55 protein-coding genes and 1 tRNA gene (2 of these 56 only partly in view) are annotated in these 55,665 nt (G+C 64.4%); 24 read left to right on the top strand and 32 right to left on the bottom strand.

The window, feature by feature from the left end:
- From ACN0TK_RS11200 to flaF, 4 genes are all read left to right on the top strand, one after another.
- Positions 1-296, top strand: the end of a protein-coding gene (locus ACN0TK_RS11200) for a flagellin (protein ID WP_417309575.1). It extends 1,648 nt beyond the left edge of the window; the window shows 296 of its 1,944 coding nt (coding positions 1,649-1,944); the start codon falls outside the window, past its left edge; the stop codon is at positions 294-296.
- A gap of 329 nt (positions 297-625) precedes the next feature.
- Entirely contained in the window at positions 626-1,240 is a 615-nt protein-coding gene (locus ACN0TK_RS11205) for a hypothetical protein (RefSeq protein ID WP_417309576.1), read from the top strand.
- A gap of 98 nt (positions 1,241-1,338) precedes the next feature.
- On the top strand, positions 1,339-1,722 hold the full coding sequence (gene flbT, locus ACN0TK_RS11210; RefSeq protein WP_417309577.1) for a flagellar biosynthesis repressor FlbT: 384 nt from the start codon (positions 1,339-1,341) through the stop codon (positions 1,720-1,722).
- Positions 1,715-2,089 (top strand): flagellar biosynthesis regulator FlaF, encoded by a 375-nt coding sequence (flaF, locus tag ACN0TK_RS11215; protein WP_417309578.1) that lies wholly within the window; start codon positions 1,715-1,717, stop codon positions 2,087-2,089. The genes flbT and flaF overlap by 8 nt, the downstream gene beginning before the upstream one ends.
- Positions 2,090-2,175: 86 nt before the next feature.
- On the opposite strand, the gene ACN0TK_RS11220 is transcribed toward flaF, so the two are convergent.
- Genes ACN0TK_RS11220 through ACN0TK_RS11230 form a run of 3 tightly spaced genes read right to left on the bottom strand, consistent with a single transcriptional unit; the run spans position 2,176 to position 7,371 of the window.
- On the bottom strand, positions 2,176-3,684 hold the full coding sequence (locus ACN0TK_RS11220; protein WP_417309579.1) for a hypothetical protein: 1,509 nt from the start codon (positions 3,682-3,684) through the stop codon (positions 2,176-2,178).
- Positions 3,685-3,694: 10 nt separating this feature from the next.
- Complete coding sequence (gene flgK / locus ACN0TK_RS11225) at positions 3,695-5,542, bottom strand: flagellar hook-associated protein FlgK (RefSeq protein ID WP_417309580.1); 1,848 nt, start codon at positions 5,540-5,542, stop codon at positions 3,695-3,697.
- Positions 5,543-5,601: 59 nt separating this feature from the next.
- Complete coding sequence (locus ACN0TK_RS11230) at positions 5,602-7,371, bottom strand: flagellar hook protein FlgE (protein ID WP_417309581.1); 1,770 nt, start codon at positions 7,369-7,371, stop codon at positions 5,602-5,604.
- A 304-nt stretch (positions 7,372-7,675) separates the two neighbouring features.
- On the opposite strand from ACN0TK_RS11230, the gene ACN0TK_RS11235 reads away from it, so the two are divergent.
- From ACN0TK_RS11235 to ACN0TK_RS11245, 3 genes are all read left to right on the top strand, one after another.
- Positions 7,676-8,149, top strand: coding sequence for a VOC family protein (locus tag ACN0TK_RS11235; protein WP_417309670.1), 474 nt, complete (start codon positions 7,676-7,678; stop codon positions 8,147-8,149).
- Between the two features lie 82 nt (positions 8,150-8,231).
- Entirely contained in the window at positions 8,232-9,098 is an 867-nt protein-coding gene (locus ACN0TK_RS11240; protein ID WP_417309582.1) for an ATPase, read from the top strand.
- 59 nt (positions 9,099-9,157) lie between these two features.
- The gene (locus ACN0TK_RS11245) at positions 9,158-10,075 is read left to right on the top strand and encodes a homoserine O-succinyltransferase (RefSeq protein WP_417309583.1); all 918 of its coding nucleotides are present in this window, start codon (positions 9,158-9,160) and stop codon (positions 10,073-10,075) included.
- Positions 10,076-10,268: 193 nt separating this feature from the next.
- On the opposite strand, the gene ACN0TK_RS11250 is transcribed toward ACN0TK_RS11245, so the two are convergent.
- Together ACN0TK_RS11250 and ACN0TK_RS11255 are read right to left on the bottom strand one after the other, a co-directional pair.
- A complete protein-coding gene (locus tag ACN0TK_RS11250) occupies positions 10,269-11,420 on the bottom strand; it encodes a hypothetical protein (protein WP_417309584.1) in 1,152 nt (383 codons plus the stop codon).
- Complete coding sequence (locus ACN0TK_RS11255; protein ID WP_417309585.1) at positions 11,417-13,369, bottom strand: glycosyltransferase family 2 protein; 1,953 nt, start codon at positions 13,367-13,369, stop codon at positions 11,417-11,419. Before ACN0TK_RS11255 ends, ACN0TK_RS11250 begins: the two co-directional genes overlap by 4 nt.
- 120 nt (positions 13,370-13,489) lie before the next feature.
- On the opposite strand from ACN0TK_RS11255, the gene ACN0TK_RS11260 reads away from it, so the two are divergent.
- The 3 genes from ACN0TK_RS11260 (at position 13,490) to ACN0TK_RS11270 (ending at position 16,664) form a co-directional block, all read left to right on the top strand.
- Entirely contained in the window at positions 13,490-14,944 is a 1,455-nt protein-coding gene (locus ACN0TK_RS11260; RefSeq protein ID WP_417309586.1) for a YcjX family protein, read from the top strand.
- Positions 14,941-15,966: a YcjF family protein gene (locus tag ACN0TK_RS11265; RefSeq protein ID WP_417309587.1), complete on the top strand. Its 1,026-nt coding sequence runs from the start codon at positions 14,941-14,943 to the stop codon at positions 15,964-15,966. The genes ACN0TK_RS11260 and ACN0TK_RS11265 overlap by 4 nt, the downstream gene beginning before the upstream one ends.
- A gap of 116 nt (positions 15,967-16,082) precedes the next feature.
- Positions 16,083-16,664, top strand: a complete 582-nt coding sequence (locus ACN0TK_RS11270) for an NADPH-dependent FMN reductase (protein WP_417309588.1) — start codon at positions 16,083-16,085, stop codon at positions 16,662-16,664.
- Between the two features lie 13 nt (positions 16,665-16,677).
- Here ACN0TK_RS11270 and ACN0TK_RS11275 read toward each other — a convergent pair whose 3' ends face one another.
- The 8 genes from ACN0TK_RS11275 to cysG all read right to left on the bottom strand — a co-directional run bounded on the left by ACN0TK_RS11275 (position 16,678) and on the right by cysG (position 24,535).
- A complete protein-coding gene (locus ACN0TK_RS11275; protein WP_417309589.1) occupies positions 16,678-17,454 on the bottom strand; it encodes an EAL domain-containing protein in 777 nt (258 codons plus the stop codon).
- A gap of 93 nt (positions 17,455-17,547) precedes the next feature.
- The gene (locus ACN0TK_RS11280; RefSeq protein WP_417309590.1) at positions 17,548-18,219 is read right to left on the bottom strand and encodes a hypothetical protein; all 672 of its coding nucleotides are present in this window, start codon (positions 18,217-18,219) and stop codon (positions 17,548-17,550) included.
- 6 nt (positions 18,220-18,225) lie between these two features.
- A complete protein-coding gene (locus tag ACN0TK_RS11285; protein WP_417309591.1) occupies positions 18,226-18,546 on the bottom strand; it encodes a 2Fe-2S iron-sulfur cluster-binding protein in 321 nt (106 codons plus the stop codon).
- Between the two features lie 163 nt (positions 18,547-18,709).
- Positions 18,710-19,735, bottom strand: a complete 1,026-nt coding sequence (locus ACN0TK_RS11290; protein WP_417309592.1) for an NAD(P)/FAD-dependent oxidoreductase — start codon at positions 19,733-19,735, stop codon at positions 18,710-18,712.
- A 121-nt stretch (positions 19,736-19,856) separates the two neighbouring features.
- Complete coding sequence (locus ACN0TK_RS11295) at positions 19,857-21,146, bottom strand: phosphoadenylyl-sulfate reductase (protein ID WP_417309593.1); 1,290 nt, start codon at positions 21,144-21,146, stop codon at positions 19,857-19,859.
- A 47-nt stretch (positions 21,147-21,193) separates the two neighbouring features.
- Positions 21,194-22,852 (bottom strand): nitrite/sulfite reductase, encoded by a 1,659-nt coding sequence (locus tag ACN0TK_RS11300; protein WP_417309594.1) that lies wholly within the window; start codon positions 22,850-22,852, stop codon positions 21,194-21,196.
- Positions 22,839-23,144 carry a DUF2849 domain-containing protein gene (locus ACN0TK_RS11305; RefSeq protein ID WP_417309595.1) on the bottom strand — a complete coding sequence of 102 codons (306 nt, stop codon included), beginning with the start codon at positions 23,142-23,144 and terminating at the stop codon, positions 22,839-22,841. The genes ACN0TK_RS11300 and ACN0TK_RS11305 overlap by 14 nt, the downstream gene beginning before the upstream one ends.
- Positions 23,144-24,535 carry a siroheme synthase CysG gene (cysG, locus tag ACN0TK_RS11310; RefSeq protein WP_417309596.1) on the bottom strand — a complete coding sequence of 464 codons (1,392 nt, stop codon included), beginning with the start codon at positions 24,533-24,535 and terminating at the stop codon, positions 23,144-23,146. The genes ACN0TK_RS11305 and cysG overlap by 1 nt, the downstream gene beginning before the upstream one ends.
- 267 nt (positions 24,536-24,802) lie before the next feature.
- Between cysG and ACN0TK_RS11315 the strand changes: the two genes are divergently transcribed.
- Positions 24,803-25,237: a hypothetical protein gene (locus tag ACN0TK_RS11315; protein ID WP_417309597.1), complete on the top strand. Its 435-nt coding sequence runs from the start codon at positions 24,803-24,805 to the stop codon at positions 25,235-25,237.
- Here ACN0TK_RS11315 and ACN0TK_RS11320 read toward each other — a convergent pair.
- The 3 genes from ACN0TK_RS11320 to ACN0TK_RS11330 form a co-directional block, all read right to left on the bottom strand.
- Positions 25,234-26,316, bottom strand: coding sequence for a hypothetical protein (locus tag ACN0TK_RS11320; RefSeq protein WP_417309598.1), 1,083 nt, complete (start codon positions 26,314-26,316; stop codon positions 25,234-25,236). The genes ACN0TK_RS11315 and ACN0TK_RS11320 overlap by 4 nt on opposite strands.
- Before the next feature lie 121 nt (positions 26,317-26,437).
- A complete protein-coding gene (locus tag ACN0TK_RS11325) occupies positions 26,438-26,758 on the bottom strand; it encodes a 2Fe-2S iron-sulfur cluster-binding protein (protein ID WP_417309599.1) in 321 nt (106 codons plus the stop codon).
- 105 nt (positions 26,759-26,863) lie between these two features.
- Positions 26,864-27,238, bottom strand: a complete 375-nt coding sequence (locus ACN0TK_RS11330; protein ID WP_417309600.1) for an Hpt domain-containing protein — start codon at positions 27,236-27,238, stop codon at positions 26,864-26,866.
- Between the two features lie 348 nt (positions 27,239-27,586).
- On the opposite strand from ACN0TK_RS11330, the gene ACN0TK_RS11335 reads away from it, so the two are divergent.
- The gene (locus tag ACN0TK_RS11335; protein ID WP_417309601.1) at positions 27,587-33,151 is read left to right on the top strand and encodes a hypothetical protein; all 5,565 of its coding nucleotides are present in this window, start codon (positions 27,587-27,589) and stop codon (positions 33,149-33,151) included.
- Between the two features lie 331 nt (positions 33,152-33,482).
- On the opposite strand, the gene ACN0TK_RS11340 is transcribed toward ACN0TK_RS11335, so the two are convergent.
- From ACN0TK_RS11340 to acs, 5 genes are all read right to left on the bottom strand, one after another.
- Positions 33,483-34,736: an MFS transporter gene (locus ACN0TK_RS11340; protein WP_417309602.1), complete on the bottom strand. Its 1,254-nt coding sequence runs from the start codon at positions 34,734-34,736 to the stop codon at positions 33,483-33,485.
- A gap of 162 nt (positions 34,737-34,898) precedes the next feature.
- On the bottom strand, positions 34,899-35,720 hold the full coding sequence (locus ACN0TK_RS11345; RefSeq protein ID WP_417309603.1) for a UDP-2,3-diacylglucosamine diphosphatase: 822 nt from the start codon (positions 35,718-35,720) through the stop codon (positions 34,899-34,901).
- Between the two features lie 116 nt (positions 35,721-35,836).
- On the bottom strand, positions 35,837-36,430 hold the full coding sequence (locus ACN0TK_RS11350; protein ID WP_417309604.1) for a LysE family translocator: 594 nt from the start codon (positions 36,428-36,430) through the stop codon (positions 35,837-35,839).
- Positions 36,431-36,494: 64 nt separating this feature from the next.
- The gene (locus tag ACN0TK_RS11355; protein ID WP_417309605.1) at positions 36,495-37,610 is read right to left on the bottom strand and encodes a glycoside hydrolase family 3 N-terminal domain-containing protein; all 1,116 of its coding nucleotides are present in this window, start codon (positions 37,608-37,610) and stop codon (positions 36,495-36,497) included.
- A 123-nt stretch (positions 37,611-37,733) separates the two neighbouring features.
- On the bottom strand, positions 37,734-39,677 hold the full coding sequence (gene acs, locus ACN0TK_RS11360) for an acetate--CoA ligase (RefSeq protein WP_417309606.1): 1,944 nt from the start codon (positions 39,675-39,677) through the stop codon (positions 37,734-37,736).
- A 155-nt stretch (positions 39,678-39,832) separates the two neighbouring features.
- Between acs and ACN0TK_RS11365 the strand changes: the two genes are divergently transcribed.
- Positions 39,833-40,399 carry a hypothetical protein gene (locus ACN0TK_RS11365; RefSeq protein ID WP_417309607.1) on the top strand — a complete coding sequence of 189 codons (567 nt, stop codon included), beginning with the start codon at positions 39,833-39,835 and terminating at the stop codon, positions 40,397-40,399.
- Between the two features lie 21 nt (positions 40,400-40,420).
- Here ACN0TK_RS11365 and ACN0TK_RS11370 read toward each other — a convergent pair whose 3' ends face one another.
- Positions 40,421-41,119 carry a YjbE family putative metal transport protein gene (locus ACN0TK_RS11370; RefSeq protein WP_417309608.1) on the bottom strand — a complete coding sequence of 233 codons (699 nt, stop codon included), beginning with the start codon at positions 41,117-41,119 and terminating at the stop codon, positions 40,421-40,423.
- 308 nt (positions 41,120-41,427) lie between these two features.
- Between ACN0TK_RS11370 and ACN0TK_RS11375 the strand changes: the two genes are divergently transcribed.
- On the top strand, positions 41,428-42,279 hold the full coding sequence (locus ACN0TK_RS11375; RefSeq protein ID WP_417309609.1) for an ATP-grasp fold amidoligase family protein: 852 nt from the start codon (positions 41,428-41,430) through the stop codon (positions 42,277-42,279).
- Between the two features lie 17 nt (positions 42,280-42,296).
- Here the strand turns inward: ACN0TK_RS11375 and ACN0TK_RS11380 are convergent.
- Positions 42,297-42,372, bottom strand: a tRNA-Lys gene (locus ACN0TK_RS11380).
- Positions 42,373-42,502: 130 nt separating this feature from the next.
- Between ACN0TK_RS11380 and ACN0TK_RS11385 the strand changes: the two genes are divergently transcribed.
- Together ACN0TK_RS11385 and ACN0TK_RS11390 are read left to right on the top strand one after the other, a co-directional pair.
- Positions 42,503-43,357: a mechanosensitive ion channel family protein gene (locus tag ACN0TK_RS11385; RefSeq protein WP_417309610.1), complete on the top strand. Its 855-nt coding sequence runs from the start codon at positions 42,503-42,505 to the stop codon at positions 43,355-43,357.
- 45 nt (positions 43,358-43,402) lie between these two features.
- Entirely contained in the window at positions 43,403-44,278 is an 876-nt protein-coding gene (locus tag ACN0TK_RS11390) for a mechanosensitive ion channel family protein (protein ID WP_417309611.1), read from the top strand.
- A gap of 38 nt (positions 44,279-44,316) precedes the next feature.
- On the opposite strand, the gene msrA is transcribed toward ACN0TK_RS11390, so the two are convergent.
- From msrA to ACN0TK_RS11430, 8 genes are all read right to left on the bottom strand, one after another.
- Positions 44,317-44,973, bottom strand: a complete 657-nt coding sequence (gene msrA, locus ACN0TK_RS11395) for a peptide-methionine (S)-S-oxide reductase MsrA (RefSeq protein WP_417309612.1) — start codon at positions 44,971-44,973, stop codon at positions 44,317-44,319.
- A gap of 135 nt (positions 44,974-45,108) precedes the next feature.
- Positions 45,109-46,059 carry an endonuclease/exonuclease/phosphatase family protein gene (locus ACN0TK_RS11400; protein WP_417309613.1) on the bottom strand — a complete coding sequence of 317 codons (951 nt, stop codon included), beginning with the start codon at positions 46,057-46,059 and terminating at the stop codon, positions 45,109-45,111.
- Positions 46,060-46,156: 97 nt separating this feature from the next.
- Positions 46,157-46,606, bottom strand: a complete 450-nt coding sequence (locus tag ACN0TK_RS11405) for a GNAT family N-acetyltransferase (protein WP_417309614.1) — start codon at positions 46,604-46,606, stop codon at positions 46,157-46,159.
- Between the two features lie 84 nt (positions 46,607-46,690).
- Positions 46,691-48,253, bottom strand: a complete 1,563-nt coding sequence (locus ACN0TK_RS11410; RefSeq protein WP_417309615.1) for a 2-isopropylmalate synthase — start codon at positions 48,251-48,253, stop codon at positions 46,691-46,693.
- 112 nt (positions 48,254-48,365) lie between these two features.
- Positions 48,366-48,494 carry a hypothetical protein gene (locus ACN0TK_RS11415; RefSeq protein ID WP_417309616.1) on the bottom strand — a complete coding sequence of 43 codons (129 nt, stop codon included), beginning with the start codon at positions 48,492-48,494 and terminating at the stop codon, positions 48,366-48,368.
- Positions 48,495-48,569: 75 nt separating this feature from the next.
- Positions 48,570-48,977: a hypothetical protein gene (locus ACN0TK_RS11420; RefSeq protein WP_417309617.1), complete on the bottom strand. Its 408-nt coding sequence runs from the start codon at positions 48,975-48,977 to the stop codon at positions 48,570-48,572.
- 166 nt (positions 48,978-49,143) lie between these two features.
- On the bottom strand, positions 49,144-50,031 hold the full coding sequence (locus ACN0TK_RS11425; RefSeq protein WP_417309618.1) for a PhzF family phenazine biosynthesis protein: 888 nt from the start codon (positions 50,029-50,031) through the stop codon (positions 49,144-49,146).
- 74 nt (positions 50,032-50,105) lie between these two features.
- A complete protein-coding gene (locus ACN0TK_RS11430; protein WP_417309619.1) occupies positions 50,106-50,603 on the bottom strand; it encodes a heme-degrading domain-containing protein in 498 nt (165 codons plus the stop codon).
- Positions 50,604-50,850: 247 nt separating this feature from the next.
- On the opposite strand from ACN0TK_RS11430, the gene ACN0TK_RS11435 reads away from it, so the two are divergent.
- From ACN0TK_RS11435 to ACN0TK_RS11445, 3 genes are read left to right on the top strand one after another with little or no spacing between them, the layout of a single operon-like run.
- Positions 50,851-51,150 (top strand): hypothetical protein, encoded by a 300-nt coding sequence (locus tag ACN0TK_RS11435; RefSeq protein ID WP_417309620.1) that lies wholly within the window; start codon positions 50,851-50,853, stop codon positions 51,148-51,150.
- Entirely contained in the window at positions 51,140-51,532 is a 393-nt protein-coding gene (locus tag ACN0TK_RS11440) for a hypothetical protein (RefSeq protein ID WP_417309621.1), read from the top strand. Before ACN0TK_RS11435 ends, ACN0TK_RS11440 begins: the two co-directional genes overlap by 11 nt.
- A 50-nt stretch (positions 51,533-51,582) precedes the next feature.
- Complete coding sequence (locus ACN0TK_RS11445) at positions 51,583-52,302, top strand: hypothetical protein (protein ID WP_417309622.1); 720 nt, start codon at positions 51,583-51,585, stop codon at positions 52,300-52,302.
- Here the strand turns inward: ACN0TK_RS11445 and ACN0TK_RS11450 are convergent.
- On the bottom strand, positions 52,272-52,745 hold the full coding sequence (locus ACN0TK_RS11450; RefSeq protein ID WP_417309623.1) for a GFA family protein: 474 nt from the start codon (positions 52,743-52,745) through the stop codon (positions 52,272-52,274). The two genes, ACN0TK_RS11445 and ACN0TK_RS11450, sit on opposite strands and share 31 nt — an antisense overlap.
- 105 nt (positions 52,746-52,850) lie before the next feature.
- Between ACN0TK_RS11450 and ACN0TK_RS11455 the strand changes: the two genes are divergently transcribed.
- The 5 genes from ACN0TK_RS11455 to ACN0TK_RS11475 all read left to right on the top strand — a co-directional run.
- The gene (locus tag ACN0TK_RS11455) at positions 52,851-53,012 is read left to right on the top strand and encodes a DUF1127 domain-containing protein (RefSeq protein WP_417309624.1); all 162 of its coding nucleotides are present in this window, start codon (positions 52,851-52,853) and stop codon (positions 53,010-53,012) included.
- 193 nt (positions 53,013-53,205) lie between these two features.
- The gene (locus tag ACN0TK_RS11460; protein ID WP_417309625.1) at positions 53,206-54,225 is read left to right on the top strand and encodes an LLM class flavin-dependent oxidoreductase; all 1,020 of its coding nucleotides are present in this window, start codon (positions 53,206-53,208) and stop codon (positions 54,223-54,225) included.
- 47 nt (positions 54,226-54,272) lie between these two features.
- Positions 54,273-54,575 carry an ArsR/SmtB family transcription factor gene (locus tag ACN0TK_RS11465; RefSeq protein ID WP_417309626.1) on the top strand — a complete coding sequence of 101 codons (303 nt, stop codon included), beginning with the start codon at positions 54,273-54,275 and terminating at the stop codon, positions 54,573-54,575.
- Between the two features lie 2 nt (positions 54,576-54,577).
- Positions 54,578-55,066: an SRPBCC domain-containing protein gene (locus ACN0TK_RS11470; protein WP_417309627.1), complete on the top strand. Its 489-nt coding sequence runs from the start codon at positions 54,578-54,580 to the stop codon at positions 55,064-55,066.
- Positions 55,067-55,086: 20 nt separating this feature from the next.
- A protein-coding gene (locus ACN0TK_RS11475; RefSeq protein WP_417309628.1) for a glutathione S-transferase family protein crosses the window boundary here: on the top strand, positions 55,087-55,665 show its 5' portion. Its footprint extends 48 nt past the window's final position; the window shows 579 of its 627 coding nt (coding positions 1-579); it begins with the start codon at positions 55,087-55,089; its stop codon lies off the right edge, out of view.

A 55,665-nucleotide genomic window follows, 5' to 3' on the forward strand; every position in this document is an offset into this window, starting at 1 on the left:
GTGATTTCGACACCAACACCAGCATCAACAGCACGCTCAACACGCTGAAGGCCGGCATCGATACGCTGCGTACGCAGTCTTCGAAGTTTGGTTCGCAGCTGTCGGTTGTGGAGACCCGTCAGGACTTCACCAAGAACATGATCAACGTCCTCGAGACCGGTGCCGCCAACCTGACCCTGGCCGACACCAACGAGGAAGCGGCCAACCTGCTTGCTCTGCAGACCCGCCAGCAGCTGTCCTCGACGGCTCTGTCGCTGGCCTCGCAGTCCGATCAGAACGTCCTGCGTCTGTTCTAAGACTGATCAAATGCAATCGAAAGGCGGGCCTTGGCCCGCCTTTTTTTGTGTCGTACTGTATAATACTTAACCACCGCCTCTCCAGAATGGACTGGCAGTTATTCGTACCACTTACCTGGTGGGCAGTTGCGCTGACCAGTGCCCGCAATTCCCGCGGGCTCCACCTGGTCCTTGTGTCAGGGTCTTGCTGATATCAGAGCGCCCACAATTGACCACGTCACGATGCCCAATTTGCGGGTCTGGTGGCATCTACAGTTTGAATATCGATTTGACTGCACGTTTGTCCGCGGCTTTGCCGCGCACAGCATCGCATGAAAAGGCATTTACACATGACCAGATCTGTCGAGAGCCCCAGTGGCGTGGACCAGACACAACACGACGATGGCGGCGATACACTCGCGGCAGCATCTCGTTCCGGGTCGAAAGCCCTCCCAGCTCGGCGCGCTCTGTCTCCCGATCTCAGCCGCACCCTCGCCATCGGGCCGGTGACAATCCGTTTCGACAGCACAGACGTCGCGACCCAGCTGGACCAGGAGATCCCCAAGCTCGCTGCTGCCGGCATCCTCGTGCGCACCGACGCGAACGCCTGCTTGCGGTTTACCAGCGACAGGCCCTTCACGATCTGCGGCGACGCCGCGATCCTCACGGCCCTGGGACTGACGGCCGGTACGCATCCGGCGTCCGGTAATTTCGCCGCCGATCGCGACTACGAGCTGAGCGTACATGCACTCAAGACCGTGCTGGGGGCGCTGCGCAACATCCCGGCGCGAACGCTTACGAACTTTTCGGCTGTGGCAGAGATTGCCAATGACTCAGAGCCGACAGGCTGCCTGAGCGAAGAGGCCGCCAACCTCGTCGCACTCGAGATCCGCCAGCAGCTCAGTGCGGTCACCCAGTCGCTGACGAACTATGCGCAGAACAGCGTGCTGGAGCTGCTAAAGTAGGAATGTTCCGTGATTCCTGTCGGATGACGCGCCCGCAGCAAGGATTTGGTCACTGCTGTGACCTAGAGTTTGCACATCGGTAACCATAAGAGACTGGCATGTCCCTCAAAGTCGAACTCAAGCCCGGCGAGCGGCTGATCATTGGCCAATGCGTGGTGACGAATTCGGACCAGCGTACCCGGCTGTTCATAGACGGCAAGGCGCCTATTCTACGCGAGAAGGACATCCTTACTACGGAAACCGCCAATACCCCGGCTAAGCGCATCTACTTAGCCGTGCAGCTGATGTATATCGGCGAGGACGTCGCCCTTCTTCGGCAGGACTATTTCGCGTTGATTAACGAGCTGGTGAAAGCCGCACCGTCGACAATTGGGATTGTTGACGAAATTAACAACGAGATATTAACCGGCGCTCTCTATAAAGCTCTCAAGGCTGCAAAGAAGCTGATTCAGTACGAGCAGGATCTCCTAGACAATGCATAACAACGCCGCTCTGGCCTATCAGCAGGTGGGTCAAAAAACTGCTTCGCCGCGCATCATTGAAGCCAACCTGCTCTCGCGTTCCGCAGCCCAGCTGCAGCGCGTTCGGGACAATTGGGAGGTCGCCGAGGATGATCTGCAAACGGCACTGATGTTCAACCGCAAGCTGTGGGGTGTGTTCCTGACCTCGGTCACGGGCGAAGAGAGCACCTTGCCGAAGGCTCTGCGCGAGAATATCGCGAACCTGGGTCTGTTCGTGATGAAGCACACGATTGCCGCGCAGAAAGCCGCCGATGCGCAAAAGCTGGACGTGCTGATCAACATCAACCGCCAGATTGCAGCAGGGCTGCGCGCTGAAGCCGACGTCTGACCGCCAGGCTTCGCCTTCACATCACCGCATGAAATCGAGCCCGCAGTGATGCGGGCTTTTTCGTTTCCGACGATGGGCGGGGCCGGTCAGCGCAGGTAGTTGACGAGCGTCAGTTCGCTGAGCAGCGAGGTGGTCTGATAGCTGGCTTCGAGGCGCGTCTTGAGCGCCAGGATTTCCATGGCGACCTGTTCGGTATCCGCGTTCTCGATATCGGCAAGCATGTTGGTGAGCTGCGCCTTGTGCGCGGTATGGCGCTCGCCGATGGTTGCGGCGGTCGTCTTTGCAAGTCCCAGTTCGACCGCAATTACCTCAATGGACCCAGCGGAATTGTTCTGGCTCTCCGCCAATCGGCTGATGTTGCGCTGGGCAACCGCATCGAAGCGCTCGCCGGATGTCGTATCCGCACTGGCATAAGTCTGAACCGACTGCACGGCCAGCGAACGCACCAGTTGGGCGATACCCGATTCATTGGCCTGCACGCCGTAGCGGACGGTCGTGCCGTCACCGACCTTGGCGGTAAGGCTGCCGCGCGGATCGGCATTGTCTTCGCCGGTATACCACAGCACCGTATCGGCAGGCGTGGCGGCGACAAGACCCGTGGCGCTTTCGAAGGGCGGGCCATCGACGCGCAGCACCTGCTCGCCCTGGCCGTTGAAGTAATTGTCGGCAGCAGCGAAAGCCGACGCCGATGTGAGGGTGGTCTCGCCCAGGGATTCCAGCGAGGCGCCTAGTGCTGTGGCGAAATTGGCCGCCGTCGTGTCGCCATCGGCACCGATCTGGAACTCTCCCGGGCCCGGGGTGCCCGTCGTCGCCGTGAGGACGATCTGGTCTTCGGTGCCATCAGGCAGGGTCAGACCGATCGTCACGGTCTGGCCGGCAGCAGGCAGCGCGCCGGTGGTGAAGGTCACCGAGAGATCGCGCGGCTGCGTCGCGCCGGGGCCGGCGACAGTGATGTTGGCCGAAGAGGTCGAAAGGTTGGACAGCTTGAAGCCGAAGGGATGGTCGCCATCCTCGGTCAGCGTGGTGGTGTCTGCGACCGTCGCGACCACGGTGCGCCCGCGCGAGTCGGCGCCAAGATCGGCGAGCTTGCGCTCACCCACGATGGTGCGGAAACCGGCACGCCCCCCCTCGCCTTCCAGCACTGCCTGGGTGGAGGCGACGGGCTTGGACTCGGTCTTGTTGCCGCCGAAGGCATAGCGGCCCGCGACGTCGGTATTGAGCAGGGTCAGCACTTCGTCGAGGCGGGACTTGGCAATCTGCGGCGCCGTCTGGAAATTGACCTGGGACGAGCCATGGTTGCCGGGAGTGATGGCACCGCGCGCGTCCGACTCGAGCGCATCGAGCCGCGACATTGTGGTGTCGAGCACGTTCAGCCGCAGATCGAGCGTCTTGACGTTTTCCCCGTAGGCATCGATGCGCGAGATGCGCGAGCGCGTCGCCAGGCTGAAATAGCGGTCGGTGCCCATCTCGGCCAGATTGGCGGCCTTTTCGCCCGTCGCGAACTGCAGCTGCAGCTGGTCGTAGCGCACTTTCATGCTGGTGATGTTGCGAATGCTGTTTTGCAGCGGGAACATCGTTTTGGAGACAGCGGGCATGAGTGTGTCCTCAGATTCGCAGCAGCGCGTCGATCAGTTCCTGCACGGTCGAAACCACGCGGGCATTGGCGGAATAGGCGTTCTGAAGTTCGATCAGCCGCGCCATTTCCTCGTCGATGTCGACGCCATATTCGGCGTCCAGCCGTTCCGACAGCGCCGTCATGGTCAACGCCTGCGTGGTTGAGTCCGCCAGCGCGGTGCTCGCCATGTTGCCGACGTAGTTGATGGTCTGCGAGACGAGATCGCTGACCGTGCCGGCAATGCGGAAGACGGCGTTGCGGTCGCTGGACCCTGCCCCACCGGCGAAGCGCAGATTGTCCAGATTGCTGACCAGCTGATCGACACGGGTTGCATCACCCAGCGAACTCGTCGGGTCATACTGAACGAGCAGCTTGGTGTCGTTGATGATCGCCGGATTGACCCGGATACGCGACGCGAAGCCGAGCTTCTGGCCGGCGTTGTCGAGGCTGTTGGTGAAATCGGCGTTGAAGGTGTCGACGAAGAGCGACAGCCCCTTGGCGCCGGTCTGCGCCCCGGTGACGGTGGCGCGGGCATTCAGTGACAGCATGTCGATCGTGCCGGTGGGACCGTCATCGACCAGCCGCAGCGTGGTGCCGGAGGGATTGCTGACGGCGATGGAACTGCCCATCGCATCCTGCAGCTGGGTGGCGACGCTGGCAGTGCCACCCGAGAAATTGAGACCGATCACCCGGACGCCGTTGGCATCCTTGTAGTCCATGGGCAGCTTGGCAGTGTCGTCGACGCGCACCGCGCGGACATTCTTTTCGATACCGTTCTCCAGATAGGAGAAGGTGAAGTCGTTGCCGTTGCGCAGCGCGCCGATATCGACCTCATAGCCGGCGCTGGCGCCGACGGTGACGTCGGTGCCCGGGGTGATCTCGGTCGACATGGCCTGGGCCAGTGCCGCGGCCACTTCATCAAGCTGCGCCTGGGTGTCGACGAGATCGCCATCACGCAGCTGGATAAGTCCGGCGAGCTCACCGGAGCGGAAGACGTTCTGGCCAACCAGATCGAGGGTCAGGCCTGAAGGGGTTTCGAGGGTGAGCGTGCCGACACCGTTCTGTTCGGGATCGACATTGGCCAGCGAGGTGGCGTCGAGCGCACCGGCACTCTGAAAGGCAAAGACAGAAGCGCGATTATCGAGCAGGCCGACACCCGAGCGGGTCATGATCGAAACCGTATCGTCCGGCCGATAGGTGACGCGAATGTCGAGGGCGTTCGACAGGTCATTGAGCAACCGGTCGCGCTGATCGAGCATGGCGGCGCGGGAGCCGGCATCGATGCCGCCGTCGGGCATGCGGGTGTTGATGTCCTCGAGCGCACCCAGCATGGAGTTGAGATCGTTGACCGTCGTGGCGATCTTGCCCTCGATCTCGCCGCGCATCGACTGGATGTCGCCGCTCATGCGGTTGAGCGTTTCAGCGAGGATCTGCGCCTGCTGCACGGTTTCGGCGCGGCTGGCAAAACTGTCCGGCGTCGTCGCCAGGGTGACCAGCGAATTCTGGAAGCCGGCGTAGGCGGTGTCGAGCGAGCCCGTGGTGCCGGGCTTGCCCATCAGCGTCTGCAGCCGGTCCAGATAGGTGGACCGGACATCTGCAAAGCCAGATCCGGAAATCGCCGAGGTGTAGTGCTTTTGCAGGCTTTCGTTGAAGGCACGGGTGATCGTGCCCTCGCGCGCATAGGCCGAGTTGATGCCCAGCGTGTCGATGACCGAGACGGACTGCTTGTGATAGCCCGGCGTGCCCGCATTGGACACATTGCGGGACAGCACTTCCATCGAGCTCTGACCGACCCGAAGGCCGGAAAGTGCATTGCTGAGCGTAACCGAAAGACCCATATCGCCTTACTCCTGCCGGATGAGCGGACGCGGCATCGGCCGAGCCCCAAACCCGTGCGTCAGCGCACCATGTTCAGCGCTTCCTGCAGCATCTGGTCGGCCGTCGACACGATGCGGGTGCCAGCGGCGTAAGCCTGCTGGGTGATGATGAGCTTGGTGAACTCGTTGGAAATGTCGGTGTTCGACGCTTCCAACGAAGCCCCAAGGATGCCACCGCCGTTGTCGAGGATCGGCTCGCCCGACTCCGAGGTCGCTGCGAAGACACCGCCGTCGAGGCGCTTGAGCTGGTTGACGGCATTGAAGTTGGCAGTGACCACCTGGGCCACTTCGAGCTGCTGGCCATTGTCATAGGCAGCAACGACGCGGCCATTGTCGGAAATGGCGATCGAGATGAACTCGCCGGCCGCATAGCCATTCTGGCTGAGCGCGGTGACTTCAGCGGTGCCGTTGACGTCGGCGAACTGGGTCAGGCCATTGGCGCCATGCTGCAGACGGATATCTCCGACGTCGATGCCGTTGATGGTCAGCCCGGTGATGTCGGTGTTGTCGATCGCGGGTTGAGGCGAACCATTGGCCGAAAACTGGTAGTCGTCGCCGACGCGCGTCCAGGCCGGAGCCGTGCCAGTGGCGCTGCCGTCGGTCTGCACGAACAGATTCCAGCGTTCGGCGCCGCCATTGTCGATCGAGTTGACCTTGGCCCAGCGCAACTGGACGTTCGCTGGCGCGCCATTGTCGGCATAGACCGTGATGGCACCGCCCGAAATCGTCTGGGCCAGGAATTCGTCGACGTCATCGGCAGCAATCTCGTCGACCCGGGCCGCCAGTGCGGCAGTCGAGGAGACAGTCGGGTCCGTCGTCACATCGGCAAGCGCGAAACCGGTCAGCGCCGACCCCGTCGTGTTATCGGTGATCGTCACGCTGTCGGTTGTATTGCCGGCGGTGATGGTGATCACGCCGCCCGATGCGGCGACCGTGGCACCGGTGGCGCCGGCGGCCTGCAGTTGCGCCTGGATGGTCCCCAGCAACTCGTCGACCGTGTCGCTGGCCGCATCCGTCAGGTCGATATCGTTGCCGACCGTGCCGCCACCCGAATTGAAGGTGAAGTTGACCGTGGTGGCGCCAACGGTGACATCGAGCGTGTCACCGGCCATTGCGATGGTGCTGGCAGGGTCCGTACCTGTCACCGTGGCGCCGGTGGCCGTTGCGGCCTGATCAGGCGTGAGGCTGAGAAAGTCACGGGCATTCAGCAGTTCAGATCCGGCTGCCTGCGATTCCTGGTAGCGCGCCGTCTTGGGCAGCTGCGGCAAGTTGAGCTCGTAGTTGATGCGGCTGGTGCCAGCGGCGGGCAGGAAGGCATTGGTGATGCGCAGGACCTGCGGCACCGAGCCCGAGATATTCTGGGTCGTCGCGTCGATCGGCAGCCCCTTGAGATAGTAGCCAGAGCCGTTGACGAGGTAGCCATTCTTGTCGAGCTCGAAATCGCCACGCCGCGAATAGTAGTTGGCGCCGGAGAACACGGTGTCGCCGTCGGACTGGCCGGAGGACGGCTCAACAACGAAGAAGCCATCGCCATTGATGGCCATATGGGTTTCGGTGGAGGACCCCTGGACGTCACCCTGCAGATTATTGGTGGAGCGCGACTGGGCCAGCACGGAGCCCGCCGTCTGGCGCTTCTGCGCGGTATCGGGGATCAGGTCGACGAAGTCGGTATCGATCCGCTTGAAGCCGATGGTCTGACTGTTCGAGATATTGCCCGAGATGTTCTCGAGCGAGAAAGACTGGGCCGTCAGCCCGGTAACCGCGGTGGATAGTGCGCCGTAGATGCCCATCGTTCACTCCGTTTGACTTCGTGCCGGTTGGGCACGCATGGCTGAGCACAGACTTGCAAGCGCCGTGCCAGAGCGTCAGGGGATTGATTTTATTGATTTTTCCATCATTCCGCGGCATCCATTACCCGCCAGACAGGGCAAAAGAGTCCGGGTGAGTGGGCAGGACTTGCCGGGCTGGAGGGCGCTACTCCTGTGGGGTCGCAAGTGCCATCCGACGCGAAGGAACCGCTAGGCAGCTGAAAGTGGTCAGATGTAGACTTTGACTGTGATGGGACGGGCGCATTCGGGGAGGACTGACGTGCATATTCCAAAGACCAAGATCTGCATCTGGTATGACTGGGACGCAGAGGGGGCGGCGCGCTTTTACGCCGAGACCTTCCCCGACAGCGAAGTCCTGGCCGTCAGCACGGCGCCGAGCGATTTCCCACAGGGCGACAAAGACGCGGTCCTGACCGTCGAGTTCACGGTGCTCGGCATTCCGTGCCTGGGGCTCAACGGCGGACCGGAGCGCCCACATTCCGAGGCCTTCTCGTTCCAGGTCGCGACGGATGACCAGGAGGAGACCGACCGGTACTGGAATGCCATCGTCGGCAATGGCGGTGCCGAGAGCCAGTGCGGATGGTGTCGCGACCGCTGGGGCGTTTCCTGGCAGATCACGCCGCGTACGCTGACCGAGGCGATGTCCGCCGGCGGCAACGAGGCGAAGCGCGCCTTCGAGGCCATGATGCAGATGCGCAAGATCGACGTCGCGGCGATCGATGCGGCGCGGCGCGGCTGAACCCGACGGGCCCCGCCTGCCCTTGTGAGCCGCCCGGGCATCGTCTAAATGCTGGGCACACTTTGACCGGGCCGACATCCTCATGCTGTTCGACACTCCAGATGCGTTTCGCGCTGCACCGCGCCATGCTGTGACGGTGTTCGGCATGGCCGGCGTCGGCAAGACGCGGCTGGCCGCGCTGCTGCGCAAGAACCAGTGGTTCCACTATTCGGCGGACTACCGGATCGGCACGCGCTACATGGGCGAATTCATCGTCGACAACTTCAAGGCCGAGGCCATGAAGGTGCCGTTCCTGCGCGAACTGCTGCGCTCGGACTCGATCAAGATCGACAGCAATATCACCTTTGCCAATCTCGACCCGTTGTCGACCTATCTCGGCCGGCCGGGCGACACGGACAAGGGCGGGCTGCCGCTGGCCGAATACCAGCGCCGGCAGGAGCAGCACCGGGTGGCCGAGATCGCCGCGCTGCAGGATGTGCCGCGCTTCATCGAACGCGCGGACAAGCTTTACGGCTACAGCAATTTCATCGCCGATACCGGCGGCTCGCTGATCGAGGTGGTGGATCCTTCCGACCCGGACGATCCGGTGATCGCGGCGCTGAAGCCGCATACGGTGATGCTCTATATCCGCGGCACGGAAGCCGATGCGGCCGAACTGATCCGGCGGTTCTGCCAGAACCCAAAGCCGATGTATTACCAGCCGGAATTCCTGGTGGCGAAGTGGGCCGAGTTCAAGCGCATGCACGGCATCGAGAACGATGCCGACGTCGACCCGGAGGCCTTCGGTGCCTGGGGCTTCGAGGCGCTGCTGCATGACCGGCTGCCGCGCTATCAGGCGCTGGCCGATGCCCATGGCTATGTGGTCGAGGCGCGCGACATTGCTGCCGTGAACGATGGTGAGGACTTCATCGAACTGGTGGCCGAGGCGATCGGGAAACGAATGCGATAGCGCCACCCGGCGCCGCAAACCCGTAACCGTTTCCTCACCTGAATTGACCGGAGGCCAATATGCCTATCCGTATTCCTGACGACCTGCCCGCCCGCAAGACGCTCGAGACCGAGGGCGTGACCGTGATGGATTCGTCCCGCGCGGCGCGCCAGGACATCCGCCCGCTGCAGATCGGTTTGCTGAACCTGATGCCCAACAAGGAGCGCACCGAGACGCAGTTCGCCCGGCTGATCGGCGCGACGCCGCTGCAGATCGACCTGACGCTGGTGCGGATCACCGATCACCAGTCCAAGCACACGTCGGAGGATTACCTCAACAGCTTCTATTCAACCTGGGAAGAGGTGCGGGAGCGCAAGTTCGACGGGCTGATCGTCACCGGCGCGCCGATTGCGCATATCCCGTTCGAGGACGTGAAATACTGGTCGGAGATGGTCGAGATCATGAACTGGACCGGCACCAATGTGCACCACACGATGTTCATCTGCTGGGGCGCGCAGGCGGCCCTGCACCATTTCCATCAGGCGCGGCGCTATCGCATGGCGCAAAAGGCGTTCGGGGTGTTCAGGCACAAGCTGACCGGCGGGCCGACCCCGTGGCTGCGCGGCTTTTCGGACAGCCCGATGATCCCGGTGAGCCGCTACAATGATATCGACAAGGCGAGCCTTGGGCCCGAGCTCGAGGTGCTGATCGACAATGACGAGATCGGCGTCTGCCTGATCGAGGATCACAGCCGCCCTGCCCTCTATATGCTCAACCACCTCGAGTACGACCACCGCTCGCTGGCCGACGAGTTCGAGCGGGATGTGGCCGCGGGGCTCGACCCGGCGCCGCCGCGCAATCTGTTTCCGAGTGGCGACACGACCATCGAGCCCGAGAACCGCTGGCGCAGCCATGCGCATCTGTTGTTCCAGAACTGGATCAACGAGATCTACCAGACGACGCCCTATGACAGCGCCGAGATCGGCATGCGCGACTGAACGGGAAAACGGATTTCGTTCATTTCGTTTCGCGTTTTTCGCCCCTCCGCCGCGCCCGCATCTCAGCTATCGAAGAGGATAGCACATGCCGGCGTGGCGGGGATTTCCCGCTGCTGATGCCGGTGTCTGCCCCGGGATCGCCGCGCCTTTGCCACGAAGCTGACGGTCGTTGCTGCGGCAGGTCACTGCCCGTCTAGCGCAACCACATCTGGCCGATATTTCCCGGCACATCGTAGAGCAGCGCGGCTGCCCAGCGGGGCTGTTCGGCAAAGCCGGCGAAATACCAGCTCGAGATGGCACTGAGGACCAGCAGTAGGACCGAGAAGATCTGCAGGGTGCGTGGCAGGCGAATGATGCCGGCCCAGCAGATGAAGGCGGTCAGCAGGGTCACCGGCGGCACGAAGCCGGGCATGTCGGTATCGAGGACGACGCGCGCTACCGACAGGGCCAGCGGCAGGACGATCACGGCCAGGGCGCTGAAGATGCTGCGGCGCTGCGGCAGACTGGGCCAGACGCAATAGAGGAGCGGCACGACGAGAACCGGCGCGAAGACCGCCAGCGCCGTCACCGAGCCAAGGATGTCGCCGATGTGCCAGGACGAATAGAGCTTCACATAAGGCAGGATGGCCGTCGACAGGTCGAGCCCGGCCTGCGCCAGAAAGCCCAGAATGCCGATGATGGTGATGACGGTGGGGAGCGTCGCGACCAGCAGCATGGCGACGAAGGCGCGCGGATCGGAGCGGCCGTCGGGATCCGCGAGGGTCGCGGCGAGCGCCAGCGGCAGGATGAACAGCGTGGTGACCGGGCTCGCCAGCAGCAGCAGCGGCAGCAGCAGGCTTAGCCCGATGGCGGACTGCACATCGCCCACCTCCTCGATGTGGCGGATGGCGGGCACCATGGCGGCGACGACGAAATAGATCGGCAGGTAGCGGCTTTCGGCCGTGATGCCATAGAGCAGCCCGGTGTGGAGGCCGAGCGCAACAACCGCGGTGACGGCGATGGGGATCGACCAGTAGTTGGTGCGCAGCAGGTAGTAGAGCCAGCCGAAGCCGATGCCACCCGCGATAGCCATGATAACCGAGAGGGCAATCTCCCGCCCCGGCCCACGCGGAAACAGGCTGACGAAATGCAGCACGGCATGGGACAGCCAGCCGCCCTCGCGCCAGATTTCGCCGGTGAGGATGGCGCCGAGATCGGCGCGCGGATAGCCGCCATGGATGACCCGCAACCCGGCAAAGCCAAAGACCAGCGCGGCGATGACGACGACGGCGACCACCCCGGCGCGCAGATAGGGCCGCTCGGACGGTGGGGCGCGCAAGGCGCCTGCGACATCGGCGATGCTCATGGCGCCGCCTTGCGCGCTGCGGCCTGCGCATCGAGCGACTTCTGGGTGACGCTGGAGGTGCCGTGCTCGGTCTTTTCCCAATAGTGCGGCTTCACGATCAGCTGCCAGAACGCCTTGTAGGCGGCAACCGAGTGCAGGATCCAATAGGCGGGCAAGAGGATGCCGACGGGCACCAGATCATAGTAGCGGCGCTTGAGGGCGGCGATGACGCCGAAATAGACCAGGAACAGGTTGCCGACGACGAGGTTGAACAGCGCCATGGTGCCGAATGGTTCTGGGAAGAGCCAGCCGAACTCGCCGGAATTGGTGAACCACACCAGCAGCGTGATGACCCAGAGGATGGGGGCCAGCAGCATGGTGAAGGGCGGCGCGCCGATGAAGAAATGGAAGGCGAAGAAGCCCTTGAAGCCGATGGTGCGATAGAGCTGGATGGGATGGCGCATATGCACCAGCCAAGTCTGCATATAGCCCTTCACCCAGCGCGAGCGCTGCTTGATCCAGCTCGGCAGGACGCCATTGGCCTCCTCGTAGGTCGTCGAGTTGATGACTCCGACGGTGTAGCCCTCCTGCGCCAGCCGCACGCCGAGATCGGCATCTTCGGTGACATTGTAGGGGTCCCAGGCGCCGACCTTGCGCAGCGCGGAGAGCTTGAAGTGATTTGAGGTGCCGCCGAGCGGGATCGGCACCTTGAGCCAGTCGAGGCCGGGCAGCAGGAAATCGAACCACTGGCTGTATTCGAGCGTGAACATGCGCGTCAGCCAGTTTTCGTCGCGGTTGAAATAGTTCAGCCGCGCCTGGACGCAGGCGAGCCGCGGGTCGCCCTTTTGAAAGGCGATCACGGCTTTCTTCAACTGGTCGGGCTCGGGCTGATCCTCGGCGTCGTAGATGGTGACAAAAGCGCCGCGGGTGAACTGCAGTGCGTAATTGCAGGCCTTGGGCTTGGTCTTGGGCTCCGAGGGCGGGACGCGGACGATCTCGAAGGTGCCAGGCAGTTTCAGCGCCTTGGCGGCGTCGATGGTTTCGGTGTCCTCCTCCTCGAGCACCAGCTTCACCTCGAGCTTGGCGGCCGGGTAATCGAGATTTTTCAGCGCTTCGGTGAGCAGCGGCAGCACCTTGGCTTCGCGGAACATCGGCACCAGCACGGTATAGACCGGCAGGTCGGCGTCGGAGAGCGCAGCAATTTCTTCGGGCGTGATGTCGACATCGGCTTTGCGCGACGAGCCGACGAAGGTGAGGATGAACTTGAAGATGAAGGTGAGCGAATAGAGCGCGGTGAAGAACGCCATCACGGTGACGGCCGTACCATAGGGCGCGATGACGGCGGCGAGCGCGAGCATGGCGAGGCCGATCCACGCGACGAGCTTTTGCGGCTTGGTCAGCGTCACCTTGGAGGAATGATCGGGCTTCCAGGAGAACAGCGCCTCGCGGGCGAAGAAGCTGTCCCAGTCGCGGAACAGCTGGCTGGTCTGCCACAGGATATCGAAGGGCGAGGTGATGACGAACTCATAGGCGTCTTCACCGTAGCGCTCGTCGCACCAGAGGAAATGCTCGGTGGTGATCTCGGTGGTCGCGAGCAGCAGCTTGCCGTCGACGGTCCGCCAGGGAATGAGATTGCGGTTGGCGTAGTCGGCGCGATCCTCGATGCTGACGAGGCTGCGATCGATGGGCTCGCGCTGCAGATCGACGAAGGGCAGATCGTAGAGTTCGGCGACGGTGCGGTAATAATCCATCGGCCGGACCTGGCCGAGAGCGATCAGCGTCTGGGCGAGACTGGCGCCCCATTCGACCCGCTGGCGCAGAGCAATGGCGAGGCCGGTAAGGCTGATGAGCTTCTTTTCGACCAGCCTTTTGGAGACTTCGAAATGCAGGCGATCGCCCGAGGTATACTCCCGGGTCGCGCCCAGCAGCTCCGAGGTGTCGTCTTTGGTCGTTTGGACGAGGTGAACCATGGTGCGCATCAGCTCACACAAGGCTAAAGAAAAGCCGAATCAAGTGGCTGGAGCGCCAGCGCGTCTTGCAATTGCGGCGCGATGGCCTACCTCAGATCACCAACAAGACGAGGGCTGACGGTGCCGCCACGCGCGACCACACTGACCGACGAGATCGGCATCGCACTCGGCAATCTCGCCGATGCCGCCACCGCGCCCTTTGCGCCGACACTGCGGCTTGGGGTCACCGGGCTGAGCCGTTCGGGCAAGACCGTGTTCATCACCTCGCTGGTGCATAACTTGCTGACCGGCGGCCAGCTGCCAGGCTTTTCGGCGCTAACCGAGGGCCGCTTCATCGGCGCGCGGCTGGCGCAATATCCCGACGATGCGATGCCGCGCTTTGCCTATGAGGCACACCTGAAGGCGCTCACCGGGGCCGATCCGCACTGGCCGGAATCGACGAGTCGGATCAGCCAGTTGCGGCTGGAGCTTAAATTCCAGTCGCAAAAGCTGCTGCGCGGCATGGCGGGACCCGCAACGCTGAACCTCGACATTGTCGACTATCCCGGCGAGTGGCTGCTCGACCTGCCGCTCTTGTCGCTGAGCTATGCGGCGTGGAGCACGCAGGCGCTGGAGCGGGCCCGCCGGGCGCATTCTGCGGCGGAGGCCGCGCCGTTTCTAGCCGCGCTCGGCGAAGTCGACGGCACCGAAGAGGCGACGGACGCCCGGGCCAAGGCGCTGGCCGAGAGTTTTACCGACTATCTGCGGGCCAGCCGCGAGGACGGACGGGCGCTGAGCAGCCTGCCACCGGGGCGCTTTCTGCTGCCCGGCGACCTTGAAGGCAGCCCTGCCCTGACCTTTGCGCCCATGCCGCCGCCAGCGGGCAGCGCGCGATCGGGCAGTCTCTATGCGCTGATGCAGCGGCGCTACGACGCCTATAAGCAGGTGGTGGTTCGGCCGTTCTTTCGCGATCATTTCGCGCGGCTCGACCGACAGGTGGTGCTGGTCGACACGCTGCGGGCGCTCAACGCCGGACCGGCGGCGGTGGCCGACCTCGAAACGGCGCTGACCGAAATTCTCGCCTGCTTCCGCCAGGGCGACAACAATCCGCTGACCCGGCTGGTGGCACGCAAGATCGACCGGATTCTGTTCGCAGCCACCAAGGCCGACCATATCCACTCCTCGAGTCACGACCGGCTGGAGGCAGTGATGAGCCGGCTGGTGGCGGGCGCGGCCGGGCGGGCGAAATTTGCCGGGGCGCAGACGCGCTCGATGGCCATTGCCGGCATTCGCGCGACGCGGGACGGCGTGGTCAAGCAGAACGGCGATACGCATGAGGTGATCGTCGGCACGCCGATGGCCGGACAAAAGCTGGGCGATGTGACCTATGACGGCAAGACCGAGGTGGCGCTGTTCCCCGGTGACCTGCCCAAAGACCCCGAGCGGCTGTTCGAGGGCGGCGATCCGATCGGGCTGAATTTCCTGCGCTTCGTGCCGCCCAAGAAACTGGCGCGGAACGGCGAGGGCCATGTGGTGCTGCCGCATGTGCGCATGGACGGGGCGCTGGATTATCTGATCGGAGACCGGCTGCGATGACCGAGCCCTTTGCCCGCCCGACCAGCAGTGCCGCCGAGGTCACGGAAACGGTCCGGGCCCCGCGCGCCTTCAGCGCCGATGTCGCCGAGGCGGATGCGATCACCGCGCCGCTGAGCGACAGTGTGGCGCCGGTGGCCGAGGTGGCGCGGCCGCCGGGGTTCTTCGGCTGGCTGGGCCGGATCGTCTGGGTCACCGGCGGGTTGTTGGTGTCCCTGGCGCTCGGGCTGGCGGCAGAGCGGCTGGTGGCGGATCTGTTCGCGGCCCAGCCATGGCTGGGCTGGGTGGCGGTGGCGCTGATTATTGCGCTGGTTCTCGCGCTGGTGGTGATCATCGCCCGCGAGATCGGCGGGCTGATGCGCCTCCGGGCGCTCGAGACGCTGCGACGCGACGCGGCGCTGGCGCTCGAAACCGATACGCCGAAGGCCGGCAAGGCGGTGAGTGCCGAGCTGCTGCATATCTATTCTGGTCGTGCCGACATGGCGCGGACACGCGAGGCGGTCAGCGGGGCCGAAGAACAGATTTTCGACGGCGCCGAACATGTACGCCATGCCGAACGGCAGCTGATGGCGCCGCTCGATGCACGGGCCCGGGCGCTGACGGCGGCTTCGGCCCGGCGTGTGGCGCTGGTGACCGCCGTGTCGCCGCGGGCGCTGATCGACATCGCCTTCGTAATCTTCGAAAGCGTGCGGCTGGGCGGCGACATCGCCAGGCTCTATGGCGCGCGGCCGGGGTTCCTGGGCACCTGGAAGCTGCTGGGCGCGATTCTGGCGCATCTGGCGGTCACCGGCGGCCTGGTGCTGACCGACGGGGTGGTAGAGCAGCTCGTCGGCCAGGGCGTCGCCGCCAAGCTTTCGGCGCGGCTGGGCGAAGGCGTGGTGAACGGGCTGATGACCGTCCGCGTCGGCATCGCCGCCATCCGGGTGGTGCGGCCCCTGCCCTTTTCCGCACTTAAGCAGCCGGTGGTGAAGGACTTCATCCCCGAGCTCGCCAATGTGCTGAACGCGGACAAGAAGGCCGGCTAGCCAGGCCCGCATCGAACGCAGCGTTCGATGGTTACACCGGTGTGCCGCCTTGCGCGGCCGGGGTGACGGGCACATATGAGGCCTCAGTCACAAACCGTAACCAGCAGAGACCGATCATGTACAAGGTTGCCGTCATCGTCGGGTCGGCGCGCCCGACCTCCTCCAATCTCAAGCTCGCCAAGGCGCTCGAGAAACTGGCGGCCGGCAAGCTTTCCTTCCAGTATCTGCGGATCGACAACCTGCCGTTCTATGACGAGGCCTTGTGGGACAATCCCCCCGAGGTCGTCGTGCAGCTGAAGCGCGACATTGCTGCTGCCGATGCGGTGCTGTTCGTCACCCCCGAATACAACCGCTCGATCCCGGGCGTCTTGAAGAATGCGCTCGACTGGCCCTCGCGCCCCTATGGCGAGGGCGTGTGGTCGCACAAGCCGGCAGCGATTGCCGGCGCAACGGGCGGCGCCAGCGGCACGGCGGCGGCCCAGGCGCATCTGCGCTCGATCCTGCCGATGATGGGGCTGGCGCTGATGGGCGCGCCGGAGATCTATTTTCAGTCGCGGCCCGGCGCCTTCGACGAGAATGGCGAGATTACCGACGAGCGCGTGCGCACCAATCTGACGATCTGGGTGGACCGGTTCAGCGACTGGATCGCCCGGTTCGCGACGCCCGCAACCGAGGTTGCCGCCCGCAAGGCGAGCTGAGGCGCCGACGAGATCAGGCGGCGACGGCCTGCAGCAGGGGAATGGCGCTCGCCGGGCGGAAGGTCTCGATTTCCGGCCGCGCCAGATAATAGCCCTGGAACAGGCGAATGCCGAGGCTGCGCAGATAGCGGAACTCGGCTTCGGTCTCGATGCCCTCAGCCAGCACCGTTACGCCGAGTTCGGCGGCGATGCCTAGGATACCGCGGATCACCACCTGGCGGGCCGGCGCCGCATCGACACCGCGCAACAGGTTCATGTCGAGCTTAATCACATCGGGCTGGAAGGCCGCGAGCAGGCTGAGACCGGCGTGACCGGCGCCAAAATCGTCTAGCGCGGTGGTAAAGCCCATGCGCTTGTAGCTTTCGACGATGTTCTGGACATGCGCGACATCGTCGATCCGCTCGTCCTCGGTAAATTCGAACATCAGCCGCGTCGGCGCGAAGCCGACGCGCTCGGCGGCCGCCAGCGAGGCCCGGATACAGGCGCGCGGCTCATAGACCGCATTGGGCTTGAAATTGATCGAGAGCCGCGCCGTGTCATTGCCGATGAGCCCGGCGCCGGCGAGTTCGATCGCCTTGACGCGACAGTCCTGGTCGAAATGGTAGCGGTTGGCCTCGGTCACCGCACCGAGCACGGCGGCAGCGCCCGCGCCGTCGGTGCCTCGCACCAGCGCCTCATAGCCCCATACGCTGCCGGCGACGGCATCGATGATGGGCTGAAAGGCCATGGTGAAGGCAACAGGAAAAGCCTCGCCGGAGCGGCAGGCATCGCAGGTGGCGCGGGCGGTCATTGGCAGGCTCGGAGGCAGCGTTGCAATGGCCCGAGCCTAGGCAATCCGCCTTAAAACTCCGCTACTTGTCATTTGACATGCGTTTCTATTGAATCAGCTTAGGATTTCTCGAGGCAGCAACAGCACGATGACCGAGTATCGAAGGCGTCCGCGCGATGACGGCAAGCTGCCATCCGGAGCGCGCAGCACTCGATAACCGAACGCTGCCCACAAAGTGGCGATAATGTAAGCCGCGAGCGGGAGGCCCCATAACAGGACGACCTCTGGCAGTTCGGACGCGATCATGTACCACATCAAGACATAGCTACCGCCGGTGATAACCAAGGCCTTGCTCCATGAGTTCCCCGTCAGCTGGGTGAGCTCTTCGCGCCCGTAGCGCTCCACGGGTTCGCCGGCACTCGCGTCCCCGTTATGTATACGCCAAGAGCTAAACGACTTCACCGCCGCTGTTCGCGTGAGTAACAGTAGTGTCGATGAAATGACGCTGGGCTTTTCCAGTACAAACCCGCCGTCGGGGGCTCTCAGAGCGGCAAAATATACCAGCTGGCTCCAGCCGATAAAGACCAGATAGACTACCGCTGCAAAGGCTACGGACAAGCTGATGGCTTCGCCCCAAAATGCAAAGCTCCATGCGACGGCGCAGACAAGCACTGCCATCAAACCGATGAGGAAGACCCGCCAGTTCATTGGTGCGAGGTCGCGAACAACCTCACGCGAGACTCGTTGCCGCAAGTTGGGTTCGGCGGGCAGGATAACCCGGGCCAAAGTCCCTCAATCCTTCGCGGCGCTCGGCGCCAGGGTGACGCGCATGCCGTCAAGATCGTCGCTCAGCAGGATCTGGCAGCTGAGGCGGGAGTTGGGCTTCTTGTCGAGGGTCGAATAGAGCAGATCTTCCTCGTCGTCCGAGGGCTCGGGGAGCTTTGCCAGCCATTCTTCATCGACATAGACGTGGCATGTGGCGCAGGAACAGGCGCCGCCGCACTCGGCCTTGATGTTGAGGCCCCAGTCGCGGATGACCTCCATGGTGCGCCAGCCGTCGAGCCCTTCGAGTTCGTGCTCGGTGCCGTCCTGGTCGGTGACGAAGATCTTCATCGGCCCGCTCTCTCCACCGGGACACCCCGGCGATTGCCGGGGCTCATCTTGATTTTGCGTCCTGCCGTCGCGCGGAGCGCCCCCCTGGCAGGTTTCCCGCTTCACCCGGGATCATAGTGGCTGGGTAGCCGCTCAGGGCAAAGGCGTCAATTGCTGCCCGGCGTCACGCGACGCCGAGCTTTTTCTGCAGCTTGGTCGAGCTGGTCGTGTACTGGAACACCACGCGCTGGTCGGGATCGACGATGTGCTTGGCGGCCTGGGCCATCAGCGCGGCTTCGTGGAAGCCCGAGAGGATCAGCTTCAGCTTGCCAGGGTAGTGGTTGATGTCGCCGATGGCGAAGACGCCGGGGACCGAGCTCTGGAATTTCTCGGTGTCGACGGAGATCAGGTTGTCGTTGAGCTCCAACCCCCAGTCGGCGACCGGGCCGAGCTTCATGGTGAGCCCGAAGAAGGGCAGCAGTCGCGTCGCGGGCAGCGTGGTGTCGCCGGCCTGCATGGTGAGGTGGACGTTTTCGAGCTGGCCGTCGGTGCCCTCGAGGCGCGCGACCTGGCCGAGCAGGAAGTTGATCTTGCCGTCGGCAACGAGCTCTTTCATCTGGTTGACCGAGGCCGGGGCCGCCTTGAAGGCGTCGCGGCGATGGACCAGCGTCAGCGAGCGGACGATCGGCTGCAGGTTCAGCGTCCAGTCGAGCGCCGAGTCGCCGCCGCCAACGATGACTACGTCCTGATCGCGGAAGTCGTCCATCTTGCGCACGGCGTAGAACACCGACTTGTTCTCGTATTCCTCGATGCCGGGCACCGGCGGGCGCTTGGGCTGGAACGAGCCGCCACCGGCAGCGATGACTACGACCTTGCACAGGAAGGTCTCGTCGGCATCGGTGGTGAGGCGGAAGCTGCCGTCCTCGAGCTTTTCGAGGCCGGTGACCATGCGCGAATAGTGGAATTCGGGACCGAAGGGCGCGATCTGCTGGAGCAGGTTGTCGGTGAGCCCCTGCCCGGTCACCACCGGGAAGCCGGGAATGTCGTAGATCGGCTTTTCCGGGTAGAGCTCGGCACACTGGCCGCCGGGGCGATCGAGAATGTCGATGACGTGGCACTTGAGATCCAGCAGACCAAGCTCGAACACGGCAAACAGGCCCACGGGGCCGGCGCCGATAATGACCACATCGGTTGTAATTTCGTTCGACATCTTATTCTCGCACTAGTCGGGTCAGAGAGCGCTCGCCCTCACCCATCAAGCCTTCCCCGGATTGGAGAGGAGACGCAGGAACCGCATGCCCGGTCGCGGGCGGCGGCGACGATTGTTCGGTTCAGACGGTTTCCACCGCGCGGCGGAGAAACGGCCGGGTGCCGGCGGGCACCTCGGTGCCGCCGACCGGCTGGTAATACAGGTCGACCGTCGTCAGGTCACCCTGTTCCAGCGCATGGCGGGTGGGCGCGTGGGTCACGACAAAGGCCCGGATGCCGCAGCGCAGCATCAGCGGGATCTGGTCGTGCAGCACATCGCCCACGGCGCGCAGCTCGCCGTTGAAGCCGAGCCGTTCGGTCAGCAGCCGGGCCGAGGAATAGTTCCGGCCATCGGTGAAAGCGGGAAAGCTCAGCGCGATCGAGGCAAAGCGGCCCAGATCGCCAGCGACGACATTGACGTCCTCGCCCGGCGCCACAAGCAGGCCCAGCGGATGCGGGTTGGCGAGGAAGGCATCGCGGTTTTCAACAAAGACCGCGAGCGGCACATGGGTGTAGCGCACCTTGGCGGGGTCATCGCCCTCGGCCCAGGCACGGAAGGGGTCGGCGGCGAAGGCGCCATCCTTGAACAGGTTCAGATCCTGGGCGGCCATGGGTTTTGCGATGGCTCCGTTGAAATCGAAATGGATGCCGCATTCTTTCTTGTTCAACCCGCGCCAGCGACCGGCACGCGGGTCTTCGCCTTCGGCCACGATGCTGGTGCACGGGGCGCAGCCGATGGACTTGTAGCCCATATGGTAGAGGGGATGCTCGGGCAAGTCGTGGCGGGCCTTGTAGGCCGCGACATCGTCGTCGGAGAAATAGGCCAGCGGGTTGACCTTGATCCGGTCGTCGCTGGTCAGCTCGAAATGCGGCAGCACGCCGCGTTCGACCGTCTGATAGCGCTTGCGGCCGGTGACCCAGCCGCCATAGCCGGCAACGCTGATATCGAGCGGCTCGGTCTTGCGGATATGGCAGCAGGAATCCGGATCGGTCTCCCACAGATCGCCATTGGGGTCGAAGCGGGCGACGTCCTTGTCGTCGGGATGGAGCGCCACGACATTGGTGAGACCCAGACGGGTCTTCAGCGTTTCGACATAGTCGAGCGTTTCGGGAAAATGCTTGCCGGTTTCGAGAAACAGAACCGGCAGATCCTTGTCGATTTCGGCGACCATGTGCAGCAGCACGGCAGAATCGGCGCCGAAGGACGAGACGATGGCGATGTCGCCGGGCAGCAGTTCCTCGACGGCCTGGCGTAACACGCCGACGCCATCCATTTCATCGAACATGCCATTGAGCGCCATGATGCCAAGGGCGCGCAGCTTTTCGTGCTGCGGCGCGGCGGGTGGCACGGGCGCGAGGCTAGCGGCAGGCATGGGCATGCTCCTCTGAAACGCCCGCGCGGGTCGATAGGCTTACCGGATCATGCAGTGCCATAAAGCGCCTCCTTGAAGGGCGCGTCGCCGAGGCGGCGGTAGGCGTCGATGAAGGGTTCGGCGTCGCTCGTGCGCTGGGCGAGATAGGTTTCGATCAACCGCTCGATGGCGGCCGGCACCTGATCCTCGGTGAAGCCGTGGCCGAGGATCTTGCCGATCGCCGCGTTCTCGGTGGCGTCGCCGCCGACGGTGATCTGATAGAGCTCGGTGCCCTTCTTTTCGACGCCCAGAATGCCGATGTGGCCGACATGGTGATGGCCGCAGGCATTGATGCAGCCGGAAATCTTGATCTTGAGATCGCCGATCTGCTGCTGGCGCTCGGGCGCCCCGAAGGTTTTTGAGATTTCCTGCGCGAGCGGAATGGAGCGCGCATTGGCCAGCGCGCAGAAATCCAGCCCCGGGCAGCAGATCATGTCGGTGATCTGGCCGGCATTGCCCTCTTCCAGCCCCTGCGCCACCAGCGCCTGATAGAGCGCCGGGAGGTCGGTGATCTTCACATGCGGGAAAACGAGATTCTGCTCGTGGGTGACGCGCAGTTCGTCGAAGGAATATTTCGCTGCGAGATCGGCGATCGCGTCCATCTGGGTGTCGGTCGCATCGCCCGGCGCGCCGCCGATGGGCTTGAGCGATATGGTGACCGAGACATAGCCCGGTTGGCGGTGCGGATGCAGGTTCCGCTCCAGCCAGCGGCCGTAAGACGGATTGACGATCTTTTCGCGCGGCACATCGAGGCTGGTCTCGTTGACCCGCTCGTAGTCGGGGGGCGCGAAATAGGCGGTGATGCGGTCGAGTTCGGCCTGCGGCAGGGTCAGCACCCCGCCCTTCACCTCGGCAAACTCGGCCTCGACCTGCTCGCGGATGGTGTCGATGCCGGTCTCGTGGACGAGGATCTTGATGCGCGCCTTGTATTTGTTGTCGCGCCGGCCATAGCGGTTGTAGACGCGCAGAATGCTCTCGAGATAGGCGAGTAGGTGCTCGTGCGGCACGAAATCGGAGATTTTCTTGCCGATCATCGGGGTGCGGCCGAGACCGCCGCCGACCCAGACCTGCCAGCCGATCTCGCCGGTGGCGGAGGTCGTCGCCTGCAGGCCGATATCGTGGAAGCGGATGGCGGCGCGATCGGACGGCGACCCGGTCATCGCGATCTTGAACTTGCGCGGCAGGAAGGTGAATTCCGGGTGGAGGCTCGACCACTGGCGCAGGATTTCGGCGACCGGGCGGGGATCGATGATCTCGTCGGCGGCGGCACCGGCGAACTGGTCGGTGGTGATGTTGCGGATGCAATTGCCCGAGGTCTGGATGGCATGCATTTCCACCGCCGCCAGATCCTCGAGAATCTTCGGGATATCGCGCAGCTTGGGCCAGTTGAACTGGATGTTCTGGCGCGTGGTGAAATGGCCATAGCCGCGGTCATAGGTGCGCGCGATATGGGCCAGCATGTGCATCTGGCGGCCGCTCATCGTGCCGTAGGGCACGGCGACGCGCAGCATATAGGCGTGCAGCTGCAGGTAGAGCCCGTTCATCAGCCGCAGCGGCCGGAACTGGTCCTCGTTGAGCTCGCCGGTGAGGCGGCGGGCCACCTGGTCGGCAAGCTGCGCCGTGCGTTCCTTCACGAACGCGGCGTCGAACTCGTCATATCGATACATGGCCGTCCTCGTCGAGATGCTGGCGGTCGAAACGCGGGGCGGTCGGGCCGTCGGCGCGTATGCGTTCACGGATGCGGTCGGGGTAGATCTGGCCCTCACGCAGCGTGACCTTTTCGGCCTCGACGCTGACGATGCGGCCCGTGGCCTTGGTGGCGGCGACGGCGGCGTCGCGCGCCTCCGCCTCCTCAGCCAGAAAGACCCGCGCCTGCTGCAGCGGCTCGACCCAGTTGCCGTCGCGGTCGAGATAGACAGTCGCGCCGCTGAGCAGCTCGTTGCCGGTCAATATTTCCATCATGCTACCCTGAATTCGGACCTGGCGAGAGCAATGGCCTCGCTCCAGTCGCCGTGCGCGATCGACTCGCCCACGAAAATGATTGCCGGCCCGTCGGCCAGATCGACGCCGCCCGCGGCGAGATCGCCCAGCGTGCCGCGATAGAGCAGCCGGTCCTTGCGGCCGGCCTGCACCACGAGGCCCACGGGAATGGCGGGGCTGGCGCCCTCGCCGATCAGCCGGGATGCGGTTTCGGCGGCGACCGACTTGCCCATGTAGAGCGCGAGCGTCAGCCCGGCGCTGGCGATCGCCGCCCAGTGGCGCAGTTCGCCGGAATTGGCGCCATGCGCGGTGGCCAGCACGAAGCCGGTCGAAACATTGCGCAGGGTGACCGGGGTCGCGGTATCAGCCGCCGCGGCGAGTGCGGCGGTGACGCCGGGGACAATGTGAAACGGAATGCCGTTGCGGCGCAGCGCGTCGATTTCCTCGCCGGCGCGGCCAAAGACCATGGGATCGCCGCCCTTGAGGCGCGCGACACGCTTGCCCTCGAGCCCGAGCCGCACGATCAGCGCGTTGATCTCGGCCTGGGTGAAGGAATGATGGCCCTTGCGCTTGCCGACGGAGATGCGCTCGGCGTCGCGCCGGCCCATTTCGACCACGGCAGCGGGCACCAGCGCGTCATGCACGACGACGTCGGCTTCCTGCAGCAGGCGCTGGGCGCGCAGGGTGAGCAGATCCTCGGACCCCGGACCGGCGCCGATGAGCCAGACGACCCCACCGGTCTCGCCGGCATCGGCGTGACGGTCGAGCGCGGCCTCGGCTGCTGCGGTCCCCTGCCCGCGCACCAGCGCGACCTCGATTTCCGGTGAGGTGACGATTTCCTCATAGTAGCGGCGGGCCCGTGCGCCCTGCAGCCGCTCGGCGACGCGGTGACGCATGGAGCCGGCCAGCCGGGCCAGCGCACCCAGATTTGGCGACAGCATGGCTTCGATCCGCGCGCGGATCAGACGCGCCAGCACCGGGGCATCGCCCTCCGATGCAATGGCGATGCTGAGCGGCGCGCGATCGATGATGGCCGGGGTATAGAAGTCGCACTCATGGGGCACGTCGACGACGTTGAGCGGGATGCCGCGGGCCCGGGCGGCGAGCTTGGCAGCGTCCCCATCGGGACCGTGATCGGCCACGAAGACCAGGGCCGCGCCCTCCAAGTCGGACTCAGTGAATGGCCGCGCGACGACGGTGACGGGCTGGTCGCTGAAATCGGCCTCGATCTGGCGAGACACGATCACGACCTCAGCAGTCGTCTTTATCGCCAGTCGGGTCTTGTTGAGGGCTTCTTCTCCACCGCCAACAATGACGATGCGCCGACCCTCGACCTTATAGCTGACCGGGAATGTATTGAGTTCACCCATTGGCGACCTTTCAGGCAGCGATACATAGTCGGATTGGGGTTTTGTAACAAGCTATTGAAAATGCAAAGGCTTTACTATTTCCTCTGCGGGCGCCCCAATAGAATGGCGGCAAGTTGAATGCCCCTGCGCCAGCCAAATGAATCCGCACCGGGGCGCATAGCGGAAAATCCATACGCGCACCCCAAACCAGACAGTGGTGGTGACGTCCAACCGGTATCACATTGGCGGGGGCCGGTTGAAGAGCCCCTCGGCACGAAGGAGACGCAGATGACGGGACGATGGCTGGCCGCCGCTCTGGTGGCACTCGCGGGGCTCGGCGCGGGCACCGTACAGGCTGAGGACTTTCCGCGGGAGAGCTATGCCGAGGCGCAGAACGGCGTGGCGGCGCCCTTCGTGGGGCACTGGATGCTGCGCTATCCCGAGCCCGAAGGGACGATCGTTTCGGCGATCCTCGTCGATTGCGATGACCCCGTGGTGATCGAGGCCGTAGACGACACCACGATCGCCTATCGGTCGCCGGCCATGGATGCGCCCGTTCAATTCGCGCTGTCGGCATTCGCGGGGCGGACAAGCTGGTTCCCCGAGGCGGGCAACAGTTCGATCGCCGTCTGGCTGACCCCTGACCGTTTCCACATTTACCGCACCGACATCGGCAAGGCGGTGTGGGACGATCCGCGCCTGATGGAGCGCTGTGAGGCCTAAACTACCGGGCCGCGTGCTCTCAGCCGCATGCTTCCCCACACGCTCCAGAGCACGATCACCGTTACGATCACGACCTCCCCATTGACGTTCGCGAACGGGATATCGGCCGCAGCCAGTGCCAGGCCAACACAGATCGCGATCTGAACCAGTGCTATCGCAGCGAGCACCGCGCGCCCGGCCTTGAAGCCGCTCTGGTCGGGACCGGAGCGCACGACCAGCCGCGCATAAAGCACGATGGTCACAAGCAGCAGCAGGATGAAGGGTGGCATCCAGACCAAGTCGAGCTGCCACGGCACATTAAGAGGAACGATTGAGTAAACGAGTCCGGCAATGAAGTCCGCGATGTGACCGGCAATCAGCGGCGGCCAGACGAGAAGCGGACTCCAGCGGACCATGTTCTGGCCGGATGCAGTTACCCTTCGGCGCAGCGCCGTTGCCGTGAACACGGTCGCGGCGACTGCCGCCAGCAGCAGTCCCAGGAACAAGGCGATTGCCGGAACGCTGACGGCTCCCAACTGGCCAGCCCCCAAAAGTGCCGTCACGGAACCGCCGACCCCGGGCGCCCAGTATATGGTGAGGACGAGCCAAAATCCGCCCAGTTCCAGGTTGGGAACTTCAACACTGCGAGACAGGAAAATCAGCACGGCGACACCGGCGACGAGGCTCCCGACTGTCACCAGCAAGGAGCTGAGGTCGTTCGAGACGAGGCCCATTGCAAAGAAAGACCGGAAGAGCTCCAGCCCCTGCATCGCAGCCAGGAAAAGCGTCGCCGCGGCGATGACGATGTCAGCCCAAAGCAGCGCCCGCGTATTGGTCTGGAAATGTCGTGCCACGCCGGGAATTGCCAGCTTCGCCAACTGGAACAGAACCAGCACCGAGATCAGGGGACCAGGCCCCAGCGCCAAAATCGACAGGCCCTGCCGGCAGTCCGGCGACACCGCGACGCAGGCGGCGACGGCCTCGGGCTCGAGCCCCGGGATCGGTATGGACTGGCCGGCTATGACGATCAGACAGACAAGGGCGATCTTGGCAATGACAGACCAGTTCCAACTCGCGGCAACGCGGCGTGCTTCTGTCATCCCGCGTCGCTCCGTTTGCGCGTTGCAGTTGTTCGTATCCGCTAGAACACCCATCCAACCCGCAATACGGTCGACAACGAAACTCGCGGCAGGCGTCAGTCTCGTCGGCGCGGCATCGAACTCAGCCCTGGCGCTCCGGCACGTGGACGACGAGGCCGTCGAGTTCGTCCTTGACCTTGATCTGGCAGCTGAGGCGGCTGGTGGGTTTCACCTCATAGGCGAAATCCAGCATGTCCTCTTCCATCATCGAGGGGCCGCCGACCGTCTCGGACCAGGCGTCGTCAATATAGACATGGCAGGTGGCGCAGGTGCAGGCGCCGCCGCACTCGGCGACGATGCCGGGCACACCTTTCATGATGGCGGTTTCCATCACGGTCGCGCCGACTTCGCCCTCGGTCTCGTGCCGCGTGCCGTTGGATTCAATATAGGTGATGTGGGGCATAGGGTTCCGCTCGAAGTGTCCTCACGCATATAGCGGCGACACTGCCGGGCGGCAAGGCTGGCGGGCGCAAGGCTGGTGAGCGCAAGACTGGTGAGCGCCTGGGGCTCAGGCAGCGACGAGGCGGGAGATATAGTCGCGGCACTCGGTCACCGCTTCAGCGATCTCGTCAACCCACTCGGGATTGACGTCGGCGCCGTCGCGCAAGGCCCCTTCGGCATGGGCCACGAGATCGCGGACTGTCGCCGCCCCAACACCGGCGGCAGCGCTGCGTAAGGTGTGCAAATTCCGCAGCAGATCGGGCACCGTGGTGGACGTCTCGATCCGCTCAAGATAGACCAAGGACATATCGGAATAGAGGCGAAGAACTTCATCCTGGAGCCCGGGGTCCCCGAGGGACTGCCGCTCCAGATGTACCATGTCGATCGGACCGCCGCGCTGCGGCATGGCCTGCTCGTGCATGCGTATTGAATGTTCGCTCATCGGACTACCCCCAAACCGTCCCGGGCATGAGCTGCTCGGGATCGTTGGAAATGAGGCTATCGATCCGCGTTGAAAGGCCGCTTAAGTGGAATGGTGCAATGCCACCGATCGCGTTAACCAAGCGGTCCACTGCAAAATTAACCTTTGCTTAAGAAAGCGTTCGGTTTGCCTTAAATTGAATGTATGTTTGGGGTTCACCTAGCGTGCGGCGACGTGAGGTATGGGTCGATATGCGTAATTTTAGTCGCATTTTACCCTGTTTGGACGCTTTCCCTGAATACGGGTTAGTCCAAGACAACTCACGACGTCCGGTACCGCACGTACGCCGAATGCGAGAGTTGTAGAGTAATGGCAAAAAAGACATCCCAGTCCCAGAACGATCCCGCCACCCTCGCGTTTTCGGCCGTGGAGGACGCGCTGAAAGACTCGGTCTTCGCTGATCTCGATCAGCCCGAAGCCGCCGCCAGCGCCCCCAAGGAAGCCAAGGAAAAAGAGAAGCCCGGCCCCAAGCCGGTGCAGCGCGACACCTCGGCGCGCTCCGAACGCCAGCGCACTGCCGACAAGTTCGCGGCGCAGACCGGCTCGGTCGCCAATGACGACCGCTTCCAGTCCTCGAAGATCCTGTATGGCCTGCAGGCCAAGTCCTCCGGCGCGCCGACCATGGTCGCGACGCTGATCGCCGTGGGCTGGGTCGTCGCCGTCGCGCTGATCGCGCTCATCCGCAATGGCAGCGACATGGCCTCGCCCGCCTTCTTCGGGTCCAATGATTTCATCGGTCTGGTGGCACTTGCCGTTATTCCGGTTCTCGGCATTTTCGCCGTTTCGACGCTGGTGCGCCGTGCCCACGAGCTGCGCAATGCCGCTGCCGCGGTGACACAGGCCGCGATCCGCCTCGCTGAGCCCGAAACCACGGCGTCCGAAAAGGTCGCCTCTGTCGGCCAGGCCGTGCGCCGCGAAGTCAATGCGCTCGGCGACGGGCTGGAGCGGGCGCTGAGCCGCGCCGGCGAGCTCGAAGTGATGATCCACAACGAGGTCACCGCGCTCGAACGCACCTATTCCGACAATGAATCGCGCATGCGCGCCCTGATCCAGGAACTGGCCAGCCAGCGCGAAGCCGTGATCACCAATACCGAGCGGGTGCGCGAAGCGATCACCGAGAGCCACACCGGCCTGGTGTTCGACCTCGACATGATCTCGCAGCGCATTTCGGGCACCATCGTCGAATCCGGCGGCAACCTGACCAAGGCGCTGGAAACCGCCGGCAACTCGCTGAACGGCGCTTTCGGCGAGCGCACAGAGAGCTTCGTGTCGCTGATCGATCAGCGCACCTCGAGCCTGCTGAGCGCGCTCGATGACAGCGCCAGCCAGATCAACGTCACGCTCGAGGACCGTTCGAACACCATTTCGGGTGCCTTCGAGAGCCGCACGCAGGAGTTGAGCGCAGTCATCGACGGACGGACCGAAGCGCTGACCGAGGCGCTGGACAGCCGCGCCATGACGCTGTCGGACGCGATCGACAACCGCACCTCCTCGCTGGCCAAACTGCTGAGCCAGGGCGGCATCACCCTGCTCGATCAGCTGCGTGACCGCGGCCATGAAGTGTCGAGTGCGCTCGACATGATCGGGACCCGCATCGCCACCGACATCACGGGCCGGGCCCGCGAAGCCGAGCAGCTGCTGGGCGGGCTGAGCCACCAGCTCGACGAACAGGTGCAGATCCAGGTTAATTCGATGGAAAGCCGGCTGCAGTCGGCGATGATCGAGCTCAGCGGCGCCCTCGACGACACGACGGAACGGGCCCGCGTCACCCTCACCGGTGCCGGTTCGCAGAACCTGGCGCAGTTCGATGCGCGGCTCGACGAAATTGCCGTCGTCATCGACAATCGCCTGCAGACGCTGGACGGCGTCATCGGCGACAAGGGCGAGAAGCTGGTCGCGGCGATGGACAAGCACAACGCGAGCTTTGCCGCCCGTGCCAATGTGCTGGAGATCGCGCTCGACGAGAAGTCCGAGCATTTCAACGAGCTGGTCGGCCAGCGCACCCGCGAAATGACCGAGACGCTGGGCCAGCGCTCCAAGCAGATTACCGAAACGATCGCCAACCGCAGCCGCGAGCTGTCGGATGCGCTGGAAGGCCATACCGAGGTCATCGGCACGGCGCTCGACGAGCGCACGCAGCTGCTCGGCGATACCCTGGATAGCCGCACCCAGACGCTCAACGCAGCGCTCGAAGCGCGCAATGCCGACTTCATCGAGACCTTCTCGGGCCGCACGGCAGAGATCGACGACACGCTGTCGAACCGTACCCGCGAGCTTGAGCTGGCGCTGACGACCCGCACCAACGAGCTGGAGCAGGCAATCACCAGCCGCACCGGCGAGTTCGGCGCGACGCTGTCCGGCCATACCTCGACCTTCGAAAAAGCCCTCGCCGCGCGCACCGGCGAACTCTCCGAAGCGCTGGCAGGTCGGACCAGCGAGCTTTCCGAGGCCCTTGTCGGGCGGACGAGCGAACTGGATCAGGCGATTGCCGGCCGGGCCCGCGAAATGGATCACACCCTGACCCAGCACGTCGCGGCGTTCGACAAGACGATTTCGGGCCACGCGCAGGCGCTGGACACGACGATCCTCAATCACGCGCAGACCCTCGACACTTCGCTGAACGAGCGCAGCAATCAGATCGACCAGGCGATTGCCGCCCGGGCCGAGGCGCTGAGCGGAACGCTCGACCAGCACGGCCAGGCCATGAGCTCGGCGCTGGACGAACGCACCCAGGTGCTGGCGCAGACCGTCGCCGCCCGTTCGAACGAGCTGTCGGAAGCGCTGAACACGCGCACCCAGCAGCTTGGCGAAACGCTCGGCTCGCACACCTCGAGCCTCGCCGATGCGATCGGTGAGCGGACCAGCCAGCTGGCCAGCACGATCGATGCGCAGAGTGCCAGCGCCCAGGAGCGCCTGGATGCCAGCCTGCGTAATGTGAACGACACCATGACCTCGCGCGCCGAGGCTGTGTCGACCGTCATCGCGTCGAAGGTTTCCGAAGTCAGCGAGAACCTCAACCGTGGGGTGGAAAACGCGATCCTGCGCATGGCCGATGCCGAAACGGGAATCAACGACCGGATCGATGGCGCGGCCTCGACGGTGGGCGACAGCGCCCGCAAGGCCGCCGACATCATCGAGACCGGCGTCAACTCGGCCCGCAAGGCGATCACCGACACGGTCGACCAGCGTCTGGGCACCCTGCCCGAGGCGATCACCGCCCGCGCCGACATCACGGCCGAGCGCCTGTCGTCGCTGAACACGGCGATCAACACTGCCCTCGTGCAGTCGATGACCGATCTCGAATCCGGCGCCGACCGGATCGAGGAGACGATCTCGCGCCGCATCGTGATGGCAACCGAGAACATCACCCAGGACGTCAACGCGACGGCCGACCGGATGGACCTTGCCGTGCGCGGTGCGCTCGAGCAGATCCGCGCCGTGTCGGGCGAAGTCGACGAGCTGGTCTCGGTCAAGGCCGTAGCCGCAGCCGACGCGATCGGCAGCAAGGTCGACGACATCAACCGCGTCGTGGGCGAAAAGACCGATGCCTTCTCGGCGCTGGTGAGCGACAAGTCGGCCCAGCTCGAAATGTCCCTCAACAACCACCAGAACGTGCTGAACCACGCGCTGGAGGAAAGCGCCCGTGGCGCCGAAGAGCTGATGGGTCAGTCGACCTCGCGCATCCTCACCGATGTGACGACGGCACTGGGCAAGCTCAACGACTCCAACATCCTGCTGCAGAACGTTCTGGATGCCTCGACGGCGAACCTCGCCAATCTCGAGACCAGCGTGGCGCAGCAGACCTCGACCTATTCGAACACGGTACGCGAGGCGATCGAATCGACCGAGCAGGCCGGCCTCATGGTCACCGAGCATGTGGGGGCCCTGCGCACCTCGATCTCCTCGATGGTCGAAGAGTTCGGCACCATGCTGGGCAGCCTCGACGAAGAGGCCCGCTCGATCGACAAGGCCGCCGACAACCTGAACTCGACCAGCAATTTCGCGGTCACGATGCTCGACGAGCGTCGCGAAGCGATGGATACGCTGGCCACGACCTTCAGTGCCCGCGCCGACGAGATCGACGGCCGGATGCGTGGCTTTGCTCAGAACATCGCCGAAACGGTCGAGGATACCGAGCAGCGGTTGCTGTCGGCCCGCGAGGCGATGGAGCAGCTGCTGGCCTCGACGACGACGCATGTCACCGAGACCATCGAGACAACGTCCGGTTCGATCAATTCGGCCCTCGACGACCAGACCAACCGTCTGCAGAGCGTGCTGACCAGCACTGCGGATCAGGTCCATGCCTCGCTGAGCTCGACCACCGAGAGCCTCGAGACGGCTCTGGGCTCGACCGCCGAGAGGATGCAGTTCGTTCTCAGCAGCACGGCCAACGACGTTCAGGAATCGCTCAACGCAACGACGCAGAACCTTGAGACGGCCCTGGGCTCGACCGCCGAGAAGATGCAGATCGTCCTCGGCAGCACCGCCAACGAGGTGCAGGAGTCGCTCAACGCGACGTCGCAGAACCTCGAGACCGCGCTGGGTTCGACCACCGAGCGTCTCGAGACCGCGCTCGGTGCGACCACCGACAAGGTTCAGAACGTGCTCAGCAGCACAGCCAATCAGGTTCAGGAATCGCTCAACGCGACGACACAGAACCTCGAAACCGCGCTGGGTTCGACGACCGAGCATCTCGAAACCGCGCTCGGCGCGACCACCGAGAAGATGGAACAGGTGCTGGGCAGCAACCGCACGCAGCTCGACGAGGCGCTGACGGCAAGCTCGACCCAGGTCAAGGAAGCGCTGAGCAAGAGCACCAATGTGCTGGAGGAGGCGCTGGAGAATACCTCGCATCGCGTGGCAACCCAGCTCACCTCGTTCACCAGCACGGCGGGTTCGGAAAGCCAGCGGGCATCGGATGCCCTGCGCCAGACGCAGCAGACGATGATCCTCGAAATGCAGCAGGCACTCGAAGAGGCAACGCATCGCTTCAACGAAACCGCTGCCGCCATGCGCGCCACGGCCAAGGAAGTCGGCGCCGAGCTCGAATCGACCCGCTCGGAACTGGCCCGCGGCGTGATGGAACTGCCCGAGGAAACCCGCGAGAGCGCCGCTGCAATGCGTCGCGTCGTAGCCGAGCAGATCGAAGCGCTGAGCGAGCTCAACGCCATCGTGCGGGCCCAGCCGGCCACGCATGACCTGAACGACCGTCGCCCGCCGCGGGACGAGACCCCGGCACCGCGCAGCAAGCCCGAGCCGGCACGCCAGCCCGAGCCGTCGCGTCAGGCCGAGGCGTCTCGCCCCCGCTTTGCGGCCATGCCAGATGTGCCGGCCCCGCGTCAGCCGACCCCGGCAAAGGAGACGCGGCCTGCCCCGCAGCCGGCCAAGGCCAGCAGCGAAGCGTCCGGCAAGTCGGAAGAAGGTGGCGGCTGGCTGCGCGACGTGTTGCGCAATGCTTCGGGCCCGAGCACGGCTCAGGCCGACGCCAAGCCCGCGGCTACCCCGGCTCCGGCCCCGGCTCAGGACGAACCCAAGGGCCAGAACCTCAGCACGCTGACCGAGGAAATCGCCAAGGCGATCGACTCCAAGGCGCTGGCCGAGGCCTGGCAGCGGTATCAGGGTGGCGAGCAGAACGTCTTCTCGCGCCGGATCTATACGCTGACCGGTCAGGGTACCTATGACGAAGTGCGCAAGCGCCTGCAGCGCGACAGCGATTTCGCCAAGACCGCAACCAGCTACATGTCCGAGTTCGAGCAGTTGCTGAAGCGTGCCGCCGCCGGCTCCGACCCTGCCGGTGAGACCCGCGAGTATCTGCTGAGCGATCGTGGCCGGGTCTACACCATGCTAGCCCATGCGAGCGGCCGGCTCGGCTGACCGCTCATAAGTTGACCTCACTGACGGCCCCGCGTCTCGCGACGTGGGGCCTTTTTCTTTGCGAGGTTGTGCTGGTGTCGGCTGGCCGGCACCGCGCCTGGCGGCGAGGATCTTCGGCTCTTTGATAGGCGAGGCTGAAACCGGAACGCTGCGCTCGCGCCGCCCAATCCGAAAGATCGGCAATTGCCCCTGGCTAGGGAAACACGCAGGGGCGACCGGCCGGCGGCTGCACGGTCGACGCCAGCTTCGCCCCAGCCCCGGTCGCGGTCCACCAGGGCCGAACTACCAGATGTGCGGCAGCCTAAGGCTGCGGGCACTCTTTGCCCTTTGCTCAGTTGCGCGGTTCGGCGCCCTGCGGCGGCAGCGGGCCCGGATCGGCGAGCGGCAGATCGTCGGCGGTCGTCGGCTGGTTGGCGGCCGATTTCAGCCGCAGCGACAGCGCGACGAGGCCGGCACCGACGGCGACATAGGCGGCGAGAATGGCCCAGGCAAAATCGCCGAAATTGGCGTAGCACCAGCCCATGCCGACCAGCACGATGACACTCATCGCCTGCTGCAGAACGAAGGAGAAACCCTGCGCCTCGGCGGCGATCTCCTCGGTGGTCCAGTTGGCGATGAAATACATGCCGCCCAGATAGCCGACCGCAAAGGTGATGGCATGCAGCATCTGCAGGCCGAACAGCAGCCACAGCGGTGGCGCGAACGCCATGGCGCCATAGCGGACCACCGCGACGAGGCAGGCGAACATGATGAGATGGCGGGCCGAAACCTTTATCTTGAGCCGTCGCCAGGCGAACATCATCACGGCCTCGGCGCCCGCCATAACGGCGATCAGCGGACCGATCCACGCCTCGGAAATGCCCTGGCGGGTCCATGACAGCGCAGCGAAGGCGCCAAGTGCGCCGTGGGTGGAATAGAGAAATCCGAGCCCGAGCAGCGCGATGACGAACCAGGGTTTCAGGACCTCGCCCATGCGGCTGGCCCCAGCCGGGCGCGTCGTGGGCTTCGGCTTCTCGCCGCTGCGGAACACCGGCAATTGCAGCGACACCAGCGCCCGAATGGCGGCCACGCCGACGAACAGCGGCACGAAAGCGGCGTCGCCGAACGTTGCAACCAGCCCACCGACCAGCAGCGTGGTCAAGACGAAGCCGATGGTGCCCCAGCCGCGGATGAAGGCGAAATCGCTGCCGCGGCGCTCGGTCATGCGCATCGTCGCGGCATCGGTGACCGGCACCAGCGAAAAGGCCGGCATGATGGTCATCATCCACACCAGCAGGATGCTCCAGAAGCCGGAGACGAACCACAGGCCGGTGGCTGCCGCGGCGGCGAGCAGCGCCAGCACGATGATGACGCTACGCCAGTCCTTGGCGCGATCGGCGAGCCGGCCGATGAAGACATTGATGGCCAGCATGGCCAGCACCGGCGCGGCATTGATGAAGCCGATCTCGTCGGCGTTCATGCCCTGGTTGGTCAGCCAGATGCCGAGATAGACGGAGGAAACGGCGTTGGTGCCGAAGACGGTGGAATGAAAGACGGAGGCGCGCAGCTCGGGCGAGCGGCGCCACGCATCGAAAATGGCAGGCATGAAAAGGCTCCGGGCGGACGACTCCGCCGCGCCGCGCACAGTGGCGACGATGGCGCGAAAGATCAACCTGCGCCCTGCCCGATCGCTCCGGTGCTCGCAGAATCGCGGGGCCGACCCAAGCGAAGTCAGTCGCGTGTCTTGGCCCCGGCTGGTGGCCCAGACTCAGGCTTCGGGCGTCGTGGCCTTACGGGCCCGGCGGCCGCGCCGGCGGCGATGCCGCGCGGTGGATGGTGGCTCGGTCCAGTGGACGAGTTCGAGCTCGCCCTCCTCGGTTTCGACCACCGCGGTGCAGCTTTCCACCCAGTCACCGGTGTTGACGTAGTGCACGCCGGTGCGCTCGTGCATGTCGGCATAATGGATATGGCCGCAAATGACGCCGTCGGCGCCGGCATCGCGGGCCTCAAGCGTCAGCGCTTCCTCGAAGCGGCCGATGACCGACACGGCGTTCTTCACCTTCTGCTTGGCCCAGGCCGACAGCGACCAATAGCCGAAGCCGAGCCGGCGGCGCACCCAGTTGGTGACGATGTTGACGCGCAGCGCGAAGCGATAGGCCCAGTCGCCGACATGGGCGAGCCATTTGGCATGGGCGACGACGACGTCGAACTGATCGCCATGGATCACCAGATAGGATTTACCCTGAGCCGTGGTGTGGATGTAGCGATCGACGAATTCGACCTCGCCGAAATAGGTGCCGAGATACTCGCGCAGGAACTCGTCGTGATTGCCCGGCAGCACCACGATGCGCGTGCCGGCCAGGGCCTTGGTCAGAAAGATGTCGATCAACTGGTGATATTCGACCGGCCAGTGCCAGGATTTCGCCAGGCGCCAGCCATCGACGATATCGCCGACGAGATAGATGACATCGGCATCATGGCAGCGCAGGAAATCGATGAGCTGGATGATGCGGGTCGGGCGCATGCCGAGGTGTACGTCGGACAGGAACAGTGCCCGGTAGTGCTGGCTCTGCGTGCCCTGTTCGCTCATGACGTTCTCCTGCCGGGATCGAGCCGACCTTATAGCAGACCGGTCGCGGACCGGAATGGAATTGCCTCAGCGGCGCTGCCGCATGGGGATAACTCCCGCATGGCGCCGTACACCGGCTATAGCAGAAACAGGATCACCGCGACGACCATCAGCGCGGCCAGCACATAGCCGACATAGCGCTCGCCACCCGTGCGTTCGAGTAGCGCCTTGATGCCGGAGCCGCCGGCGAGCCAGGCGATGGCCGACACCGAGCCGACGAGCACGCAGGCGATGGTCAGCATGGCCAGCGAGACCAGCTTGCCGTCCCCCGGCACGACCATCAGCACGGTGAAGGAAACGGCCATGGCCCAGGCCTTGGGATTGACCCACTGGAACAGCGCCGCCTGGATGAAGCGCAGCGGCCGGCTCTTGGCGTCGACATCGCCGATTTTGATGCCGATCAGGTGCCAGGCGAGCCAGAGGAAATAGGCCGCGGCGACGAACTTGAGGACGGTTTTCAGCCAAGGAAAGGCCGTGAACACCTCGCCCAGCCCGAGGCCGACGACAAACACCATCAGCGGGAAGCCGAAGACGATGCCGAACATGTGCGGCAGGGTGCGGGTGATGCCGAAGCGGGCGCCCGAAGCCATCAGCATCAGGTTGTTCGGGCCCGGCGTGAAAAACGACGGGACGGCTGCTGCGAGAAAGGCCAGCAGCGCGGCGGAGTCCATGACGTCACCCATTTAGGTCAGCAATACTGACCCTATAGCGAGACCCGAGCCGACTTGCAACCGATCAGTTGGCGAGCCGGCGCTTGAGGGCGACGATGCGCTTGTAGCTCTCCTCGATCCGTGCCCGCACTGCCGGGTCAGCCTCGGCCGCGGTGACGAGGATTTTGCGGATATCGGCACCGATCGACTGACGTGGCCGGGCGGTATTGGAAAACAGCAGGATATCGGCCCCGGCCAGCACCGCGCGTTTAACGCGGTCGGCCAGCGGGTAGTGCTTCAGCACGGCGCCCATTTCGAGATCATCGGTGACAACGACGCCCTGAAAGCCGAGGTCGTCGCGCAGCACGTCCTCGATCCAGACCTTCGACAGGCTGGCCGGAGCACCGCTGCCGTTGGGGTCATAATCGGCGTTGTAGATATGGGCCGACATGACCATGTCGATCTGTCCCGTGTTGACCAGATCGCGGAAAACGTCGAGCTCGGCCTGTTTCCAGGTGCCGGTGACGTCGACGAAGCCTTCATGGGTGTCGCCGGTGGACGAGCCGTGACCCGGGAAGTGCTTGATGGCGGTCAGCACATCGGCGGCATGGTGCGCGGTGATGAAGGCGAGGTCGTAGTCGACCACTTCGGACACCTTGTCGCTGAACGAGCGGCCGTATTTGGCGATCACCGGGTTGGACTTGTTGACGTTGAGATCGGCCACCGGCCCGAAATTGAGGTTGAAACCATTGGCGGCGATCCCCGCTGCCATCTTGCCATAGACCTTGCGGGCGCCTGCCGGGCTGTTTGCCGCCGCCACATCGGCCGCCGAAGGGGTTTCGGGGAAGCCGACGGCTTTGGTGAGGCGCTCGACAAGCCCGCCCTCCTGATCGAGGGCAATAAAGGGCGGCAGATCGGGACTGGCGTCGCGGAAGGCCGCGTTCATCGCCTTGACGGCCTTGAGGCTCGCAACATTGGTCTTCAGATACATGACGCCGCCGATGCCCCCGGCTGCGATCTCGTCGCGAAGCGCGATGATCGACTTGTCGTTCACCGAGTCGCCCTGAAAGCCGACGAGGATCATCTGTCCTGCCATCTGCTCGAGCGACTGGGCGCTGGCCGGTGCGGTTGCGGCGATGGCGGAAGCGAGGACGAGGCCGGCGGACAGCCGGGCCAGCAGACGGACAACAGAACGGGGCAAGGACCGACTCACGACAGCGTTGAAGTTATCGCAATCTGCCCGGCAATTGTGGCGAAAGGAAACGAGCCGCCTGCTTACGAATCAAGACGGCGGGGACCAGGCCCCCGCCGTGTTGTCTGCCGCTCAGCGGTTCTGGCGGTTGTCGATCAGATCGTTGACGACCGACGGATCGGCGAGGGTCGTCGTGTCGCCGAGGGCGCCATAGTCGTTCTCGGCGATCTTGCGCAGGATGCGGCGCATGATCTTGCCGGAGCGGGTTTTCGGCAGGCCGGGCGAGAATTGGATGTGATCGGGGCTGGCGATCGGCCCGATCTCCTTGCGCACCCAGTTGCGCAGCTCGGTCTTGAGCGCATCGTCGCCGACTTCGCCGGTCATCAGGGTGATGTAGGTGTAAATCCCCTGCCCCTTGATGTCGTGCGGATAGCCGACCACGGCGGCCTCTGCCACCTTGGGATGGGCGACCAGCGCGCTTTCGATCTCGGCGGTGCCGATCCGGTGGCCGGAGACGTTGAGCACGTCATCGACGCGACCGGTGATCCAGTAATAGCCATCCTCGTCGCGGCGGCAGCCGTCGCCAGTGAAGTAGTAGCCCTTGTACTGGGTGAAATAGGTCTGCACGAAGCGATCGTGATCGCCATAGACGGTGCGCATCTGGCCGGGCCAGCTGTCGGCGATGGCGAGGACGCCCTCGGCTTTCGTTTCCTCCTGCACCACGCCATCGGGCGACAGGATGACCGGCTGCACGCCGAAGAAGGGCTTTGTTGCCGAGCCGGGCTTGGTGGGAATGGCGCCGGGGAACGGGGCGATCATGTGCCCGCCGGTCTCGGTCTGCCACCAGGCATCAACGATGGTGCAACGGCCCTTGCCGACATGCTCGTGGTACCACATCCAGGCCTGCGGATTGATCGGCTCACCGACCGTGCCGAGCAGGCGCAGCGAGGGCATGTCGTATTTGTCGGCATATTCGGCGCCGGCACCCATCAGCGCGCGGATGGCGGTGGGCGCGGTGTGGAAGATGTTGACCTTGTGCTTTTCGACTACCTGCCAGAAGCGCGAGGCATCGGGATAGCTTGGCACGCCCTCGAACATCAGCGTCGTCGCACCGTTCGCCAACGGGCCGTAGACGATATAGGTGTGGCCGGTGATCCAGCCGACGTCGGCGGTGCACCAGAAGACGTCGCCATCGTGATAGTCGAAGCTCAACTGGTGGGTGAGCGAGCCATAGACCAGATAGCCGCCGGTGGTGTGCAGCACGCCCTTGGGCTTGCCGGTCGAGCCCGAGGTATAAAGGATGAACAGCGGGTCCTCGGCGTTCATCGGCTCGGGCGGGCAGTCGTCGGAGACATTGCCGACGACATCGTCGTACCAGACGTCGCGGCCGTCCTGCATCGCCACGTCGTTTCCGGTGTTGCGTACAACGACCACGGTCTTGACACCGGAGACCTTCTGAAGCGCATCATCGACGTTCTTTTTCAACGGAATGGTGCGGCCACCGCGGCGGCCCTCATCGGCGGTCAGCACGACGTGCGACTGGCAATCCTCGATGCGGTTGGCGATCGAATCGGGCGAAAAGCCGCCAAAAATCACCGAATGCACGGCGCCGATGCGCGCGCAGGCGAGCATGGCCACTGCCGTATCGACGATCATCGGCATGTAGATGGTGACGCGGTCGCCCTTCTTGACGCCCTGGGCCTTCAGCACATTGGCGAAGCGGCAGACGCGGGTATGGAGCTCGCGATAGGTGACCTCAGCCTGGGTCGAGGGATCGTCGCCCTCCCAGATGATGGCGACCTGATCGCCGCGCGTCTCGAGATGCCGGTCAATGCAATTGGCAGAAACGTTGAGAACGCCGTCCTCGTACCATTTGATGGAAATGTCCGGATAGGCGTAGCTGGTGTTCTTGATGATGGTCGGCGCTTTGATCCAGTCGAGCCGTTCGCTCTGCTCTTTCCAGAAACCATCGGGGTCGCTGATCGAGCGGGCGTACATCTGCTCATACTGTTCGGCCGTGACATGGGTGTTGGCCTTGGCGGCATCGCTCGGCTCAAAGACCTGATCGTCGCTCATGGTCGCGCTCCTCCTTGTTTGATTTCGTTCTAGCCAAGCGCGCCTGTGCCAGCAAGCGCAGCGGCAGCAGATGCTTTTAGGGCAATAGAAACCGTGACGATAAACGGTTTGGCTGGGCTTTTGGGCGAGACTGGCCCCACTCAGAGGGGATGCGCATGAGCAAGCTTGGCTATCACGCGGCAACGGCCGCCGAAATCGACATGATTCACGACCGGCTCATGGAAGTGATCGATGAGTCCGAATATTATTCGGATCGTTTCAAGACGCATGAAAAAGCGCGGCTCAGCAAAGGGTATCTGCGCGCGCTGCAGCGCGTGGACCCCTATCACGTGATCATCCTCACCGTGGATGGCGAGCCGGGTGGCGGCCTGATCTCCGGGCCGGAATGCGGTGCGATCTTCCGCTATTGGAGCTGGATCTTCCCGTCACATCGCAAGAGCCGACTGGGCCTGCATGGCATGCGGATCTTCGACGAGCACTGGGACAACGGCAAGTTCCACAAGGCCTTTACCTTTGTCCGCCCGGAAAACGAGGTCGCCCTCGCCCTGCTCCGCCGCTACGGCTACGAACAAACGACGATCCTGCGCCAGCACATTTTCGGGCAGGATTATGTGGTGATGGAAAAGTTCTACACCAAAACCACCGACGATTATGATTCCGGCATGGCCATGGGCCGCGTCGCGCGCTTCCGGGCTCGTGTCGACACGCTGCTCGGACGCTAGCGCCCGAGTGCCGGGCTTGCCTTAGTGCACCACTGTGGTGGCGGCGCTCTTGATGAAGGGAATGGCCGGCAGGCTGTGGTCCAGCAGCTGATCCGCCCCCTCGTAGAGCATGCGGACAGCGACGTAGAGAATGACCACAAGGCCAATCCAGGCAATCCAGCGGAAGCGGTGCAACAGGCCGGCAATCAGCGAGGCGGCAACGCCCATCATCAACACCGACAGGCCCAGCCCGAAGATCAGCGCGATCTCGTGATGCTGCGCCGCACCGGCCACCGCCAGCACATTGTCGAGCGACATGGACACGTCGGCGATGATGATCTGCGTCACGGCCTGGCGCAGGCTCTTTTTCGGCGCGCGCTTGGCGACCGTCCCGTCCGCATTGAGATCGCTGTCCGCCACCGCCTCCATGGCATCTTCATGCTGCTCGGGCGGCGTCGCGATCTCGCGATACATCTTCCAGCAGACCCACAGCAGCAGCAGGCCGCCAGCGATCAGCAGGCCACCGCCGAGTTCGAGCAGTTGGGCGGTAATGAGGGCGAAGCAGATGCGCAGCACTGTCGCCGCGCCGATACCGATCAGAATCGCCTTGGCACGCACGTCCTTGGGCAGACCCGCTGCCGCGAGGCCGATAACGACAGCGTTGTCCCCGGCCAGCACCAGATCGATCAGAATGACCTGCACAAATGCCGAAAACAGTGAGGGATCGATCCCAAAAGGCATGAGTGCAGTCTCCTGAAGTTGCGTCGCGAAGAAACCGTGGTGGCGTCGCACGCGCTATGTAGGGGCATAACGCGAAAGCCTCAAGCTTGGCACCCGGCACCGAAAGATATTTGTGCTTTGCTGGCGCCGGCGGCTGCGCCAACAATGAGCGACGACCAGAATCACCGCAGAAAACCCCCGTGCCGCCTCCAGACGCCCCAGCCGCCACAGCCGCTTCGGCGCCAGTGTGGTACGATCGCATGCTTTTTGCCGCGTTGCGCGGCGTTCTGGTAATGACGCACTTTGGGGCCGCGCGAAGATTCCGCCGCATGATTGGCTACTGGCCCAACCCGGCCCTGCCCCGCATCTACCAGGAAAAGCAGTTCTGGCGGAAACTCTTCGACCGCAATCCCGATTTCACCACCATGGCCGGCAAGCTGGAGACCAAGGCATTGCTGGCGGCGCGGGTGCCGGAGCTCACTCAGGTGCCGACGCTGTGGCGCGGCGCCTCACCAGCTGATCTGCCTGACTCGCTGTTCGCGCAGGATTTCATGCTGAAAGCGAATGCGGGCTCGTCCACCAATCTGCTGGTCAAAGGCGGCAGCCTGTCGCGCGACGCGCTGGTGCGGCGCTGGCAACGCTGGCAGCGCTCGACCCGGCGGCGCGCGCGGAACGAATGGGGCTATCGCAATGCGCCGCAGATGGTTTTTGCTGAACCGGTGCTGACACTGGGCGGTGGCGACCTACCCACCGACATCAAGGTCTATGTGTCCGGCGGCTTGGCCGTGTGCACCTGGGCCGCCGACAAGCTGCGGCATCGCTCCACCACCTATGACGAGACGGCCGCGCCGCTGCCCGAGCGCGGATCCCAGCACCCCGATGAAGCCCAGGCCTTGCCGTCCAATCCGGAAACGATTGCGCTGATTCGTCAGGCCATGGCGCTGGCACCGCGCGCTGCCGGCGACATCGACCTGATCCGCGTCGACTTTCTCGTTGCCGAAGGCCGACTGCTGGCAGGCGAGCTGACCGTCTACCCTGATGGCGGGTACGACCGGATTGCCAACCGGCGGTCCGAGGCGATGATCAACGACAACTGGGATCTCAGGCGCAGCCATTTCATGCGCAGCCCGCACCGCGGCTTCGCGCGGCTTTATGCCGACGCGCTGCGCAGAAACCTGTGACCTGACAGGAGGGTGGATGGTGGGCGACCGGGGGCTCGAACCCCGGACCCGACGATTAAGAGTCGTCTGCTCTACCAACTGAGCTAGTCGCCCGATCCGGGGCGGTGACTACCAGAGCGATTCAGGCCTGTCCATCCCTGTCGTCGCGATGCGACACTTTCTTGCCGGTCTCGACCCGTTGCGTTAACGGATTGGGACAGACCGACGCAGCACGTGGCCTTTCATGCCGACATCTCCAGAGCTGTATGCGGGAGCCGTCGACTGGCTGACCCGCAACATCGTGCCGATCGCCGGCGCGATCCTGATTCTGTTCGCGGGCCTTTATCTGTCGCGGCTGGCGCAGAGGATGATCAACCGGCTGCTGCCGCGCGCGACCGGCATCGACCGCAATTTCGGCCCGCTGCTGGCGCAGTCGGCGCGCTATGCCGTTGCAGTGTTCGCCGTGGTAACGGCGCTCGGTTTTCTCGGCGTGCCGAGCGGTTCGATCTTTGCGGTTCTGGGCGCCGCCGGCCTCGCCATTGCGCTGGCGCTGCAATCGACGCTGGCCAATATCGCGGCGGGAATCATGCTGGTATGGCTGCGCCCCATCGCGATCGGCGAATATGTCGTCGGCGATGGCGTCGCCGGCGTAGTGATCGAAATCGGTCTGTTCGGCACGCGGCTGCGCTCGACCAGCGGGCTCTACATCTTCACCCCGAACCAGAAGCTGTGGAACTCGGCCATCACCAATCACAGCCGCGAGCGGCGGCGGCGGATCGACGTCAACTTCACCGTGCCGGACAGCATCAATGTCGCGCGGGCCCGTGAAGCCGTGCTGAAAATCGCGCGCGCCGATCCGCGGGTCGAGCAGGACCTTGCGCCGACGCTGCATGTCGAGAGTTTTGTCGGTGACAAACTGGTGCTGCAGATGCGCGCCTGGGTGCAAACCCCGGACTATCTACCGGCCTTGCGCGAATTGACGGAGCAATCGAAAGCGGCCATCAACAGGATGCTGTCGGGCAATGCCCACGCCGAAGTTGAACTTGCGGTCGATCCGCATACCCCCACTCCGGGGGAGAAAACCCCGGACCTCACGTGACGACGCCCCCCACCGGGCCTGAATAAGCTGGACGACACAATCCCGATGAACGCACTGGAGACGACCGCGATGCAGTATGCGCAGCTGTTCAATTTTTCCACCGAGTGGCTGGTCGACAATGCCATCTCCGTGCTGACGGCTCTGCTGGTGCTGTGGGGTGGCTGGTTCCTGTCCGGGTTTCTCAGCCGGCAGGTGCGGGGCCTGCTGCCACGCACCCAGCGCATCGACAACACCATCGCGCCTTTGATCTCGGAACTGGTGCGCTACGGGGTGATCGTCATCACCGTGGTCATCGTCCTCGGCCAGTTCGGGGTGCAGACAGCCTCGATCCTCGCCGTGCTCGGCGCGGCCGGCCTCGCCATCGCCCTGGCCTTGCAGGGCACGCTGTCGAATATCGCAGCCGGCGTGATGATCATCTGGCTGCGGCCCTTCAATGTCGGCGAATATATCGACGCCGATGGCATCGCCGGCACGATTGTGGAGATCAGCCTGTTTTCGACCCGCATGCGCACGTATGACGGGATCTTCCTGTTCGTTCCCAATTCGAAACTGTGGGACGCCAAGGTGACCAATTACACCCGCGAGCCCAAGCGCATGGTAGAGACCAAGGTCGGCATCGCCTATGACGCTGACCTCGCCAAGGCGCGCGAGGCGATGCTGTCGATCACCAAGGACGAGCGCGTGCTGGCCGACCCCGAGCCCTTCGTCTTCGTCGCCGGCCTCGGCGCCAGCGCGGTCGATCTGACGATGCGCAGCTGGGTCGCCGGGTCGGACTACTGGAAGACCAATGTCGATTTCAACGAGCGCGCCAAACTGGCGCTCGATGCGGCCGGCGTCGAAATTCCGTACAACAAGCTCGACGTCATGGTGAAGCAGATGCCAGAAGCCGCCGACGACTCTGCAGACACACAAAAGGCCTGAGGTTTCCCTCAGGCCTTCATCAAGGTTTCAGCTGCCGATCAGGCGTGGCCGTCGAGGCCCTTGAAGGCGTCTTCACCCCAGATGGCTTCCACCTGGCGGTTCTTGCCGCAGCCGGCGCGGTAGCGCGCATAGTGCTGCGCCTTGGTCAGCCCGTTCGACAGCTGGTCCGAGCTCTGCCAGAAGTTCTGGTGATAGTGCTCTGCCGGCCAGAAGGTCGGGGCCATCTCGACGTCGGTGGCGATGGTCTTGCCCAATTCCTCGGCGACCTGGGATTTTTCGGCCATGGCGATCTCCAGTTCGGTTTCCGAACCGGCGTAGACAGCCGTCGTATAGCTCTCGCCATAGTCGCAGAACTGGCCGCGGCTCTCGATCGGGTCGATCAGGTGAAAGAACGTGTCGACCAGCGTTTCGTAGCTGGTCACCGAAGGATCGTATTCCACCATCACCGCCTCGCGGTGGCCGGTGGTTTCGGTGATCACCTGGGAATAGGTCGGGTTGTCGACATGCCCGCCGATATAGCCCGAGGTGGTGGCGACGACGCCCGGGGCGTGGTCGAAGTCGGACTCGACCGACCAAAAACAGCCGCCGGCGAAAATGGCGGTGGCGGTGTCGGCGGCCTGCGCGCCACTGGTGGCGAATGCGCCCACCATGGCGACGGCCAGCGCGAGCTTGTTGCGGTGCATTGATCTGGGCATGGCTCTTCCCTCTTTTCCTGTTGCGCCACAATTGGTGCCGCGCGCGGACAATGACAACACAAAGAAACGTGCAGCGCCTGTTATGTAACCTTTGCGGCCCGTCATACGTAACTGGTCAGTTGGGGCGCAAATGCCTCAAGAACCGCCGGTCAGCACAATATCAGCAATCAGGCCGCGGTGGTTGGAGCCAAGCGGATCATCGATGGCGCGATACTGCTGGATCAGCAGCGGCGGCCGGGTGAAGATATTGTCGATCGGCAGGGCCAAGGGGCCCAGTTCGACCGGCCAGGTGCCCGGATAGCTTGGTCCTGGGATCAGCTCGGTGCGGCGCAAGAGCCGCGCGATATTGTCCGACCAGGCAGCAGCATTGAAATCGCCCGCCAGCACCAGCGGCCCTTCCAGCCGCGCGATGGCATTGGCGAGATTATTGGCTTCGCCATCGGCGATCGTATCGAAATAGGGTTTGGACAGGTGCGCCCCGACGATGTTGATGCGCTGGCCGGCAATCGTCGTCGCGGTGACCAGCAGACGCTCTTCGTAGAGGGGGCTGAGTGCGCGCAGCGTTTCGCGCTCGAGGCGGGTCTTCGACAACAGTACCGTGCCGCATGAATGCAGGCCGCTGCAGCCGGCGACATGCGGATAGAGATCGGCCAGGCCCTCCAGCTCGTCGCGCATCGGCGTTGCTTCGAGCAGCAAGACGAGATCGGCACCGGACTGCCGGATATAGGCGGCGATGGCGGCGGCGTTGCGGGTGTTGGACGTCAGCACGTTGAAGCTCATCATGCGCAGGAGGGGCGCCGTGGCATCGCTGGATGCGGCGAGCGCGCGGCGCGGCTCCTGCTGCTGATAGACGATCTGGGCGCCCTGGGCGAAGCCGACCGCCAGGGCCAGCGTGAACAGCAGCCCGCGCCGCCAGGCGCCGAAGGCGAACATGACGACGATCATGCCGAACAACAGCGCCGCGATATGAAAGCGCAGGGTTTGCAGCACGTCCTGACCCGGCAGGCCAATATCGTAGCCGGCGAGCGCCAGAAGGCCGAGTGCGACCAGCATCAGCGCCGTCAGTCCGCCCCTGAGTTCACGCATGGCCGCGCTCTCCCGCCCGAATCGGCATCACACTAGCCGGTTGCCTGGCGGCGGACCATGCCCGGGGCGATCACCCTGCCCCGGCGCGCCCATCAGGTCACAGGCGCTTGCCCATCTGCACACACTCGGCCGCAATGCCGGTCAGCTCGTCGGGGTTCCACGTCGCGTGCTGCCAGCCGCAGCGTTCGTAGAACAGCACGGCCTCGGGGGCGGCGTTGACCCACAACTGTCTGATGCCGGCTGTGGCGGCGTGCTCGCCGAGCAGCGTGTCGAGCACCCGACCATGCCCCTGGCGCTGGCATTGCGGCGCAATGGCCACCAATCGGATCACCGCATCTTCCGGCCTCAGGTCGAGCCGCGCCGTCCCCAGCGGCACGCCGTCGTGCCACAGCAGGAATGGCCGCGCCGCCGGAGCGCGATCGTCCGGGTGTTCGCGGTCGTAAATCACGCCGGCGTGGCGCCCGGGCGCAAACAGCACGGTCTCGCGCAGCCGGTGCAGCGTTTCCCAGTCAGCCGGGGTTTCGACGCGTTTCAAAGCATAGGTCATCCCATCCTCCCTCAAACGAAAGAAGCCGCCCTTGGGGCGGCTTCAGGCATCTCACACGGTCCGCCATGCGGCCATGCCAGCAGATCAGCTGGCGACAGCCTCGGTGGCGCCCTGTGCGGCCGCACCGCGATCCATCAGCAGTCGGTTATAGGCATTGAGATAGGCGCGGGCCGAGGCGACGAGCGTATCGGGCTCGGCGGCGTTGCCCGAGGCAATACGGCCGTTCATCTCGAGCCGCACATGCGCACTGGCCTGCGCATCGGTGCCGCCGGTGACGCCATCGACGGCGTAGAGCACCAGATGCGGATCGGTGCCGACCACCTGCTTGATGGCGTTGAAGATCGCATCGACCGAACCGGTGCCGTCGAAGCTGCCTGTGTTGCGCTCGCCGTCGATGGTCACCGTCATGGTGCAGCTGTGCATGCCGCCGGTCTTGGAGACGACTTCCATGTCCACGAGCTTGATGCGGTCGTCGACCGAGCCGGATTCGTCATCGACCAGCGCGACGATATCGGCGTCATAGACGTGCTTCTTGCGGTCGGCGAGATCCTTGAAGCGCACGAACGCCTCCTGGAAGGCATTGTCGCCCAGCTCGTAGCCGAGTTCCTTCAACTTGTCCTTGAAGGCGGCGCGGCCGGAATGCTTGCCCATCACCAGCGTCGTCGCCTTGATGCCCACGCTCTCGGGCGTCATGATCTCATAGGTTTCGGCATTTTTCAGCATGCCGTCCTGATGAATGCCGCTCTCGTGGGCGAAGGCGTTCTTGCCGACGATGGCCTTGTTGTACTGCACCGGGAAGTTCGCGGCCGCCGAGACAACACGGCTGGCGCGGCTGAGATGCGTGGTCTCGATCTGCGTGTGGTACGGAATGGCGTCGGCGCGGGTGCGCAAGGCCATGACGATTTCCTCGAGCGCGGCATTGCCGGCGCGTTCACCCAAGCCGTTGATCGTGCATTCGATCTGGCGCGCCCCGCCCTTCACGGCCGCCAGCGAATTGGCGACGGCGAGCCCGAGGTCATTGTGGCAATGGGCCGAGAAGACGACGTTTTCGGCACCCGGCACGCGCTCGATGATGGTGCGGAACATGGCCTCATGTTCCTCGGGAATGGCATATCCCACCGTATCGGGCAGGTTGATCGTCGTGGCGCCGGCCTTGATGGCGAGCTCGACGCAGCGGGCGAGGTAGTCGATCGGCGTGCGGGTCGCATCCATGGCGCTCCACTCGACATCATCGATCAGATTGCGCGCCTGCGCGACGGTGGCGCTGATAATCTCGAGCACCTGCTCTTCGGTCTTGCGCATCTGGTGGGCCAGATGGATCGGCGAGGTGGAGACGAAGGTGTGGATGCGGCCCCGCTTGGCGTGACGCACCGCTTCGCCGGCGCGGGCGATATCGGCGGGGATGGCGCGGGCAAGCCCGGCGACCACAGACTTTTTAACCTGCTTGGCAACAGCGACGACGGCCTCGAAATCGCCGTTCGAGGCAATCGGGAAGCCGGCCTCGATGATGTCGACGCCCATGTCGTCGAGCGCTTCGGCCACCTGCAGCTTTTCTTCGAGCGTCATCGTTGCGCCGGGGCTCTGCTCGCCGTCGCGCAAGGTCGTGTCGAAAATGAATACCTGGTCTTTGTTGGTGTCGGTCGTCATTGCGGTCTTCCTATCGGTCCGGCGGGGTCACAGACCATCGCGACCGGACAAGTTGTGTTCGGTGTGGCTTGTTCTCCCCTGACGACCCGCTCGCATGACGAGCTGCCGGTGATCAGGGGCTGATAAGAAGCAGAAGTAGCAGGGCGGCCGGCAGCAGCAGCAAGGCAGCAGAAATCATCAGGCGGGTTTCCCGAGCCTTCTGTTTGGCGGCTGCGATGGCAATAGCGCGGGTGCGCTGCATGGCGATTGATCCGTTTGCTGAAGACATTGTGCTGCAAAATCTGGCGCGGCACAAGTCGCAACCTGCGGTTCACGCTCAGCCGAATGCAAAGACCGCGCTGAAGACTGTGCCAACCAGCGCTGCGCTGGCGATGATCCGGCCCAGGCGAACCCGGTGCGCGGCCGCCGCATCCCCTGCCCGCATGGCGCGCGCCGAGACCGCCGCCATGACGATGCCGCCGACGAGGACGAGCAGAAACACCATCTTGAGCCAGAACCAGTGGCTGATTCCCTCGAAGCTGCCGTAGCGCACCCAGATCATCAGCGGTCCCGTTACCAGCGCGACCAGAATGCCGGTATGGCCGAGCATGTTCAGATAGCGGTTCTTGTCGACCGCCGTGCCGTCCCGCCCCGGCAGATTGCCGAGCAAGGCGAAAAACGACGCCGCAATCAGCATCAGGCCGATCAGATGGGCAAACAGCAGCAGATTGAACAGGATATCCAAGGCGGTGGTCTCCGGGCTTTGAGGTGCCGAAAAGCGGGCCGAGTCGGCCAAGTCGATGAGCGCAAAGCCATAGCATGGCGCCACGGCGCCGGGTCAACGCCGCAACCGGTCCTCCCATACAGTCGTCCAGGCGCTCAGTTGAAGGCCTGGCCGCAGGGGCCGCCGGTCAGCCGAAAAGATCGAGCGTCCCCTCGGCGACGTTGACGGCGCTGCCGCCGATGCTGGCGCGCGTCACGGCGCCGTCGGCGGAGGTAAACTGCAGTTCGATCAGGCTGGCACGCTGCATTTCCACCCCCTGGCGGAGCTTGAGATCATGGGTGCCCTCGCCCATCTGCTCCGCCAACAGGCCAATCAGCGCAGCGGCGGCGGAGCCGGTCGCCGGATCTTCGGTAAAACTGATCCCGGGCGCGAACATGCGCGCCGCGAGGTCGTTGCCCTGCTCCTCGGGGGTCTCGGTGAAGACATAGATATTGCCCCGGCCGAAGACATAGATGTCCTCCCAGCCGCGGCTATCGAGCTTGAGCCGCTTGAGCACCGAGGCGTTGCGCACCGGAACCAGATGCATCACGGTGCCGGCGCCGAACACGCAGGGCCGATAGGCGCCACAGCCGATGTCCTCCGGCGCGATCCCCAGCGAGGCGGCAATGGCATCCGTGTCGGGCAGATCGGCGATGCGTTCGGGCAGTTCCGGCAGGCCGAAGCGCACATGGGTGACGCTGCGCGAGGGCCGCTCGATGAGGCAGGTGATGGTGCCGATTTTTTCCTCGAGCCGGATGGCGCTCGAGCGGTTGGTGGCCGAGACCACGGCGGCGGCCCCGATGGTCGGGTGACCGGCAAAGGGCAGTTCCTGGTCGGGCGTGAAGATGCGGACGTTGGCGGCGTGCCGGTCGAACTGCGGCTGCTTCACGAACACGGTTTCGGACAGGTTGAACTCGCGGGCGATGGCCTGCATCTGCGAATCGGAGAGGTTGTCGGCCTTCAGCACCACGGCCAGCGGATTGCCGGACAGGCGCTGGTTCGTGAACACGTCCAGGATTTGATAGGCGAGCTTCATCGAGGCTCCTTGCGGGCGTGAGGAATTGTCGGTCTGGAACAGCGGGCGTCAACCGCGCATCGGCGCGTAGGCCCCTACTGCGGTAGCAGGATCAGGTCCGGATCGCTCAGGCCGAGCGCAGCCATCACGCCATCGACGGCGACCTGATGGTCAGCGCGTTCCTTGAGGCCGGAAACGGTGACGCAGCCGATGGGGCCGAGCCCCGCCATGCGGATCGGAAAGCCGCCGCCCGCGAGGGCATAGTCTGCGGTGTCCATGGCGCGGCTGGGGGCGAACTGCCGATCTTCGCGGGCCTGCTCCAGCACCACGCGATAGCTCGATTTCAGTAGGCGCTGCACGGTGTTGGCCTTGCGCCGCACCCAATGCTGGTTGTCGCCATCGGTGCCCGGCATCGCGGCATAAAACAACGGCCGGTTCCAAAGGCGCACATCGACGACCAGCGACAGGTTCTCCGCCAGGGCCCGGTCGCGGATGGCGGTGCCGATGGCAAAGGCCGTCGCCTCATCGAACTGGGTGAAGGCGAGGCGCTGTTCCTGCGCAATGATCAGGGCAATATCGTCGGCGGCGGCCATGAAGCTCTCTTGGTCGAGATGAGGTGTAGTGCGGCAAGCAACCTAGCGCCAAGCACGCCAGACACAAGGGCGATTACCACTTCATTGGGACGGCGGGGCTACATTCAAATCAATACTTACATGCAATCGTATAATTGCGTATGTGTCACTTGGATGACGGTCATCGACGGCCGCGCCGGGCAAGGCACGCATATTGGACGCAGTCTTACGACAATCGGGCACAGGACGACTCAGGTCGCCGGTCTTTTTGGCGGTTGCCGCTGTCGCGGCAGTGGTTCTTGCTCTGGGATATCTGCGCGAAATTGCCATCTGGGGCCTCGGTTGGCCGGCGCACAGCGTCGGCGACCGGATGTTCTCGCTCGATTCCGAACGCAACCTGCCCGCCTGGTTCACCGCCCTCCTGCTGCTCGGGATCGGCGTACTGATGCTGCGTGTTGCACGAAGCGAGTTGCGCCAGAAGTTGAGGACAGCCTGGGGCTGGGTCGCGCTCGGCATCGGCTTCGTCTATCTGGCGCTGGACGAGCGCTTCATGCTGCATGAACCTTAGACAGTTCGGCGGCTGGTTGCCCGACTCGGGCGGGATCTTTCATTTCAAATGGGTGTTCATCGCAGCCCCGATGGTGATCGTCGTCGGCTTGGCCTTCATCCCCTTCCTGCTCCGCCTGCCACGCGCCACGGCAATACGCCTGATCGTGGCGGGTATCTGCTATGTCGGCGGATCATTCGGCATGGAGATGGTGGCGGGTGTGATCGTGTCCAATGCCGAGATCGGCCCGGTCTATCTGATCTCCATGTGCATCGAAGAGACGCTGGAGATCGTCGGCGCGGTACTGGCGCTGCGCGCCGTGATGCTGCACCGTGACGGACTGCGGGACGGGCCTGTGGCCGAGGCCCCCGATGTGGCGCTGGCACGTCCCACACGCGGGTGATCGGCATAAGGTTGACCCTTCCCGCACGGTACGGCGAAGCGGGGATTGCGATGGCTGGTGCAGATGAGACGGCGCAGACCGTCCGGATGATCCTGGGCGCCACGCTGGCGTTGGTGGTGCTGATCGTCATCGCTGGCTATGTGCGCGAAACCTTCGTGGCGTTCAGCTACGAGATGTCGCGCGACTATGGCTACAAGCTGTGGCGGCTGAACGGGGAGCGCACGGTTGCGGCCTGGCTGTCCTCGATGTTGATGGCAGGCACTGGCGCCGCGATGCTCATCGTGTCGCTGGCCGAACGGCGACGCGCCATCGGCACCTGGCCCTGGTGGGTGGCCCTCGGGCTGGTGTTCCTCGCCATGTCGGTGGATGAACTGATCGTCCTGCACGAGACCTTCACCGCCATGCGTGAGCAGGCAGCGCTGCTGGGCGGTTTCGGCACATTCTCATGGGTCGCCGGCGGCATCGTCTTCGTTGCCGTGGTGGCGATCGCGTCCGTGCCGTTCCTGCTGAAGCTGCCGCGCCGCACCGCCGGGCGGCTCATCGTGGCCGGTGCTGTGTTCGTCGGCGGCGCACTGGGGGTCGAAATGGTCAGCGCCTATATTTACTCAAACATCAGCACCGGGACGCTCTACGATTTCACAACGCTGGTCGAGGAGACGCTGGAGTTCGCCGGCGTCTGGCTGGGGCTGCGCGCGGTGCTGGAGCATTTCCTCGCGCTGCGCGCCGCCACGCCGGCCAATCAAGCGAGCGCCGCCTCCCAGGCGTCATAAAGCGCCTGCCGATCGGGCGGCTGCCCGGGAAAGTTGACCAGCGTTTCATCGATCAGCACCGCGGGATGGCGACTGTCGGTCCAGATATTGCCGATCGGGCGCAGCCATGACGGATCATCGAGCGTCCCCGCCTTGACGATGACAGTCGACGGCGCGGCCAGGGGCACATTGATGACATTGGTCCCGCATTTGGCACAGCGCTGCATGCGCACCGTGCGTCCGCTGTCGGCTGGCTTGTCGAACGCTTCGAGCTCACCGGAAATCACCTCCGCCCGCTCGGCGGGTGTGGGCAGCGACACCGTGTAATTGCCGCCGCTGGCGCGCTGGCAATCGGTGCAATGGCAATTGTAGGCGGCGAGTGGCGGGCCGCTCAGCCGATAGCGCACGGCGCCACAGACGCAGCCGCCTTCGATGGGAAATTCCGGCAAATCAACACGGGGCATGTTTCGCGTCTCCTCGCCCTGAATGCGGCATTCATCGCCAATTCACGGGCCCGTCACCATAAGCCGCGGCGAACCGAAGACAAGATCGCGCCAAAGGAGAAAGTGATGCGAAATCTGGTGAAGTTCTTCCGCCGAACGCAGCGTCAACGTGTGATGAACGAGCTGCTGCAAATGGACCAGAGGCTGCTGGACGACATGGGGCTGACCCATGCGGACATCCTCGATGCCATGCGGACAAAAGCCCGGTTTTCCGGTGCTCACGAGTGAGCCGCCGGGACATCGGCAGGTGAAAGGGGATCCGCTTTGGTCGGGTCCCCTTTTTCGTTCTGCGTAGCGCGCCGGCATGAGCGGGGCACCTTCATCGGCAAGTGACGATTGACAGCGGCGAGCGGAAGGCGTTGCAAGAGGCAAAACCGAACCGGCGCGCGGTTCCCGGACGCGCCATACCCGGACCCTCACAATGAAGAAAATCGGATTCCTGTCCTTCGGACACTGGACCCCCTCGCCCCAGTCGGGCACCCGCAGCGCAGCAGACGCGCTGTTGCAGTCGATCGACCTGGCGGTGGCCGCCGAGGACCTCGGTGCGGATGGCGCCTATTTCCGCGTCCACCACTTTGCCCGCCAGTTGGCCTCGCCCTTCCCGCTGCTGGCTGCGGTCGGCGCAAAAACCTCGAAGGTCGAGATCGGCACTGCCGTCATCGACATGCGCTACGAAAACCCGCTCTATATGGCCGAGGATGCCGGGGCCGCCGACATCATCTCCGGCGGACGTCTGCAGCTCGGCATTTCGCGCGGATCGCCCGAGCAGGTGATCGAGGGCTATCGCTATTTCGGGCACGAACCTGCCGAGGGAGAGACCGACGCCGACATGGCGCGCCGCCACACCCAACGGTTCCTTGAGGTGCTGAGCGGCGAAGGCTTCGCCCAGCCCAACCCGCGCCCCATGTTTCCCAATCCCCCGGGCCTGCTGCGCATCGAGCCGCATTCCGAGGGCCTCCGGGAGCGCATCTGGTGGGGCGCCGCCACCACCCAGACGGCGCAGTGGACGGGCACGCTGGGCATGAACCTGCAGAGTTCGACCCTCGTCATGGCCGAGTCCAACAAGCCCTTCCACATCCAGCAGGCCGAGCAGATCCAGGCCTTCCGCGACGCCTGGAAAGCTGCCGGTCATTCCGGCACACCGCGCGTCTCGGTCAGCCGCTCGATCTTTGCGCTGATGAACGACATGGACCGCGCCTATTTCGGCCGCGGCAACAGCGCCGACCAGTTCGGCTATCTCGAGCCGGGCAAGCAGGCGGTCTTCGGCCGCAGCTACGCCGCCGAGCCGGATCAACTGATCAAGGAACTGGCCGAGGACGAGGCGATCAAGGCGGCCGACACGCTGCTGCTCACCGTGCCCAACCAGCTCGGCGTCGCCTACAACGCCCATGTCATCGAGGCCATCCTCAAGCACGTGGCGCCGGGCCTCGGCTGGCGCTAGTCGCACATAGGGCTTGCAGATCAATAAGGACCTCCTTATGATAAGGCATGCCTTATGAAGACAAGCTGCAAGCCCTGGCCCATCCGCTGCGACAGCAGATCCTGCTGGCGCTGCGCACCGAACCGGTCTCGGTGCGCGGGCTGACCGACAGGCTCGACGCGTCCCAGCCGGTGATCTCGCAGCATCTCAAGGTGCTGCGCGAGGCCGGACTGGTGTCGGCCCGCCCCGAGGGCATGAAGCGCATCTATCAGATCGAGCCCGAGGGGCTGACCCAGCTGCGCCGCTTCCTCGAAAGCCAGTGGACGCAACTGCTCGGCGACCTCGGCGCCGACGACGAGTCGGGGGCCTAGCGATGGCGCTCGAACCGATCGTCGTCGAGACCATCGTCAAGGTTTCGCAGCGCGCCGCATTCGTCGGTTTCACCGCGCGCTTCGCCGAGTGGTGGCCGCTGCACAGCCATTCGGTTTCCGCGGCCCGCGGCGGTCCGCCGCCTCAAAGCCTTATCATCGAACCCTGGGTCGGCGGGCGTCTGCTCGAAACCGGAGCCGACGGCGAAGGGCACCTTTGGGGCAGCGTCCGCGTCTGGGACGAATTTTCCGCCCTCGTCTTCGACTGGCATGTGGGGCGCAGCGCCGCGCTCGCCACCCGGGTCAGCGTCACTTTCGCCATGGTCGACGACGGGCGGACCGCGATCACCTTGGTGCACGACAACTGGGAGGTGCTGGGCGCCGAGGGCGCCGCCATCCATGCCCGCAACGCCGGCGGCTGGTCGAAGCTGATCGGCGAACTGTTCAAGACCTATGTCGAGCGCGGTGACGCTGCCGCCGTGCCGATCCGCTGAAACCTCTTTTCGGAGATACCATGACGACCCCGACGCTTTTCGGACTGCCGCCCAGCACCTATACCCGCACCGCCAGGATGGCCCTCGCGGCCAAGGGTGTGGCCCATGATTTTCAGCCGGTGGATTTTCGCTCCGATGCCTATCGGGACGCCCACCACCCGTTCTCCCGCGTCCCGGCCTTCACCCATGGCACGGTGCGGCTGTTCGAAACGCTCGCCATCACCAGCTATGTCGACATGGCCTTCGAGGGTCCGGCCCTGCAGCCCCAGGGCGCTGCTGCCCGGGCGGAAATGCTGCAGTGGATCAGCGTTTTTTCCAACTACATCTACGACGCGGTGGTCGGCGGCTGCATTACCGAGCGGGTGGTGAAGCCCATGCGCGGGCTCGCGCCGGACGAACAGGCCGTCGCTGCCGCCGTCCCGTTGATCCGCGACCGGCTCGCGATCCTTGATGCCCGCCTTGCCGACAGTCCGTGGTTCGCCGGCGAGGACATCACCCTCGCAGACTATTTTTATGCCCCGGTCATCGCCTATCTGGCGCCCCTGCCCGAAGGCAAGGCACTGCTGCCCGAACTGCCCGCCCTCACCCGCTGGCTGGGG

The organism is Devosia sp. (assembly GCF_048261455.1).
In the GTDB taxonomy this organism is placed as follows: domain Bacteria; phylum Pseudomonadota; class Alphaproteobacteria; order Rhizobiales; family Devosiaceae; genus Devosia_A.

Bases quoted from the DNA above. Each gene is read 5' to 3' on its own strand.
- ACN0TK_RS11205 (WP_417309576.1), top strand. From the start codon at position 626: ATGACCAGATCTGTCGAGAGCCCCAGTGGCGTGGACCAGACACAACAC.
- flbT (WP_417309577.1), top strand. From the start codon at position 1,339: ATGTCCCTCAAAGTCGAACTCAAGCCCGGCGAGCGGCTGATCATTGGC.
- flaF (WP_417309578.1), top strand. From the start codon at position 1,715: ATGCATAACAACGCCGCTCTGGCCTATCAGCAGGTGGGTCAAAAAACT.
- ACN0TK_RS11220 (WP_417309579.1), bottom strand. From the start codon at position 3,684: ATGCCCGCTGTCTCCAAAACGATGTTCCCGCTGCAAAACAGCATTCGC.
- flgK (WP_417309580.1), bottom strand. From the start codon at position 5,542: ATGGGTCTTTCGGTTACGCTCAGCAATGCACTTTCCGGCCTTCGGGTC.
- ACN0TK_RS11230 (WP_417309581.1), bottom strand. From the start codon at position 7,371: ATGGGCATCTACGGCGCACTATCCACCGCGGTTACCGGGCTGACGGCC.
- ACN0TK_RS11240 (WP_417309582.1), top strand. From the start codon at position 8,232: ATGCTGTTCGACACTCCAGATGCGTTTCGCGCTGCACCGCGCCATGCT.
- ACN0TK_RS11245 (WP_417309583.1), top strand. From the start codon at position 9,158: ATGCCTATCCGTATTCCTGACGACCTGCCCGCCCGCAAGACGCTCGAG.
- ACN0TK_RS11250 (WP_417309584.1), bottom strand. From the start codon at position 11,420: ATGAGCATCGCCGATGTCGCAGGCGCCTTGCGCGCCCCACCGTCCGAG.
- ACN0TK_RS11255 (WP_417309585.1), bottom strand. From the start codon at position 13,369: ATGGTTCACCTCGTCCAAACGACCAAAGACGACACCTCGGAGCTGCTG.
- ACN0TK_RS11265 (WP_417309587.1), top strand. From the start codon at position 14,941: ATGACCGAGCCCTTTGCCCGCCCGACCAGCAGTGCCGCCGAGGTCACG.
- ACN0TK_RS11270 (WP_417309588.1), top strand. From the start codon at position 16,083: ATGTACAAGGTTGCCGTCATCGTCGGGTCGGCGCGCCCGACCTCCTCC.
- ACN0TK_RS11275 (WP_417309589.1), bottom strand. From the start codon at position 17,454: ATGACCGCCCGCGCCACCTGCGATGCCTGCCGCTCCGGCGAGGCTTTT.
- ACN0TK_RS11285 (WP_417309591.1), bottom strand. From the start codon at position 18,546: ATGAAGATCTTCGTCACCGACCAGGACGGCACCGAGCACGAACTCGAA.
- ACN0TK_RS11290 (WP_417309592.1), bottom strand. From the start codon at position 19,735: ATGTCGAACGAAATTACAACCGATGTGGTCATTATCGGCGCCGGCCCC.
- ACN0TK_RS11295 (WP_417309593.1), bottom strand. From the start codon at position 21,146: ATGCCTGCCGCTAGCCTCGCGCCCGTGCCACCCGCCGCGCCGCAGCAC.
- ACN0TK_RS11300 (WP_417309594.1), bottom strand. From the start codon at position 22,852: ATGTATCGATATGACGAGTTCGACGCCGCGTTCGTGAAGGAACGCACG.
- ACN0TK_RS11305 (WP_417309595.1), bottom strand. From the start codon at position 23,144: ATGGAAATATTGACCGGCAACGAGCTGCTCAGCGGCGCGACTGTCTAT.
- cysG (WP_417309596.1), bottom strand. From the start codon at position 24,535: ATGGGTGAACTCAATACATTCCCGGTCAGCTATAAGGTCGAGGGTCGG.
- ACN0TK_RS11315 (WP_417309597.1), top strand. From the start codon at position 24,803: ATGACGGGACGATGGCTGGCCGCCGCTCTGGTGGCACTCGCGGGGCTC.
- ACN0TK_RS11320 (WP_417309598.1), bottom strand. From the start codon at position 26,316: ATGACAGAAGCACGCCGCGTTGCCGCGAGTTGGAACTGGTCTGTCATT.
- ACN0TK_RS11325 (WP_417309599.1), bottom strand. From the start codon at position 26,758: ATGCCCCACATCACCTATATTGAATCCAACGGCACGCGGCACGAGACC.
- ACN0TK_RS11330 (WP_417309600.1), bottom strand. From the start codon at position 27,238: ATGAGCGAACATTCAATACGCATGCACGAGCAGGCCATGCCGCAGCGC.
- ACN0TK_RS11335 (WP_417309601.1), top strand. From the start codon at position 27,587: ATGGCAAAAAAGACATCCCAGTCCCAGAACGATCCCGCCACCCTCGCG.
- ACN0TK_RS11340 (WP_417309602.1), bottom strand. From the start codon at position 34,736: ATGCCTGCCATTTTCGATGCGTGGCGCCGCTCGCCCGAGCTGCGCGCC.
- ACN0TK_RS11345 (WP_417309603.1), bottom strand. From the start codon at position 35,720: ATGAGCGAACAGGGCACGCAGAGCCAGCACTACCGGGCACTGTTCCTG.
- ACN0TK_RS11350 (WP_417309604.1), bottom strand. From the start codon at position 36,430: ATGGACTCCGCCGCGCTGCTGGCCTTTCTCGCAGCAGCCGTCCCGTCG.
- acs (WP_417309606.1), bottom strand. From the start codon at position 39,677: ATGAGCGACGATCAGGTCTTTGAGCCGAGCGATGCCGCCAAGGCCAAC.
- ACN0TK_RS11365 (WP_417309607.1), top strand. From the start codon at position 39,833: ATGAGCAAGCTTGGCTATCACGCGGCAACGGCCGCCGAAATCGACATG.
- ACN0TK_RS11370 (WP_417309608.1), bottom strand. From the start codon at position 41,119: ATGCCTTTTGGGATCGATCCCTCACTGTTTTCGGCATTTGTGCAGGTC.
- ACN0TK_RS11375 (WP_417309609.1), top strand. From the start codon at position 41,428: ATGATTGGCTACTGGCCCAACCCGGCCCTGCCCCGCATCTACCAGGAA.
- ACN0TK_RS11385 (WP_417309610.1), top strand. From the start codon at position 42,503: ATGCCGACATCTCCAGAGCTGTATGCGGGAGCCGTCGACTGGCTGACC.
- ACN0TK_RS11390 (WP_417309611.1), top strand. From the start codon at position 43,403: ATGAACGCACTGGAGACGACCGCGATGCAGTATGCGCAGCTGTTCAAT.
- msrA (WP_417309612.1), bottom strand. From the start codon at position 44,973: ATGCCCAGATCAATGCACCGCAACAAGCTCGCGCTGGCCGTCGCCATG.
- ACN0TK_RS11400 (WP_417309613.1), bottom strand. From the start codon at position 46,059: ATGCGTGAACTCAGGGGCGGACTGACGGCGCTGATGCTGGTCGCACTC.
- ACN0TK_RS11405 (WP_417309614.1), bottom strand. From the start codon at position 46,606: ATGACCTATGCTTTGAAACGCGTCGAAACCCCGGCTGACTGGGAAACG.
- ACN0TK_RS11410 (WP_417309615.1), bottom strand. From the start codon at position 48,253: ATGACGACCGACACCAACAAAGACCAGGTATTCATTTTCGACACGACC.
- ACN0TK_RS11415 (WP_417309616.1), bottom strand. From the start codon at position 48,494: ATGCAGCGCACCCGCGCTATTGCCATCGCAGCCGCCAAACAGAAGGCT.
- ACN0TK_RS11425 (WP_417309618.1), bottom strand. From the start codon at position 50,031: ATGAAGCTCGCCTATCAAATCCTGGACGTGTTCACGAACCAGCGCCTG.
- ACN0TK_RS11430 (WP_417309619.1), bottom strand. From the start codon at position 50,603: ATGGCCGCCGCCGACGATATTGCCCTGATCATTGCGCAGGAACAGCGC.
- ACN0TK_RS11440 (WP_417309621.1), top strand. From the start codon at position 51,140: ATGAACCTTAGACAGTTCGGCGGCTGGTTGCCCGACTCGGGCGGGATC.
- ACN0TK_RS11445 (WP_417309622.1), top strand. From the start codon at position 51,583: ATGGCTGGTGCAGATGAGACGGCGCAGACCGTCCGGATGATCCTGGGC.
- ACN0TK_RS11450 (WP_417309623.1), bottom strand. From the start codon at position 52,745: ATGCCCCGTGTTGATTTGCCGGAATTTCCCATCGAAGGCGGCTGCGTC.
- ACN0TK_RS11455 (WP_417309624.1), top strand. From the start codon at position 52,851: ATGCGAAATCTGGTGAAGTTCTTCCGCCGAACGCAGCGTCAACGTGTG.
- ACN0TK_RS11460 (WP_417309625.1), top strand. From the start codon at position 53,206: ATGAAGAAAATCGGATTCCTGTCCTTCGGACACTGGACCCCCTCGCCC.
- ACN0TK_RS11465 (WP_417309626.1), top strand. From the start codon at position 54,273: ATGCCTTATGAAGACAAGCTGCAAGCCCTGGCCCATCCGCTGCGACAG.
- ACN0TK_RS11470 (WP_417309627.1), top strand. From the start codon at position 54,578: ATGGCGCTCGAACCGATCGTCGTCGAGACCATCGTCAAGGTTTCGCAG.